Genomic DNA, 55,848 nt, shown 5'->3' with positions numbered 1-55,848 from the left:
GCGGTCTCCAGCAGCGCCCGGGTGTCCTCGACGTCGTGGTGCACCATCAGCGCGCCGACCTCGTCGGACGGGCCGCGGCCGGGCGCCGGCGCCCCCTCCGCGGCGGCGACCCACAGCGAGGTCGGCGGGTGGAAGTGGATGCCGTTGGGTGCCGGCAGCCAGTGCTCGTCGCGGGTGCGCCGGGCGGTGGCCCCGCCGTCCCCGCCCTCCCCGAGGCTGCCCGGCGTCCGCCCGTAGGCGCGGGCGAACGCGCGGGCGAAGCCCTCGACCGAGTCGTACCCGGCGGCGAAGGCCGCGTCGGTGACGCTGGACCCCTCGCGCAGCTGCCACGCCGCCCGCTCCAGGAGCACCCGGCGGCGCAGCGCCACCGGCGGCTCGCCGGCGCCGCGCGTCACCTGGCGGCTGAAGTGCCACGGGCTGGCGTAGGCGTCGCCGGCCATGTCCGGCAGCGTGCGGTTGTCCTCGTCCAGGACGGCGTCGATGAGCTCGCGGAGGCGATCGCGCCCGGTGGCGGGCTGGCCGGTCTCGGTCACGGTGAGAGTCTGGCGAGCCGGCCGCCCCGCGCGCCCGACCGTTCTTGCGCTGTGTGCGGGATCGTCGGGACCGGGCCAGCATGAGGGGCATGGCCGCTCCCGCCGAGCACCGCGCCCGGTACCGCGCCGGCCTCGCCGTGCCCACCTCCGGCGCCGCGCCGGGGTTCACGCAGGCCAACCTCGTCGTCCTGCCGCGGGACTGGGCCTGGGACATGCTGCTGTTCGCCCAGCGCAACCCCCGGCCGGTGCCGGTGCTGGAGGTGACCGACCCGGGCTCGCCGCGGTCGGAGCTGGCGCCCGGCGCCGACCTGCGCACCGACCTGCCGCGCTACCGGGTGTGGCGCGACGGCGAGCTGGTGGCCGAGCCGACCGACGTCCGGGACGTGTGGCGCGAGGACCTCGTCGCGTTCCTGATCGGCTGCAGCTTCAGCTTCGAGCGCGCCCTGCTCGACGCCGGTGTCCCGGTGCGCAACCTCGAGCAGGGCCGCAACGTGTCGATGTACCGGACGTCGGTGGCCTGCCGGCCGGCCGGACGCCTGTCCGGGCCGCTGGTGGTGTCGATGCGGCCGGTCCCGGCAGCGCTGGTGGCCACCGCGGTGCAGGTGACGGCGCGGATGCCGCAGGTGCACGGGGCGCCGGTGCACGTCGGCGACCCCGCGGCGCTGGGCATCGCCGACCTGGCCGCCCCCGACCACGGTGACCCGGTCGAGGCGCAGCCGGGGGACGTGCCGGTGTTCTGGGCCTGCGGGGTGACGCCGCAGGCCGCCGTCCTCGCGTCCCGGCCGCCGCTGGCGATCACCCACGCACCGGGCCACATGTTCGTCACCGACGTGCCGGACGCCGTCTACCGGCTGCCCTGAGCCAGCTCCTCGAGCAGGGTCGGCTCCTTCGGCTGCCAGCCCAGCTCGGCCCGCGCGAGCGCGCCGGTCGCCCGCTGGTCGAGCAGCAGCGCGGCGCCGAAGAGGCCCAGCCGCGCGACGGTCCCGGCGTCGGTGCTGCCGACGACGGCCGCGCCGCCGCCGGCGGCGAGCCCGATCTCCCGGACGGTCGGGTTGTGCCCGCTGACGCCGAGGTACCAGCTGCCGGCCGGGGCCGACCGCAGCGCCTGCGCGTAGAGCCGACCGAGGTCGGCGGCGTGCACGGTCGTCCAGTGCTGCTCCCCGCTGCCGGGCAGCACGAGCGCGCCGTCGGCGGTGCGCGGGCCCCCGGCCACGACGGCGGTGGGGATGCCGGCGCCGGCGGTGTGCACGATGCCCGGCGCGATCACCACCGAGCGGACCCCGTCGGCCGCCGCGGCGCGCACCCGGGCGTCCGACGGCACCCGCCAGGCGGTGAGCTCCGGTGGTGCCGCGGCGGTGGACTCGTCCACCTCGCCGTCGCCCAGCACCCACGCGCCGCTGGTGTGCACGTAGGGCTTGCCGCTGCCGGCGAGGGCGGGCAGCACGGCGTCGAGCAGGGCCGCGTCCAGCGGCGCGCTGGTCGCGTCGCCCGGGGAGGCGGTGTGCACGACGGCGTCGGCGGCGCGGGCCGCCGCGGCCAGCAGGCGGCCGTCGGCCAGGTCGCCGCGGACGGCGGTGGCGCCGGCCGCGGTGACCCGCGCGGCGGCGGCGTCGCTGCGGGCCAGCGCCGAGACGGTCGCGCCGTCGTCCAGCAGGGCGGTGAGGACGGCGGAGCCGATCAGGCCGGTGCCGCCGGTCAGGAACACGTGCATCAGGAGCGGTCCTCTCGAGCAGGGGTGGGGGAGCGCTGGGCCAGGACGACGGTGGCCAGCGCCACCGTCATGCCGGCCAGCTGGAGCGGGCTGAGGGCCTGGTGGAGCAGCACCCAGCCCGCGGTGGCCGCGACCACGGGGGACAGCAGGCCGAGGAACGTGACCCGCGCGGTGGGCAGGGCGCCCACGCCGCGCAGCCACAGCACGTAGGCCAGTGCGGTGTTGACCGTCGCGAGGTGGAGCAGCCCGCCTGCCTGACCGGCGGTCACGGCCGGCGGCAGCCCCTCGACGGCGAGCGCGAGGGGGAGCAGGAACAGCCCGCCGGCGGTCAGCTGCCAGCCGGTGAAGGCCAGCACCGGCACCGGGCGGCCCCAGCGCCGGGTGAGGACGACGCCGGCGCCCATGCACGCGGTCCCGGCCAGCCCGGCGAGGACGCCGACCGGGTCGAGGGCGACCGGGCCGGTGACGACGATGAGCCCGACGCCGGCGACCCCGAGCAGGCCCAGCAGCAGCGTCCGCCGGCGCAGCCGCTCGCCGAGCAGCGGCACGGCGAGCAGGGCGACGAGCAGGGGCTGGGCGGCGCCGAGGACCGCCGCGACGCCACCGGGCAGCCGGTAGGCCGCCACGAAGAGCAGCGCGAAGAAGGCGCCCGTGTTGAGCACCCCGAGGACGGCGGCCTTCCCCCACCAGGCGCCGCGGGGGAGCCGGCGCCCGGCGGCGAGCAGGAGCAGCCCGGCCGGCAGCGCCCGCGCGGTGGCGACGAGCAGCGGGCGGTCCGGCGGCAGCCACTCGGTGGTCACCACGTACGTCGTCCCCCAGGTGGCGGGGGCCAGCGCGGTGGCGAGGGTGAGGAGGCCGGGCCGGCGGGAGGCCGTCGGGACGGCCACCGGCAGGGGCGGTGCGGCGGTGGCGGTCATGCCGCAGATCGTTCGCGGCCATGTATCTCGATGTCAAGATACTTGTGGGCGTGTATCTCGGAGTCGTGTGGATGTGCGACGATGGGGAGGTGACCGAGCGGGACGGTGTCGACGCGATCCTCGACCAGTGGGCGGTGGAGCGGCCGGACCTGGAGACGGAGGCGATGGCGGTCTTCGGGCGGATCTACCGGGCCGCCCGGGTGGCCGGTGACGCGCAGGAGCGCTTCCACGCCCGGCACGGCATCACCCGCGCCGACTTCGACGTCCTGGCCACCCTGCGCCGGGCCGGCGGCGACGCGGGCCTCTCGCCGGGGCGGCTGACCGCCGAGATGATGCTGAGCAGCGGGGGGATGACCAGCCGGCTGGACCGGTTGGAGCGCGCCGGCCACGTCGCGCGCACGCCCGACCCCGCCGACCGGCGGGCCCTGGTCGTGCGGCTCACCGACAGCGGCCGGGCCCTCATCGACGAGGCCGTCACCACCGGGCTGGCCCAGCAGCAGCGGATGCTCGCCGACCTCCCCGCCGGGCGGCTGGCGCGGATCGCCGACGACCTGCGCGACCTGCTCGCCTCGGTCGAGCGGCACGCCGCGGAGGTCTGAGCCGGGGCCGCCGCGTCCGACGGCTGGACGATGTGCGCCGACGCCGGGTTCTGGGCCCGGGAACCCCTCGTCGGCGCACACGCTCCGACGCCGGCGGTGACGAGCGCTGGCGTCAGACCTCGGTGACCTCGAAGGAGTGGCTCGGGGACACGAACTCCTCCTGGGCGGCCACCAGCAGGATCTCCCGGGACCCGGCCGCCTCCGTGGCGGCGAGCAGGCCGTGCACGGACGCGCTCGCACGGGCGAGCGCCTCCGCCGCGGAGCGGGTGTCGAGCCAGTGGGCCAGGAAGAGGGCGGCGATGGCGTCACCGGCGCCGTTGACCGAGACCCCCAGCCGCGGGGTGCGCACCCGCCAGTGCCGGCCGCCCTCGGAGGCCAGCAGGTCGACGGCGTCGTCGGGGGTGTCCTCGGCGACCAACGAGGTGGTCAGCACGACCCGAGGCCCGAGCGCCTGCACCGCGGCGACGGCGTCCGTCACCGACGCCAGCGACCGGGTCGTCGTCCCCGACAGCAGGTCGAGCTCGTAGTGGTTGGGCGTGACCAGGTCGGCGGCGGGCACCGCCACCTCGCGCATGAACTCGGGGATGCCGGGGCGGACGAACACGCCGCGGCCGACGTCGCCGATGACCGGGTCGCAGCAGTACACCGCCGACGGGTTCGCCGCCCGCACCCGCGCCACCGTGCCGACGACGGCGTGCCCGATGTCGGCCGACCCCAGGTACCCCGACAGGACGGCGTCGCAGCCGCCGAGCACACCGCGGTCGGCGATGCCGTCGACCACCTCGTCGACCGCCTGTCCGTCGAAGACCCGCCCGCGCCACTCGCCGTAGCCGGTGTGGTTGGAGAACTGCACGGTGTGCACCGGCCACACCTCGATCCCCAGCCGCTGCAGGGGGAACACCGCGGAGGAGTTGCCGACGTGGCCGTAGGCGACGTGGGACTGGATCGACAGGACGGCGGTCATGGCCTCGTACGGTGCCACAGTGCTCGTCCGCGACGCCGTGCCCTCCGATGCCGCGTCCTGCGCCGCGGTATACGCGCCCTACGTCTCCGACGCCGCCGTCTCCTTCGAGGCGGTCGCGCCCACCGCGGCGGAGATGGCGGGCCGGATCGCCCGCGCGCAGGAGCGGCACGCGTGGCTCGTCGCCGAGGTCGACGGGCGGGTCGTCGGGTACGCCGCCGCCGGCGAGTGGATGGCCCGCGAGGCCTACCGGTGGACCTGCGCCGTGAGCGTGTACCTCGAGCCCGGGCGGCGGCGCACGGGCGCGGGCCGGGCCCTGTACGGCCGGCTGTTCCCCCGGCTGGTCGAGCGCGGGTACCGGACGGCGCTGGCGGGCATCGCGCTGCCGAACCCGGCCAGCGAGGGGTTGCACCGGGCGCTGGGGTTCACGCCGGTCGGCACCTTCGAGCGGGTGGGCTTCAAGCGCGGTCGCTGGCACGACGTGACCTGGTTCCAGCGGCCGCTGACCGACGACGACGGCCCGCCGGCGCCGCTGCGGTGACGTGCGGGCGGGACCGGGTGGTGGCGTCCCTCCGTCGGACGCCGCCACCCGGCCGCGGGCTCGCGGGGTCAGGCCGGCTCGGTCGGCCGCCTGTCGGTCACCAGTCGACGCCGGCCCGCTCGGTGCCGGTGCGCTGCAGGCCGCGGCCGGCGATCCGGTAGGTGTTCATGACGGTCAGCCGCGGCGAGTAGACGTGCACGCTCACCGCCGGCAGGTCCCCGGCGTTGGTCACCTGGTGCACGTGGTGCGGGCCGAACGGGCGGATCCGCCCGGCGCGGAGCTCGGCCTCGGCGTCGTGCACGCCGCCGCCCCGCGCCGCGGTCACGGTGAGCTCGGTGAGCTCGCCGCGGACCACGGCGAAGGCGCCGGCCGAGCCGCCGTGGTCGTGCAGCGGCGTCCCCTGGCCGGGCAGCCAGGACAGCAGCCAGACCTGCGCGTCGGCCAGGTCGGCGTGCAGGTCCGGGTCGAGGGCCGCCGCGGCGGTGGCCGGGTCGAGCAGGTGCGTCCAGCGGCTGTCGGCGCGGTACTCGACGAGGTCCGCCCAGGCGGCCGGGGTGGCGGCGAGGGCGGCGGCCAGCGCGGCGGCGCCGGTCCGGCGGGCGGTGGCCCGGTCGGTCGCGGGGCGGTCGCCCGCGGCCCGGTCGGTCGGGCTCTGGCGGGGAGCTGCGGGAGGCGGGGCGGTGATGCCGGCCAGCAGGGCGGCGGCCGGGGCGGGCGGGGCGGGCAGGGCGGTGCTGAGGGTCACGGGGGAGTCCTGACGGCTGGCGCGCCGCCGCGGTCGGCGGGCGCGCGAGGTGGGATCGGTCGGGCGGCGTCAGGCGGCCGGACAGAGGGCGCTCGCGACCCGCAGCAGGTCCACGGCCGGCCGGCCGTGGAGGGCGGGGGCGTCGGGCACGGCGTCGAGCCAACGCCAGCACCAGTTGTCTGTCAAGTCCATCGGATTGGTAGGGATTGCGATCCCCGCCACGTCTCCGCGCAGGTGGGGAACCCGGTCGTGCGGCACCGGCTGGACCCCGCCCGACACGGGCAACCCTTGACCCCCTTCCGCGCGATCGCTGGCAGAAGTGGGACTGGAGACCGCCGGGTCCGGCGCCGATACCCCAGCGTCGGGCCGAGCCGGGATCGACCACGGCCGGTGCGACGGCGACGAACGGGGGTGCCACGTGCAGGGGTCGGGGCCGGTGCGCGACTGCGGGACCACCCAGGAGGTCCCGGCGGGGCCGGCGTGGTGGCTGGTCGACGACGCCGACCGCGTGCTCGCCGGGCCCTACGCCGACCAGGCCGAGGCGGTGTGGGCGACCGGCCCGCTGAGCCCGGACGGCGGCGCGGGCGGGAGCCCGTCCTTCGGCGTCCGCCGCGAGAGCGGCCGCATCGCCCGCCGTCCCTCCCCGGAGGACCGGGCGTGGCTGGCCGACCTGTCCGGGGAGCTCGAGCGGGTGGGCGAGGAGTGGGACCTGCTCGTCGACGACGCGTCGCCGCTGGTCGGGCTGCTGTGCCAGCTCGGCGCGTCCCTGGTCGAGATCGGCCTGCCGCTGCACGACTGCAGCGGCCGCACCGCCACCCGCGCGCGGGGCGGCGTCTGCCTGACCCCGAGCCCGCTGCACGACGGCGTCGTCGTGGCCTGGACCCAGCACGTGCGCACCACCCGCGAGGCGCCGCGCCCGCCGGAGACCGAGCGCTGGCTGCAGGAGACGATGAACCGCACCCTGGACCACCTGCTCACCGGGCTGGGCTTCACCACCGTGACCCTCGGCGAGGCCGGCGCGGCGCTCGTCACCGGGCGGCGCGCGGCCACCCCTGGAGCCGATCCGGACTGACCGCCGCGGCCCCGGTGGTGGGGCACGGCGCCGAGGGCCGGGCGGGCGCGCGCGGCGCCGCTCGCTACCGTGCTCTGCCGTGGAACCCGCGCCGACCGACCGCCCCGCCGCCGTGGACCCCCCGTCGGGGCCGCTGCGCGGGCTCCGCGTGGTCGAGCTCGCCGGCCTGGGCCCCGGCCCGTACGCCGGCATGCTGCTGGCCGAGCTCGGCGCCGACGTGCTGCGCGTCGACCGGCCCGGTGGCGGGACGTCCGTGCTGCCGCCGGCCGCCGACCTGCTGCACCGCAGCCGCCCCTGCGCCGCCGTCGACCTCAAGCGCCCGGAGGGCCGGGACCTGGTCCTGCGGCTCCTCGACTCCGCCGACGTCCTGGTCGAGGGCCTGCGCCCCGGCGTCACCGAGCGGCTGGGCCTGGGACCGGAGCAGGCGCTGGCCCGCAACCCGCGGCTGGTGTACGCCCGGATGACCGGCTGGGGGCAGACCGGTCCCCGCGCCGCGGAGGCCGGGCACGACATCAACTACCTGGGGCTCACCGGCGCGCTGCACGCCATCGGCCCGGCCGACCGGCCGGTCCCGCCGCTGAACATCGGCGCCGACTTCGGCGGCGGCTCGCTGTTCCTGCTCGTCGGGGTCCTGGCCGCGTTGCTGGAGCGCGCCACCAGCGGCCGCGGCCAGGTGGTCGACGCCGCCATGGTCGACGGCGCCAGCTCCCTGGTCACCATGGTCCACGGCATGCTCGCCGCCGGGGTGTGGAGCGACCGGCGCGAGGCCAACCTGCTCGACGGCGGGGCGCCGTTCTACACCACCTACGCCTGCGCCGACGGCCGGCACGTGGCCGTCGGCGCCCTCGAGCCGCAGTTCCACGCCCGGCTGCTGGAGGGCCTGGGCCTGACCGGCCGGCTCGGCGCCCAGCACGACGTCGCGGCCTGGCCGGAACACCGGCGCCTGATGGCGGAGGTCTTCGCCACCCGGACCCGCGACGAGTGGGCCGGGCACTTCGCCGGCACCGACGCATGCGTCACCCCGGTGCTCGGCCTCACCGAGGCGCCGGCCGACCCGCACCTGGCCGCGCGCGGCACCTACGTCGAGGTCGGCGGCGTCGCCCAGCCCGCCCCCGCGCCGCGCTTCTCCCGCACCCCGGGGGCGGTGCGCAGCGGCCCCCGGCGGTCCGGGCAGGACACGCGCGCGGCCCTGGCCGCCTGGGGCGTGCCGGCCGACGAGGTCACCCGCCTGCTCGACGCGGGCGTGGTCGCCGCGTGACCGCCGTGGACGCCGGCGGCGCCCTCGCCCGCATGCTCGCCGTCGAGGAGGCCGGACCCGACCGGTTCGTCGCCGAGGGCCGGGTGCCCGGCGGTTCCGACGGTTCCTCCGGCAGCTCCCACGACGGTTCCGACGGCGGCCTCTACGGCGGGCGGGTCGCCGCGCAGGCGCTCGTCGCCGCCGCCCGCACGGTGGCCGGCGAGCGCCTCCCGCACTCGCTGCACGGCTACTTCCTGCGCCGCGGCGACGCCCGGCTGCCGGTGGACTTCGCCGTGGAGCGCGACCGCGACGGGCACGCCTACTCGGCCCGCACCGTCGTCGCCCGCCAGGAGGAGCGGGTCGTCTTCCGGATGGCGGCGTCCTTCGCGCGCCCGGAGACCGGCCCTGACCGGCAGTCGGTGGCGATGCCGGAGACGTGCCCGCCGGAGCAGGCGCAGCCGCTGCCGGAGATCCTGCCCGGGGTGGAGGTGCGCGACCCCGACCCCCGCGCGCACCCGGGCCACCCGATGCGCACCTGGGTGCGGGCGCCGGCCACCGCCGGGGCCAGCCCGGTCGAGGCCGCGGCGGTGCTGGTCTACGTGTCGGACCTGTTCAGCGGCCTGGCGCACCTGATGGGCCCGCGGGTGCGTTCGATGGCCAGCCTCGACCACGCGGTGTGGTTCCACCGGCCGGTGCGGATGGACGACTGGGTGCTCATGGACCACGCCGGGACCTCCCTGGCCGCCGGCCGCGGCTGGTACACCAGCACGCTGTTCGACCGCTCCGGCGCCGCGCTCGCCTCCTGCGCGCAGGAGATGGTGGTCCGCGAGGCCCGCAGCCCCGAGCGCGCCGGCTGACCCGCCGGGACCCCGGATGCCCTCCGCGCGCTTCGACGACCTGCGGGCCGGCACCGCGCTCGCCTTCGACGCCGTCGAGCGGGAGCTCGTGGCCACCCGGCCCGAGGACGTGGTGCCCGTCCTCGACGAGGTCGACCGGCTGACCCGCGCCGGACGCTGGGCCTTCGGCTTCGTCGCCGCCGAGGCCGCTCCCGGGCTGGACCCGGCGCTGGCGGTGCACGAGCCGGTCGAGGGCCTGCCGCTGGCGTGGTTCGGCATCTCGCCCGGCCCGGCCACGGTCGACGTCGTCGCGCCGGCGGGGGAGGCCGGCCCGCCCACCGGCCCGTGGGTCCCGCAGTGGGGGCCCGGGCACCACCGCCGCGCGGTGGAGGCCGTCCGCGCGCACATCGCCGCGGGCGACGTCTACCAGTGCAACCTGACCACCCGGCTGACCGCGCCGGCCCCGGCGGACCCGGCGCGGCTCTACGCCGACCTCGCCCTCGCCCAGCGGGGCGCACACAACGCGTTCCTCGACCTCGGCCGCTTCGTCGTGGCCGGCGCCAGCCCGGAGCTGTTCCTGGAGTGGACCGGGGACCGGGTGCTCATGCAGCCGATGAAGGGCACCGCCGCGCGCGGGCGGACCGCCGCGGAGGACGCCGACGCCGTCCACCGGCTCGGGACCAGCGAGAAGGAGCGCGCCGAGAACGTCATGATCGTCGACCTGGTACGCAACGACCTGGCCCGCGTCGCCGTGACCGGGAGCGTCACGGTCGACGCGCTGTGCCGGCCCGAGCGCTTCGAGACGGTGCACCAGCTCGTCTCCGACGTCAGCTCGCGGCTGCTGCCCGGGACGGGCCTGGCCGACCTGTTCCGCGCCGTGTTCCCCTCGGGGTCGGTGACCGGGGCGCCCAAGATCCGGGCGATGGAGCTGATCCGCGAGCTCGAGGACGGACCGCGCGGGGTGTACTGCGGCGCGGTCGGCGTCGTCGCCCCACCCGGCGCGCCCTTCCGCGCCCGGTTCGGCGTGGCGATCCGCACCGTGCTGGTGGACCGGCAGGCCGGCACCGCCACCTACGGGGCCGGCGGGGGCATCACCTGGGGCTCGCGCCCCGACGCCGAGTACGCCGAGCTGCTGGCCAAGGCGCGCGTCCTCGCGACCCGGCCGGACGACGCCGCGCTGCTGGAGACGATGCGGCACGAGGCCGGGCGCGGCGTGCGCTCGCTCGACGCGCACCTGGGCCGGATGGCCGCCTCCGCGCAGTTCCTGGGCGTCCCCTTCGACGCGGCCGCCGCGCGGGCCGCGCTGGCCGCCCGGCTGGCCGGGGCCGGCGACGCCCGGGTCCGCCTGCTGTGCGCCCGCGACGGCGGGCTGACCGTCGAGCTCGCCCCGCTGCCGGCGCCCGACCGGCGGCCGCTGCGGCTGGTGATCGACGACGAGCCGGTCGACTCGCGGGAGTGGTGGCCGCACCACAAGACCACCCGCCGCGAGCCCTACGAGCGGCGGCGGGCCCGGCACCCGGACGCGGACGAGGTGCTGCTGGTCAATGAGCGCGGCGAGCTGACCGAGGCGTGCACGGCCAACCTCGCCGTCCGCCTCGACGGCCGGTGGTGGACCCCGCCGGCCGGGGACGGCTGCCTGCCCGGGGTGGAGCGGGCCCGGCTGGTCGCCGCCGGCGTCCTGGCCGAGCGGGTCCTGGTGCCGGCCGACCTGCACCGGGCCGAGGGCCTGGCGCTGGTCAACTCCCTGCGCGGCTGGCGGCCCGCGGTGCCGGCCGGGGAGGGCTGACCGGCCGGCTCAGCCCGGCCGGGCGGGCAGCAGGTTCTCCTGGTGGTCCAGCTCCCGCTGCAGCGTGCGCAGCTCCTCGTCGGGCAGCCGCCCGGCGTCGCGCCAGCGCAGCAGCTCCTGCCGCTCGGCCTCGAGCACGGCCCGGCGGACGCCGAGGGCCGCCTCGTACTCCGGCGACACCGGGATCTCCCCGCCCTCGGCGAACTGCAGCACCGACAGCCGCCGCTCGTAGCGGTCCAGCCGGGACCGCAGCGCCGCCCGCAGGCCGTCGATCGCCCGGTCCTCGAGGTCACTGTGCTGCTCGGCGTCCATCTCGTCGAGGCGGGCCAGGCCGGCGCGCACCGCGGCCACCCGCGCCTCGTTGCGCAGCCGCGCCTCGTCGGCGGCGTCCGCCCGCACACCCAGCCGGCGGACCACCGGGCCGAAGGTGAGCCCCTGCCCGACCAGCGTCACCAGCACGGCGAGGAAGGCGCAGAACAGCAGCAGGTCGCGGTCGGGGAACGGCGCCCCGGAGTCGGTGGTCAGCGGCAGGGTGAAGATCGCGGCCAGGCTGATCACCCCGCGGGTGCCCGCCCAGCTGAGCACCGTGATCTCCCGGCCGGTCAGCCGCCCGGCCCGCCGCGCGCCGCCGAAGGCGGTGGCCGACCGGCCGGTGACCGGCGCCCCGCCCGCCACGTCGTCGTCCGCCCCGTCGCCGCCGAGGCGGGTGTGCATCCAGCCGGGCAGCGACTCGGTGAGCAGCAGCCACAGCGGGCGCAGCAGCAGCAGGGTGCCGACGGTGATCGCGGCCGCGGTCACCACCGTCGAGGTCTCGTACTCGCCCAGGCCGCGGATCACGGCCGGCAGCTGCTGGCCGATCAGCAGGAAGACCACGCCCTCCAGCAGGTAGTCGACCAGCTGCCACACCGCCCGGGTCTGCAGCCGCGCCTGCCCCGACTGCCAGTACGGCGCGTTGTGCCCGATGACCAGCCCGGCGACGACGACGGCGAGCACCCCGGAGACGTGCACCGACTCGGCCAGCAGGTAGGCCAGGAACGGCGTCGCCAGGGAGACGGCGTTGCTGGCCAGCGGGTCGCGCCGCAGCCGGCGCAGCGGCCGCACCCCGTAGGCGACGGCCAGCCCGACGGCGACCCCGCCCGCGGCGGCGACCACGAACCGGCCGAGCGCGGAGGGGGTGGAGAACCCGTCGCCCTGCGCGGCGGCGACGGCCACGGTGAGGATGGTCAGCGCGGTCGCGTCGTTGAGCAGGCCCTCGCCCTGCACGAGGGTGACCAGCCGCGGCGGCAGGCCGACCCGGCGCCCGACGGCGAGGGCGGCCACCGGGTCCGGCGGGGCGACCGCGGCGCCCAGCGCGATGCCCGCGGCCAGCGTGGCGCCCGCGACGAACAGGCTGAAGCCGATCCCGATGACGATCGCCGTGGCGAACACCAGCAGCACCGAGAGGCTGACGACCGTGCGCAGGTTCTTGCGGATCGCCAGCAGCGAGGAGTCCAGGGCGGCGCTGTAGAGCAGCGGCGGCAGCACCAGGCTGAGCACGAGGTGCGGGTCGATCTCGACGTTCGGCCCGGGCAGGACGGCGTAGACGATGCCGAGCAGCGTCAGCACCGCCGCGGCCGGCAGGCCGGTGCGCTCGGCGACCCAGTGGACGACGACGGTCGCGGCGACGGCGCCGAGCAGGAGCAGCATGACGGTCTCGACGTTCACCGGGTCATCCTGCCGGGACCCGGGGACCCGCACCCGGTGGCGCGGCGGGTCACGCGGTGACCGGCTCCCCGGCGTCCGCGACCTCGACCTCCTCCGTCACGCCCATCGCCGCCGCGGTCAGCGCGACGGCGCGCAGCCGGCGCTGCGGGGAGGGGGTCTGGAAGGCGACCATCAGCTCGTCGGCCCCGGCCCGCTCGCCGAAGGCGGCCAGCTGGGCGCGGACCTCCGCGCCGGTCCCGACGGCGGTGTGGGTGAGCATGCCGTCCACGTGCACCCCGGCCCCGCCGGCCAGCAGGAGCTCCGCCTCGTCGTCGGTCAGGTCCCGCCCCCGGCCGAACAGGCCCACGGCCAGCCGGCGGCGCACCCGCTCCAGGTCGGCGCGGGCGGCCTCGGTGGTGTCCGCGGCGACGACGTTGACCCCGGCGATGACGTGGGGCTCCGCCAGCTGCTCCGACGGGCGGAACTCGCGGCGGTAGGCGTCGACCGCCTGCTCCAGCAGCTGCGGGGCGAAGTGCGAGGCGAACGCGTAGGGCAGGCCCAGGGCCGCGGCCAGCGATGCGCCGAACATCGAGGACCCGAGGACGTACAGCGGCACGCGCGAGCCCTTGCCGGGGACGGCGTCCACCCCGGGCACCCGCGTCTGCCCGGCGAGGTAGCCCTGCAGCTCCAGCACGTCCTGCGGGAAGCGGTCGGCGGAGGTGTGGTCGCGGCGCAGCGCGCGCATCGTGGCCTGGTCGCTGCCGGGGGCGCGGCCCAGGCCCAGGTCGATGCGCCCGGGGTACATCGCCTCCAGCGTGCCGAACTGCTCGGCGATGGTCAGCGGCGAGTGGTTGGGCAGCATCACGCCGCCGGACCCGAGCCGGATGGTGCGCGTGTGCGCGCCGACGTGGCTGATCAGGACGCTGGTCGCCGACGACGCGATCGTCGGCATGTTGTGGTGCTCGGCGTACCAGACCCGCCGGTAGCCGTGCTCCTCCGCGGCCTGCGCGAGCGCGACGCTGGCGGCGATGCTCTCGCCGGCGGTCTGCCCGCGGGCGATCGGGGCGAGGTCGAGCACGGACAGCGGCAGGGGCTGGCTGGGCACGGGGCGCGGTACCTCTCGTTCGGCGGTCGCCGCCCGGTGGTCCCCCGGGCGGGTCGTTGCAGGGCACAACCGGGGGAGGGGCGGTCTGCTTCCCGCAGTCCCCGGCCGGGCGGCTCCGGCACCCCCGTCGGTAGGTGGTGGCCGGCCGGCGGCAGCGGGAGGGTGGTCCCGCACACCGCCGCTGCCGTCGTCGTCCGGAGGCCCGCCATGACCACCGCCCAGCCGCCCGTGCCCTCCTACGCCAGTGGGACGTCGACCGTGCCGCTGCTCGGCGACACGATCGGGGCGGACCTGGACCGCACGGTGGCCCGGGTGGGCGAGCACGAGGCGCTGGTCGAGTGCGCCACCGGCCGCCGGTTCAGCTACCCGCAGTTCGCCGCGGAGGTCGACGCCGTCGCGCTGGGCCTGGACGCGCTCGGTGTCACGAAGGGCGACCGGGTGGGCATCTGGGCGCCCAACTGCGCGGAGTGGGCGTTCGTGCAGTACGCGACGGCGAAGCTCGGCGCGATCCTGGTCAACATCAACCCCGCCTACCGGACGCACGAGCTGGCCTACGTGCTGCGCCAGGCCGGGATCTCGGTGCTGGTCAGTGCGCCGGACTTCAGGACCAGCGACTACCGGGCGATGGTCGGCGAGGTCCGCGGGGACTGCCCGCAGCTGCGCGAGGTGGTGTTCCTCGGCGACCCGGCGTGGGAGCGACTGCTGGAGGCCGGCCGGGCCGGCGACCGCGGGCTGCTGGCCCGGCGGGAGGCGGAGCTGTCCGCCGACGACCCGATCAACATCCAGTACACGTCGGGGACGACGGGGTTCCCGAAGGGAGCGACGCTCACCCACCACAACCTGCTCAACAACGGCTTCTTCGTCGGCGAGGGCTGCGGCTACACCGAGGCCGACCGCATCTGCATCCCGGTGCCCTACTACCACTGCTTCGGCATGGGGATGGGCAACCTCGCGGCCACCAGCCACGGCGCGACGATGGTGATCCCGGCCCCCGGCTTCGACCCGGCCGCCACCCTGCGCGCGGTGCAGGAGGAGCGCTGCACGTCGCTGTACGGCGTCCCCACCATGTTCATCGCCGAGCTCGCGCTGCCCGACGTCGCCTCCTACGACCTGTCGTCGCTGCGGACCGGGATCATGGCCGGCTCGCCGTGCCCGGTCGAGGTGATGAAGCGGGTGGTCGCCGAGATGGGGATGACCGAGGTGACCATCTGCTACGGCATGACCGAGACCTCGCCGGTGTCCACCCAGACCGGCGCGGACGACGACCTGGACCGGCGCACCTCGACCGTGGGCCGGGTGCACCCGCACCTGGAGGTGAAGGTCGTCGACCCCGAGACGGGGCTGACCGTGCCGCGCGGGACGCCGGGGGAGTTCTGCACCCGCGGCTACTCGGTGATGCTCGGTTACTGGGAGGAGTCGGAGAAGACAGCCGAGGTGATCGACGCCGCCCGCTGGATGCACACCGGCGACCTCGCGGTGATGGACGCCGAGGGCTACGTCAACATCGTCGGCCGGATCAAGGACATGGTCATCCGCGGCGGCGAGAACGTGTACCCGCGGGAGGTCGAGGAGTTCCTCTACACGCATCCCGACGTCGTGGACGCCCAGGTGATCGGCGTCCCCGACGAGCGGTTCGGCGAGGAGCTGATGGCCTGGGTGCGGCTGCGCGAGGGCGCCCGGCCGCTGACACCGGAGGCGCTGCGCGAGTTCTGCGCGGGCCGGCTCGCCCACTACAAGGTCCCGCGCTACGTCAAGGTCGTCGACGCCTTCCCGATGACCGTCACCGGCAAGATCCGCAAGGTCGAGATGCGCGAGGTCTCCGTGCGCGAGCTCGGGCTGGAGTCCGCCGCCGCCACCCGCAACGCGTGACCGCCCGGGGCGGGCCCCGGCGCCGCACCCCGGCGCCGGGTCCCGCCCCGGTCACACGACCCGCAGCGGGACGGCGGGGACCAGCGGCAGCTGGTCGCCCAGGCCGGCGAGGTCGATGATCCGGTAGACGCACCGGCTGGCGGCCACCAGCTGCAGCCGGCGGCCGTTCAGCGAGGCCTCGTCCCGGAGCAGGAGGAGCGCGGTCAGCCCACCGCCGTCGCAGAAGTCGACCGCGCCGGCGTCGACCGACCACACGCGCGCGGGGCCGGCGGCCAGCGGTACCGCGACGCCGGCGAGGAGCGGGGCGGTGCAGTGGTCGAGGTCCCCGGCGACCGTGACGCGGCCGGTGGGCACGTCCACCGACAGCAGCATGCCCGGCGGGGGGACGTGCGGGGGAGGGAGGGGGATCGATGCGAGCGACATGGCGGCGGTCCCGTCCGGCCCGTCACCCGGGAAGCGCAGCTCCGGCGACGGTCCGAGTGGTGGTGCGCGAGCCGGGGCTTCGACCCGGCCCGACAGTACCGCGTGCACAGGGGTTCCGTCTTCCTCCCGGCCGCCCCGCCGTGGTGCTAGGCACCCCGAGCGAGGAGGATGGGGGACGGACCGACCGCGCGCCTGCGCGCCCGGGCCCCGCGGGTCGTCGGGGCGGATCGGAGCGACGTGTGGCGCGGCGGGACCTGATCGTCGTCGGGGCCTCGGCGGGTGGGGTCGAGGCGCTCCGGCAGCTGCTGGCCGCCCTGCCGCCGGACCTCCCCGCGGCCGTGCTGGTGGTGCTGCACCTGCCGACCACCGCGCGCAGCGCGCTGCCGGAGATCCTCGGCCGCGTCTCGTCCCTGCCCGTGCGGTCGGCGACCGACGGCGCGGAGCTCGAGCCCGGGACGGTGCTGGTGGCCGTGCCCGGCCGGCACCTGATGGTGGCCGACGGGCACGTCGTGCTGTCCCGCGGCCCGCGGGAGAACGGGCACCGCCCTGCCGTGGACGTGCTGTTCCGGTCCGCGGCCCGGGCCGCCGGGCGGCGGGTCGTCGCCGTCGTCCTCTCCGGCGCCCTCGACGACGGGACGGCGGGGGTGGTCGCCGTCCGCTCCCGCGGTGGCGTCGCCGTCGCGCAGGACCCCGGAGAGGCGATGTACGGCAGCATGCCGCAGCACGCCCTCGAGATCGGGGGCGCCGACCACGTCGCCCCGCTGGCCGAGCTCGGCGTCCTCCTGTGCGACCTCCTGACCGAGGACGTCGACGACGACCCGCCCCCGCCCAGCGAGCTCATGGACACGGAGACTGCGATGGCCGCACTCGACCCCGTCGCGATGAACGCCGACGACCGTCCGGGGACCCCGTCGGGCTTCGGCTGCCCGAGCTGCCACGGTGCGCTGTTCTCGATCACCGAGGGCGGCATGGAGCGCTACCGCTGCCGGGTCGGGCACGCCTGGTCACCGGAGGCGCTCGCCGAGGAGCAGAGCCAGGCCCTCGAGAGCGCGCTCTGGATGGCCCTGCGCGGGCTGGAGGAGCGCGCGGCGCTCAGCCTGCGGATGGGCGAGCGCGCCGCCGAGCGCGGGCACCGGCACAGCGCGGCGACGTTCCGCCGCCGGCACGACGAGGCGCAGGAGGCGGCGCTGCTGCTGCGGTCGATGCTGGACAAGGGGGAGCTGAGCGGAGAATCGCTGCCGGACCCGGTCGTCGGCGACTGAGCCGGTGCGGGAGAGGGAGGGGGTCGAGGTGGCGGGTCAGGACGCGGTCGGCGGCTGGCGGACGGCCCCGGCCGGCGCCGGGGCCGGCGAGGCGGCCGACGAGCAGGTCGTCGACGTGCCGGAGGACGCGACCGCGGAGGTCGTGGACGACGACGCGGCCGAGGCGGGTGCGGGTGACGCGGCGGCGGGCCTCGACCCCGCCTTCGAGGACCTGCTGGTGTACCTCCGCGAGCGCCGCGGCTTCGACTTCACCGGCTACAAGCGGCCCAGCCTCGTGCGCCGGGTGCGCCGCCGGATGGGCGAGGTGGGCATCGGCTCGTTCGCCGAGTACGAGGACTTCCTCGAGGTCCACCCCGAGGAGTTCGCGCCGCTGTTCAACACCATCCTGATCAACGTCACCGGCTTCTTCCGCGACCAGGGCTCCTGGGACCACCTGCGCGACCGGCTGCTCCCGGAGCTGCTGGACGGTGCGGGGCAGACGGTCCGGGTGTGGAGCGCCGGCTGCGCCTCGGGGCAGGAGGCGTACAGCCTGGCGATCCTGCTCACCGAGATCCTCGGGGCCGACCAGTTCCGGGAGCGGGTCAAGATCTACGCGACCGACGTGGACGAGGACGCGCTGACCGCGGCGCGGCAGGCCGTCTACACCGAGCGCGAGATGGCCGGGCTGACCCCCGAGCAGGTCGAGCGCTACTTCGTCCCGGAGGGCTCCCGGTTCGCGTTCCGCAAGGACCTGCGCCGGTCGGTGATCTTCGGGCGCAACGACCTGGTCCAGGACGCGCCGATCTCGCACGTCGACCTGTTGCTGTGCCGCAACACGCTCATGTACTTCAACGCCGAGACCCAGAACCGCATCCTCGGGCGGCTGCACTTCGCGCTGAACCCGAACGGGCTGCTGTTCCTGGGCAAGGCCGAGATGCTGCTGTCCCACCCGCAGATGTTCGTGCCGGTCGACCTCACGCGGCGGTTCTTCCGCAAGCGGGACGGCGGCCGGGCGGCGGACCGGCGGGGCGCTCAGGCGCTGGTCCGCGAGACCCTCGACGGTCCGGCGAGCGACCTGTCCCGGCTGCGCCGCGAGGCGATGCTCTCCGCGCCGGCCGCCCAGCTCGCCATCGACGGCGACGGCCGGCTGGCCGCGGTCAACCACGCCGCGGAGCGGCTGTTCCGGCTCGACCAGCGCGACGTCGGCTGCCCGTTCCAGGACCTCGAGGTCTCCTACCGGCCCGTGGAGCTGCGCGCCGCGATCGCCGAGGCGCTGGAGTCCCGCCGGCACGTGTGGCTGCGGGGCGTGGAGCGGCACGTCAGCGGTCAGGAGTCGCAGGTCTTCGACGTGCAGGTGGTGCCCCTGTCCGGGGAGGACGGCGTCCTGCTGGGCAGCTCGGTGGTCTTCGAGGACGTCACCCGCTACCGGCGCCTGCAGACGGAGCTGGAGTACGCCAACCGGCAGCTGGAGACGGCGTACGAGGAGCTGCAGTCCACCAACGAGGAGCTCGAGACCACCAACGAGGAGCTGCAGTCGACGGTGGAGGAGCTGGAGACGACCAACGAGGAGCTCCAGTCCACCAACGAGGAGCTCGAGACGATGAACGAGGAGCTCCAGTCGATGAACGACGAGCTCCACTCGACGAACGAGGAGCTGCGGGTCAGCACCGAGGAGGTCGGCACCCTCAACCAGTTCATGTCGGGGGTGATGAGCAGCTTCCGGGCCGGGGTCGTGGTGGTGGACGCCGACCTGCGGGTGCTCGTGTGGAACGCCGCCGCCGAGGAGCTGTGGGGCATGCGGCAGGACGAGGTGGTCGGCCAGTACGTCCTGAACCTGGACATCGGGCTGCCGGTCTCCGAGCTGCACCCGCTGCTGCGCCGCCAGGTCGCCGGCCAGGAGCCGGAGCACGAGACCGCCGAGCTCGACGCGGTGAACCGGCGCGGCCGGCCGGTGCGCGTCCGGGTCACGGTCAGCGCCTTCTCCGAGCGGCCCGACGAGCGCAGCGGCGCCGTCGTGCTCATGGACCCCATCGACGGCTGACGGCGCGCCGCCCGGGGCCCGGTGCCGCGGACCGGCACGTCGAGGCGGTCGCTCGGCTCACCGGGCCGCGGCGATGACCTCGTCGGCGTGCCCGGAGACCACCAGGGCGGCCAGGTCGCGGACCTTCACGTTGAGGCGGTTGCTCAACGCCACCAGGCGGGCGAAGGCGTTGTCGGCGGACACCCCGAGGCGGGCCATGAGGACCCCCTTGGCCTGGTCGATGACCGCCCGCGAGGTGAGCGCCCGCTCCAGGTTCGCGGCCAGGGCGCGCAGCGACTCGCGCTCGGCGACGCTCTGCAGCACCGCCGTCATCGCCGCGGCCGCCAACTCGGCGGGCCGCCGCGCGTCGCCGCCGAAGGCGTCCTCCGAGCGGGCGTAGACGTTGAGCACGCCGGCCTGCCCGTCGCCGCCGTGGACCGGCACCGCGAGGACGCTGCGCACGGGGCTCCCGGCGGCCAGGGGACCCAGCCGCGGCCAGCGGGGATCGGTGGCGAGGTGGCCGGTCACGACCGTCGTCCCCTCGGCGTGGGCGGACCAGCAGGGGCCCTCCTGCGCCCGCACCTGCAGGCCGTCGAGGTGCTGGGCCTCGGGGGAGTCGCTGCCCAGCCACTGCGGCTCGGCGGGGGAGCCGATGGTGATGCTCGTCCAGTGCGCGCCCGGGACCGCGCTGCGGACCACCGCGGCCATCCGGGCGAGCATGCTGCGCCGGTCGTGGTCGGCGACGCCGAGGGCCGTCAGCTCCGCGAGGGCGGCGGCCGGACCCAGCGTGTCCCCCGGGGCGTCGTCCCCGGTCGCGGCGGTCGCCGGTCGGGCGGCGCCGTCGGCCGGCAGGACCAGCCACTGCACGCGCGCGTCCGTGGCCCGCGCGGCGGCGGTCTCGCCGAACCCGAGGATCTCGCGGCGCACGACCTCACCCTCGCGCGTGCGCAGGTCCACGGTCGCGCGGTGCTCGCCGAGCCGCCCGGACCCGAGGTCCCGCAGCGCGGCGCGGAACCCGAGGACGCCGGCCGGGGCGAGGTAGACCGCGAGCGGTTTGCCGTGCAGCCGCTCCAGCGCCACCCCGAGCAGCGAGGCCAGCGCCGGGTTGGCGTCGAGGAGCTTGCCGGTCCCGTCGGTGGTGCAGAGCCCGACGGGGACCAGCGCCGCGAGGTGCGTGCGCCAGCGGCGGTCGGTCTGGTGCCGGCCGAGCAGTTCCTCGATCTGCGCGCGCTGCCGGCGCATCTCGGCCTCGGCGACGCGCAGCTCCTCGTGGGCGACGCTGAGCTCGGCGAGCTCCTCGAGGGCGTTCTGCGCCGGCGACGAGCCGGCCGCGCCGCGGAACAGCGCGGACAGGGGGCGGTCCTCGTCCGGGGGGCCGCTCACCGGTCGGCCTCCGCGGCCGGCGTGGTGGGGCGGCCCGGGACCGGCTCGCTCGCGGTGGACTCGTCCTCGGCGGCGGCCAGGGCCTCGTCGGCCTCCGCCTCGGCCCGGTGCGCCGCCGCTCGGCGCAGGTGCTCGGCCACGTCGCCCATGCCGTGGCCGGCCGCCTCCTCGTGCGCGACCGCGGCCGCGGTGTGGCTGCGCGCCGCCCGCCGGTGACCGGCCACCGCCCGCGCGTGCGCCTCCCGCGCCCGCTGGGCGGAGGCCTCGGCCCGTTCCCGCGCGACCGCGGCGTCGCGGGCGGACGGCAACCGCCCGGCGGTCAGCTGCTCGAGCCGGTCGGCGAGCTCGCGGGTGCGCTCGCCGGCCTCCGTCGCCCGCTCGGCGGCCCGCTCGGCGGCCCGCTCGGCGGCCCGCTCGGCGGCCTGCCGCCCAGAGTAGTCGCGCTCCGCGCTCTGCATCCCGCCATCGTCCTCCGGTTGCGCTCCCGGCACCATGCCGGGATCCACCGCGATCGGTCGAGCCGGACTTCCGTGGACGTCCAACTACCTGGCGGTAGGGTGTGGCGGACGTCCACTTCCCGGGGAGAGCGCCGTGACCGCACCGCCGAACGACCAGCCGCGCCTGCACGTGCCCACCCACCCGGTCCGGTTCGTGACCGCGGCCAGCCTGTTCGACGGCCACGACGCGGCGATCAACGTGATGCGCCGGCTGTTGCAGAGCCAGGGCGCCGAGGTCGTGCACCTGGGCCACGACCGCGGGGTCGACGCCGTCGTCCGGGCCGCGTTGGAGGAGGACGTCCAGGGGGTGGCCATCTCCTCCTACCAGGGCGGGCACGTCGAGTACTTCTCCTACCTGCACGAGCGGCTGACCGCCGCCGGCGCCGGGCACGTGCGGGTGTTCGGCGGCGGGGGAGGGGTGATCGTCCCCGAGGAGATCGCGCTGCTGCGCGAGCGTGGGGTGCGGATCTTCTCCCCGGAGGACGGCGCCCGGCTCGGCCTGCCCGGGATGATCAACGAGCTGGTCCGCGAGTGCGACGTCGACCTCGCGGCGACCGCGCCCGACGCCGCCGCGGTGCTGGCCGGCGACCGGGCCGCGCTGGCCCGCGCGGTCACCGTGCTGGAGGCCGGCCGCGCCCCGGAGCTCGCCGCCGCGCTGCGGGAGGCCGCCGCCGCGCGGACCGTGCCGGTGCTGGGCATCACCGGCACCGGCGGCTCGGGCAAGTCCTCCCTCACCGACGAGCTGCTGCGCCGGCTGCGCCTGGACCAGGGCGACCGGCTGCGGGTCGCCGTGCTCGCCGTCGACCCGACGCGCCGCCGCGGCGGGGGCGCACTGCTCGGCGACCGCATCCGGATGAACGCGCTGGAGGAGACGGTCGAGGGCGACCGCACCTTCTTCCGCTCGCTGGCCACCCGCACCGCCGGCGCGCAGGTGCCCGAGCACCTGGACGACGTGCTCGCCGCGGTGCGGGCGGCCGGGTTCGACCTCGTCGTGGTCGAGACGCCGGGCATCGGGCAGGGCGACGCGGCGATCGTGCCGTTCAGCGACGTCTCGCTGTACGTCATGACGCCGGAGTTCGGCGCCGCCTCGCAGCTGGAGAAGATCGACATGCTCGACCTCGCCGACGTGGTGGCGGTGAACAAGTACGAGCGCCGCGGCGCCGAGGACGCCCGCCGCGACGTCGCCCGGCAGATGGTGCGCAACCGCGAGGCGTTCGGGCAGCCGTGGGAGTCGATGCCGGTGTTCGGCACCAGCGCGGCCCGCTTCAACGACGACGGCGTCACCGCGCTCTACCAGCACCTGCTCGGGCTGCTCGGGGAGCGGGGGCTGGCGGTCGGCGACGGCGTCCTGCCCCGCGTGGACGTGCGCACCTCCACCGGGCTGTCGGGTGTCGTGCCGCCGTCCCGGTCGCGGTACCTGGCCGAGATCACCGAGACGGTGCGCGGCTATCACCGGACCACCGAGGAGCAGGCGGCGCTCGCCCGCCGCCGCCAGCACCTGAGCACGGCCGCGGAGGTGCTGGACGGCGACGCCGCGGCCGCGGCCCGGGCGGCCGCCGACGCCACCGAGCTGCACCCCGAGGTCGCCGGCCTGCTGGAGCGCTGGCCGGCGACGGTCGAGCAGTACTCCGGCGACGAGCTGACCTACACCGTCCGCGGCCGCGACATCACCGTCCCGCTGACCCGGGAGACGCTGTCGGGCACCAAGGTGCGCCGGGTGTCGCTCCCGCGCACCACCGACGACGGGGAGCTCGTGCGGTTCCTGCGCCGGGAGAACCTGCCCGGGGCGTTCCCGTTCACCGCGGGGGTCTTCCCGGTCAAGCGCGAGGGCGAGGCGCCGGCGCGGATGTTCGCCGGTGAGGGCGACCCGTTCCGCACCAACCGGCGGTTCCGGCTGCTGAGCGAGGGCCAGCCCGCGACCCGGTTGTCGACGGCGTTCGACTCGGTGACCCTCTACGGCCGCGACCCCGAGCTGCGGCCCGACGTCTACGGCAAGGTCGGCACCTCCGGCGTCTCGATCGCCACCCTCGACGACATGCGCGAGCTCTACGCGGGGTTCGACCTGTGCGCGCCCAGCACCTCGGTGTCGATGACCATCAACGGCCCGGCGCCGGCCGTCCTCGCGATGTTCCTCAACACCGCGATCGACCAGCGCGTGGCGGCGTTCCGCGCGGAGGAGGGGCGCGGACCCGACGCCGCCGAGGCCGAGGAGATCCGGGCGTTCGTGCTGTCGACCGTCCGCGGCACCGTGCAGGCCGACATCCTCAAGGAGGACCAGGGCCAGAACACCTGCATCTTCTCCACGGAGTTCGCGCTGCGCTGCATGGCCGACGTCCAGCAGTGGTTCATCGACCACCGGGTGCGCAACTTCTACTCGGTGTCGATCTCCGGCTACCACATCGCCGAGGCCGGGGCGAACCCCATCAGCCAGCTGGCCTTCACCCTCGCCAACGCCTTCACCTACGTCGAGGCCTACCTCGCCCGCGGCATGACGATCGACGACTTCGCGCCCAACCTGAGCTTCTTCTTCTCCAACGGGATGGACGCCGAGTACACGGTGATCGGCCGGGTCGCCCGGCGGATCTGGGCCGTGGCGATGCGGGAGAGGTACGGCGCCGGCCCGCGCGCGCAGCAGCTGAAGTACCACGTGCAGACGTCCGGGCGGTCGCTGCACGCGCAGGAGATGGACTTCAACGACATCCGCACCACGCTGCAGGCGCTGTGCGCGATCTACGACAACGCCAACAGCCTGCACACCAACGCCTACGACGAGGCGGTCACGACGCCGAGCGCGCACTCGGTCCGCCGGGCGCTGGCCATCCAGATGATCATCGACCGCGAGTGGGGCCTGGCGCAGAACGAGAACCCGCTGCAGGGCTCGGCGATCGTCGAGGAGCTCACCGACCTGGTCGAGGCCGCGGTGCTCGAGGAGTTCGACCGGATCGCCGAGCGCGGCGGCGTGCTCGGGGCGATGGAGACCGGCTACCAGCGCGGCCGGATCCAGGACGAGTCGATGATCTACGAGCACCGCAAGCACGACGGCAGCCTGCCGATCATCGGCGTCAACACGTTCCTCGACCCCGCCGGGCACGAGCAGTCGGCGGGCCCGCTGGAGCTGGCGCGCGCCACCGAGGACGAGAAGAAGTCGCAGCTGGCCCGGCTGGAGGCGTTCCACGCCCGGCACGCCGACGAGGCCCCGGCCGCGCTGGCCCGGCTGCGCGAGGTGGCCATGTCCGGCGGCAACGTCTTCGACGCGCTGATGGACGCCGTCCGGGCGTGCTCCCTCGGCCAGATCAGCGAGGCCTTCTTCGAGGTGGGAGGCCGCTACCGCCGCTCGGTGTAGCCGCCCCCCGGTCCGGCCCCGGCCCCGGCGCCTGCCTGCGGGTGTCGAGCCCAGGCCCGGTCGGGGGACCCATTGCGGGTCGAACTCGCGCGTCGGGAGTCCTGCAGGACCGTCGAGGCCCGAGGAACACCCGCGAGGCGCCGCGGCGGGCGTTGGGCTCGTCCGAGGGTGGCCTCTTGCGGTGTTCCTCGTCCTCCCGCGGTCCTGCAGCACCGCGGGAGCGCGAGGAACACCGCACGAGGCGTGGGGCGCGGCGCGGCGGGCTCGGTGCCGGTCGGGGGGCGGCGGCCGGTGGGCGGGTGGCGGGCCGGACCGAGGAGTTCCAGCCGGCTGCGGGAGGATGGCCGCCGTGAGCACGCCCTCCCTGCCCTTCGACCCCGTCGCGGAGGCGACCCGGCACTGGCGCGAGCACGGCTGGTCGGACGCGGCCGTCGGCATGGAGGCCGTCACCTCGATCATGCGGGCCCAGGCGATCGTGCAGGCCCGGGTCGACGAGGTGCTGCGGCCGCTGCAACTGACCTTCGCCCGGTACGAGCTGCTCATGCTGCTGTCGTTCACCCGCACCGGCGCGCTGCCGATGGCCAAGGCCGGCGCCCGCCTGCAGGTGCACCCGGCGAGCGTCACCAACGCCGCCAGCCGCCTGGAGGCCGCCGAGCTGGTGCGCCGCCGCCCGCACCCCGAGGACGGCCGCGGGGTGCTCGTCGAGATCACCGAGGCCGGCCGCGCCCTGGCCGCCCGGGCGACCGCCCGCATCAACGAGGTGTTCCGGGCGCCGGAGCTGAGCAACGACCGGATGCGCGAGCTCATCGACATCCTCCGCGACCTGCGCCGCACCGCGGGGGACTTCGGGGAGTGACCGTCGTCGACGACCTGGGGACGCCGGTGCCGCTGGCCGCACCCCCGCGCCGGGTCGTCAGCCTCGTGCCGTCGCTGACCGAGGCCCTGGCGGTCACCGTGCCCGACCGGCTCGTCGGCGCCACCGACTGGTGCACCCACCCGGCGGGGCTGGACGTCACGCGGGTGCGCGGCACGAAGAACCCCGACCGGGCCGCGGTCGCCGCGCTCGCGCCGGACCTCGTCGTCGCCAACCGGGAGGAGAACCGCCGGCTCGACGTCGACCGGCTGCGGGCCGCCGGCATCCCGGTCTGGGTGACCGTCGTCGAGTCCGTGGACCAGGCGCTGGCCTCGCTGCGCCGGCTGTTCGCCGAGGCGCTGGCCGTCGCCGAGCCGGGGTGGCTGGCCGGGGCCGCGGCCGCCTGGTCGTCACCGCCGCCGGCGGGGGCCGGCCGGCGGGTCGCCGTCCCGATCTGGCGGGACCCGTGGATGGTCGTCGGCCCGCGCACCTTCGCCGGGGACGTGCTGGCCCGCCTCGGCCTGGTCAACGCCTTCGGCGCCGGGGAGGACCGGTACCCGCACACCACCCCGGAGCGGATCCGGGCGGCCGCGGACGCGGTGCTGCTGCCCGACGAGCCCTACCGGTTCGCCGCCGACGACGGGCCGGAGGCGCTGCCCGGGACGCCGGTCGCGCTGGTGTCCGGCCGCGACCTCACCTGGTACGGCCCCTCGCTGGCCGGCGCCCGGGAGCGCCTCGCCGCCGCGGTCACCTCCCTGGGGTGACGGCCGCCGGACGCCGGGCAGGGCCCCCAGGTCCCTGTGCCAGGGTGACGCGGTGCCCGCTCCACCGCCTCCTGGCAGGACACCCGTGCCCCGGGCGCGGGACCGGGGCCCGCGCACCGGGGCGGCCCGGCGGGTGACCCGGCACCCGGCCCGCACGATCGCCGCCGGCTTCGCCCTCGCGGTCGCGGTGGGCACCGGGTTGCTCTCGCTGCCGGTCGCCACCGCCGGCCCGGACCGCGCCTCCGTGATGGACGCCCTGTTCACCGCGACGTCCGCCGTCTGCGTCACCGGCCTCGCCACGGTCGACACCGGCACGTACTGGTCGGGCTTCGGCCAGGTCGTCATCCTGCTGCTCGTCCAGGCCGGCGGCCTCGGGATCATGACCCTGGCGACCCTGTTCGCGCTGCTGGTGTCCGACCGGCTGGGGCTGCGCGCGCGGCTGGTCGCCCAGGCCGAGACGAAGGCGCTGTCGGCGGCCGACATCCGGCGGCTGCTGCGCCGCGTCCTCGCCTTCAGCCTGGCGTGCGAGGCGGTCGCCGCCGCCGTGCTGACCGTGCGGTTCGTCGTCATCGGCGAGCACTCGGTGGGGTCGGCCGTCTACGACGGCGTCTTCACCGCCGTCTCGGCGTTCAACAACGCGGGCTTCTCGCTCAACGCGGACAGCCTGGTCCGCTACGTCGCCGACCCGTGGGTGAGCCTGACCGTCTCCGCCGCCGTGATCGTGGGCGGGCTGGGCTTCCCGGTGGTCTTCGAGCTGGCCCGGTCGTGGCGCCGGCCGCGGACCTGGTCGGTGCTCACCCGGGTCACGGTGCTGGTCACCGTCGCGCTGCTGGTCGTGGGCACCCTGGGCATGCTGCTGGCCGAGGGGCGCAACCCGCGCACCCTGGGGTCGCTGGGGCCGGGAGCCGCGGTGCTCGGGGCCTTCGTCGCGGCGGTCATGCCACGCACCGCCGGGTTCAACAACCTCGACATCGGCGCGATGGGACCGGAGACGCTGTTCCTCACCGACGTGCTCATGTTCATCGGGGGCGGCAGCGCCGGGACCGCCGGCGGCATCAAGGTCACGACGTTCGGCATCCTGGCCTACGTCCTGTGGGCGGAGATGCGCGGCGACCCGGACGTGGAGGTCGGTCGCCGCCGCATCCCCGTGGCCACCCAGCGGCAGGCGCTGTCGGTGGCCCTGCTCGGCATCGGACTGGTGGTCGCCTCCACCTTCCTGCTGCGGGCGCTGGCCGACGTCGCCTTCGACCGGCTGCTGTTCGAGGCGGTGTCCGCGTTCGCCACCGTGGGGCTGTCCACGGGCATCACGCCGGACCTCCCGCCGGCGGCGCAGGTGCTGCTCGTCGTGTTGATGTTCGTCGGCCGGATCGGGCCGCTCACGCTGGCGTCGGGGCTCGCCCTGCGGGTGAGCGCGCGCCGGTACCGGCTGCCCGAGGAGAGGACCGTCGTTGGCTAGTCCCGCCGACCCCGTCGTCGTCATCGGCCTGGGCCGCTTCGGCACCGCCCTGGCCCTGGAGCTCGTCCACAACGGCACGGAGGTGCTGGCGGTGGACAACCGGCCCGACATCGTGCAGCGGCTGTCCGGGCAGCTGAGCCACGTGGTCGTCGCCGACTCCACCGACGTCGACGCGCTCAACGAGATCGGCGTCGCCGACTTCCGGCGGGCGGTCGTCGCCATCGGGACGGACCTGGAGGCCAGCATCCTGACCACGGCGCTGCTGTCCGAGCTGCAGGTCGCCGACATCTGGGTCAAGGCGCTGAGCCGCCAGCACGCCGCGATCCTGGAGCGCATCGGCGCCCACCACGTCGTGTTCCCCGAGTACGAGATGGGGCAGCGGGTCGCACACCTGGTCTCCGGCCGGCTGCTGGACTGGGTCGAGCTGGACCCGGAGTGGGTGTTCGCCAAGACGACGCCACCACGCGAGCTGGTGGGCGTCCCGCTGGGCGAGTCGGGGCTGCGCTCGAAGCACCGGGTCACGGTGGTGTCGGTGAAGCCGGAGGGCGGCAGCAGCCACACGCACGCCGGCACGGACACCGTCCTGGGATACGGGTGCGAGATCGTGATCGCCGGGCGGCCGCGGGACGTCGAACGGTTCGTCGACCTCCGCTGACCGCGCTCACCCGGTGCCGGCGGCGGGCCGCGGTGGACCGGCGGCGGCCCGCGGCAGCTCGGCGTGCGGCCGGGACTGCCAGCGGGCCCAGTCGGCGCTGACCTCGCCGGCGGCGCACAGCAGCCGGGGGAGGTGCTCGTCGAGCAGCCGCTGCGTGGAGGTCTCCGCGGCGTGCACGGTCACGTTCATCGCCGCCCGCACCGCGCCGGTGCCGTCCCGCACCGGCACCGCCACCGACCGCACCCCCGGGGCGAGCTCCTCGTCGGCCAGCGCCCAGCCCCGGGCCCGCACCCCGGTCAGCTCCTCGCGCAGCTCCTGCCGGGTACGACCGGCGGGGACGGGTAGACCCGCGCGGCTCGGCTCGGCGAGGACGGCGTCCAGCCGGTCGGGCGCGAGCGCGGCCAGCAGCACCTTCCCCTGCGAGGTCTGCGCCGCAGGGAAGCGGGTGCCGATCTCCACCCGCAGCGCGATCAGCTTCGGCACCGACACGCGGGCGACGTAGACGATGTCGGAGCCGTCGAGCTGGGCCATCGAGGACGACTCGCCGGTCCGGCCGACCAGCTCCTCCAGGTGCGGCCGGGCGACGTCCCACAGGCCGAGCGAGCCGACGTAGGCCATGCCGAGGTCGAGCACCCGGGGCGTCAGCTCGAAGCCGGCGGCACCCGACCGCACGTACCCGAGCTCCACCAGTGTGAGCAGCAGCCGCCGCGCGGTGGGGCGGGCGAGCCCGGCGGCCGCGGCCACCTCCGACAGGGACAGGGCGCGGGGCGCGGGCCCGAAGCAGGCGAGCACGTCCAGGCCGCGCGCCAGCGCCTCGACGAAGTCCGGGCCGGCGCCGCGGCCCGCCCTCGCCGTCCCTCCCCGGCGGTCGCTCACCGCCCGAGGACGCGGTCCTCGCCGCCGGCGCGCTTGGACTCGTCCCGGTAGTCGCTGTACTGGTACGGGTTGTCGAGGATCTCCGCCTCGGCCTCGGGCTTCTCCGGGAACATCCCCGCCTGCCACGCCTCCTCGCCGATCTCGCCGCGCAGGTGGTCGATGGTGTCCTCGATCTCCCGGCGCGCGGCGGCCAGGTCGGCGCCGACCAGCTCGCCCTCGCTCTTCACCACGCGCCCGTCGACCAGCACGGTGTGCACGTCGGCGCGCTGGGCCTGGAAGGCGACGTGTCCGAAGGGGTTCAGCAGCGGGAAGGACACCGGCGAGCGGTCGTTCTTCAGCAGGACGACGTCGCCCCTGCGGCCGACCTCGATCCGCCCGAGGTCGCCGTCCCGGCCGATCGTGTGCGCCCCACCGCGGGTGCACCACTCGACCACGTCGCGGGCGCGCAGCCGCAGGTGCGTGATCGTCTCGCCCTCGAGGTGGGCGTCCATGTGCTCGCTCATCCGGTCGACGTTGAGCGTCGCGCGCATCGCGGAGAACATGTCGCCGCTCCACCAGACGCTGGTGTCCATCGACAGCGAGACCGGGATGCCGTACCGCAGCACCTGCTCGGTGGGGGCGTGGCCCTGGCCGGCGCTGCACTCGGACTCGGTGGCCACCGAGATCGAGCCGCCGGTGCCGGCGATCCGCTGGTAGCTGTCGGCGGTCAGGGTGGCCGCGTGCACGTAGGTGGTCTCGGGCGTCATGAAGCCGCCGTCGTACATCTGCCGGATGCCGGTGTCGTTGGTCGCCGCCCAGACGCCGGCGTGGGTGGTGACGGGGATCCCGAGGTCGCGGGCCACCTCGAACGCCGCCTGCTCGGGGAACGCCGGGTCGCCGGTGACGTCGAAGGCGATCTGCACGCCCATCATGTCGTCGCGCTCGTCGCGCAGCCGCTCCAGGAACGAGCGGACCCCCGGGTCGGCGGTCCACTCCCAGGGGCCGGCCTGGATGTTGCCGTAGGCGAGCACGAACCGGCCGGGGACCGACCGCAGCGCGTCGAGGGCGGCCTCGGCGTGCTCGACGGTCTGCAGGTTGTGCGACCAGTCGACGGTGGTGGTCACCCCGGCGTCGAGGGACTCGAGCGCCGCGAGCCGGTTGCCCGCGGCGATGTCCTGCGGGCGGAACCGCTTGCCGTGCTCGAGGTAGTACCAGACGAAGTACTGGGTGAGGGTCCAGTCGGCGCCGTAGCCGCGCATCGCCGTCTGCCACATGTGCCGGTGCGTGTCGATCATCCCGGGCAGCACCACGCCGCCGGTCGCGTCGATCTCGCGGGTGCCCGCCGGGACCTCCAGCGCCGGGCCGACGGCGGCGATCCGCCCGTCGGCGACCAGCACGTCGGTGGCGGTCAGCACGCTGCCGGCGTCGTCCATCGGCAGCACGGTGCCGCCGCGCAGCACGACGGGACGGCCGTCCTCGGTGGTCGGGTCGCTCATGGGGACTCCTCCTCGGCGGGCGGGCCGGACGCCGGTCCGCTGTGCGGACGGGCGCGACGTGGCCGCCACCCTGGCGTGACCTGCGTCACCCGTCAAGCGGCTCCGGGCCACGGTTGACAGCCTCGGCGGGACGCGCCGAGACTCCGCCGGACGGGCGTCCGCTCACCGGCCGCCCGGCGGTGGACGACCGGCGGAGGGACGCGCGCGCACATGACCACGGACGAGACCGCGGGAGGTGCACGGGGCCCGCTGTCGGGGCTCCTGGTCGCCGACTTCTCCCGGATCCTGGCCGGCCCGTACGCCACGATGCTGCTCGCGGACATGGGCGCCGAGGTCGTCAAGGTCGAGGGGCCCGCGGGGGACGACACCCGCACCTGGGCCCCGCCGGTGCGCCCGACCCCCGAGGGGGAGGTGTCCACCTACTACCTGGGCGTGAACCGCAACAAGCGCTCGGTCGCGCTGGACCTCACCGACGCCGACGACGTCGCCGCCGCCCGCGAGCTCGCCCGCCGCGCCGACGTCCTGGTGGAGAACTTCAAGCCCGGCGGCCTGGCCCGCTTCGGCCTGGACTACGACAGCGTCGCCGCGACCAACCCGGCCGTCGTCTACGCCTCGATCAGCGGCTTCGGCAGCGCGCCCGGCGGGCGGTCGCTGCCCGGCTACGACCTCATCGTGCAGGCGATCTCGGGGCTGATGAGCCTCACCGGCGACCCGGGCGGGGACCCGTACCGCGCCGGGGTCGCGGTGTTCGACGTGATGGCCGGGCTGCACGCCACCATCGGCGTCCTGTCGGCGCTCAACGCGCGGCACGAGACCGGCCGCGGGCAGCACGTCGAGGTCAGCCTGCTGGCCTCGGCCATGTCGGGGCTGGTCAACCAGACCAGCGCGTACGTCTCCGGCGGCGTCGTCCCGTTCCGGATGGGCAACAGCCACCCCAGCCTGTTCCCGTACGAGCCGCTGCCGTGCTCCGACGGCGAGCTGATCGTCACCGCGGGCAACGACAACCAGTTCCGGAGGCTGTGCGAGGTGCTGGGCGTGCCCGGGCTCGCCGACGACCCGCGCTTCCGGCGCAACGAGGACCGGACCGCGCACCGGCACGAGCTGCGCCCGCTGCTGGTCGAGCGGCTGCGCACGCGCACCAAGCTGGAGTGGTTCCGCGACATCATCGGCGCGGGCGTCCCCTGCGGGCCGATCAACACCGTCGACCAGGGCGTCGCCTTCGCGGCGGAGGTCGGCCTCGACCCGGTGGTGACCGTGGGGGAGGGGGACGCCGCGGTGCCCTCGATCCGCCACCCGATCCGCTTCTCCGAGACCCCGGCCGGCTACCGGCTGCCCCCGCCGCGCGTCGACGAGCACGGCGACGAGATCCGCCGCTGGCTGGCCACCCCCGAGGAGGGCCCGTGACCGAGGGTCGCTACCCGACCGCCCTGGGCGCCTCGACCCGGGAGTCGATCACGCTGCTGGGCACCGACCTCGCCCGCGACGTGATGGGCACCGTCGGGTTCGGGGAGCTCGCGTTCTGGTTGGCCACCCAGCGCCGGCCCACGCCCGGCCAGACGCGCGTGTTCGAGGCGGTGCTGGCCGCGCTGGCCGACCACGGCTTCACCCCGACCGCCATCGTCACCCGGCTGACCCACCTGTCCGCGCCGGACTCGGTGCAGGGCGCGATCGCCGCGGGCCTGCTCGGCGGCGGCTCCCGGTTCCTCGGCGTCACCGAGGACTGCGGCCGCTTCCTGCACGACGTGCTCGCCGCCGCCCCGCAGCTGCCCACCGACGACGCCGGGTGGGACGCCCTCGCGCTCGAGACCGTGCGCGCCCAGCGGGAGGCGCGCCGGTTCGTGCCCGGGCTGGGCCACCACGTGCACAAGGACGGCGACCCGCGCACCCCGCGGCTGTTCGCGATCGCCGCGGAGGAGGGGCTGGTCGGCCCGCACCTGTCGCTGTTCGCCGCGATCGGCCGGGTCCACCCCGAGGTGCTCGGGCGCACCCTGCCGCTGAACGGGGCCGGCGTCTGCGGCGCGGCGCTGGCCGACCTGGGGCTGCCGCTGGAGCTGCTGCGCGGCTTCGCGCTGCTGGCCCGCACCGCCGGGTTGATCGGCCAGCTCGCCGAGGAGCTGCGCCACCCGGTCGCCAACGAGGTGTTCCTGTCGGTGGACCTGGACAACCGCTCGGTCGCCCCCGACCCCTACGAGCCCGCGCCGCTGCCCGGCGACCGGCCGGCACAGGGCTGACCCCGTGCGCGCCGCCGTCCTCACCGCGCCCGGGACGACGCCGGCCTGGGCCGAGCACCCCGGCCCGCGGCGCGGGCCCGGCACGACGCTGGTCGCGGTGACGGCGGCGGCGATCGTGCCGCTGGACGTGCTGTGCGCGTCGGGGACGTCGTACTTCGGCACGCCGGCCTGTCCCTACGTGCCCGGCACGCAGGGCGTCGGCGTGGTCGAGGAGTCGGCGACCCTGGCCGCGGGCACGCGGGTGTTCTTCGAGACCACCGCCGGGCGGGCCCCCGGCGACGGCAGCCTCGCCCAGCGGTGCGCGGTCCCCGACGCGATGGTCGTGCCGATCGAGGCGGGCGTCGCCGACGTGGAGGCGGCGGCGCTGGGCATGTCGGCCGTCGCCGCGTGGCGGGCGCTCACCGCCCGCGGCCGGTTCCGCGCCGGCGAGCGGGTGGTCGTCCTCGGCGGCGGCGGTGCCGTGGGCCAGGTCGCCGTCGGCGCGGCCCGGCTGCTGGGCGCCGCCCGCGTCGTCGCCGTCTGCCGGTCGGCCGGGGCGGGGGAGCGGGCCGCGCGCGCCGGGGCCGACGTCGTCGTCCCGCTCGCCGGGGACCTCGCCGTCGGTCCCGCCGCGCTGGCGGCCGCGCTCGCCGAGGCCCTGGGCGGCGAGGGCGCCGACGTCGTCGTGGACCCGGTGTGCGGCACCGCCGCGACCGCCGCCGCCCGCGTGCTGGCGCCGGGCGGCCGGCTGGTGAACCTCGGCGGCGCGTCCGGGGACACGGCCGAGTTCTCCTCCGCGGTGCTGCGCAGCCGCTCCGCGGAGCTGCTGGGCTACACGAACGTGACGCTCACCCCCGCCGAGCGCCGCGCCGCCCTCGACGCGGTGTTCGCGGCCGCGGCCGACGGCGCGCTGGCCGTGGAGTCCGAGCAGCTCCCGATGGCCGACGTCGCCGCCGCCTGGGACCGGCAGGCGGCCGGCACGGCGTCCCGCCGGCTCGTGCTCACGCCCTGACCCCCGCCCACCGACGACCCGCTGGAGGAGCCGTGGACCTCGTCACCGAGGACAACATCACCGACCTGGCCGTGCAGCGGTGGCGGACCGCGCACGACCCGCGCACCGCGGAGGTCATGGCCGCGCTCGTGCGCCACCTGCACGACTTCGCCCGCGAGGTCCGGCTCACCGAGGACGAGTGGATGGCCGCGATCCGGTGGCTGACCCGCACCGGCCAGATCAGCAGCGACAAGCGGGAGGAGTTCATCCTCGCCTCCGACGTCCTCGGGCTGTCGATGCTGGTCGTGCAGATGAACCACCGGCTGGACCCGGCCGCGACACCGGCCACGGTGCTCGGCCCCTTCCACATCGCCGGGTCGCCGGAGCTGGGGTTCGGCGGGGACATGGCCGACGGCGCGGACGGCGTGCCGCTGTACGTGCACGGGACGGTCCGCGACCCCGCCGGCGCCCCGGTGCCGGGTGCGCGGCTCGACGTGTGGCAGGCCGACGCGGAGGGCCTGTACGAGTCCCAGCACGACGACGTCGACGAGGCGCGGCTGCGCGGCGTCTACCGGACCCGGGACGACGGCGCCTACTGCGTGCGCACGATCGCCCCGCGCGGCTACTCGATCCCCATGGACGGTCCGGTCGGTGACCTCATCGCGCGCACCGACATCAGCCACTTCCGGCCGGCGCACGTCCACTTCCTGCTCGACGTCGAGGGCTTCGAGCCGCTGGTCACCCACCTGTTCCAGGAGGGGGCGGCGTACCTCGACAGCGACGTCGTCTTCGGCACCAAGCAGGAGCTGGTGGTGCGCTTCGAGGAGCGGGGACCCGGCGCCACCCCGGACGGCGGCCGCAGCGACGTCCCGTGGCTGTCGGCCCGCTACGACTTCGTGCTGCAGCCGCGCGGCTGATGCCGGGCCCGCCGGCGCTGCGCGGTGGCGGCGCGCCGGCGGGGAGCGGCCGGCGGGGTGGCACGCCCGGCGGGGGCGGCCTGCTCACCGTCGCGGGGAACGGCGGGCGGCTCGCTGATGCCGGCGACCAGCAGCAGCCCGCCGGTGAGCATGGCGACGAGCAGCAGCGGGAACGCGGCGGGCCCCAGCACGGCCAGGGCCCCGGCCGCGAGCACGCCGGCGGCGGCGGTCCCGGCCCACCAGCGGCGCCGGAAGCGCCGCACGGCAGGCTCCATCAGCTCCTGCTCCAGGTCGGCGAGGGCCCGGGCATCGCGCTCGTCCCACTGCATGGCGACCTCCTCGGCCGGGCGACGTCCGCCTACGTGGGGTCGGGGTCGTTGGGGCCCTGGCGGCGCCCTCCGGTGCCGCCGATCTCGGAGACCCCGGCGTAGGGCTCGTGCCGCTGGCCGACGTGCGCCTCGCGGTGCAGCCGCTCGACCAGGTGCGGGTAGTGCGCCTCGAACGCCGGCCGCTCGGAGCGGATCCGGGGGATCTCCAGGAAGTTGTGCCGCGGCGGCGGCGAGGACGTGGCCCACTCCAGCGAGTTGCCGTGGCCCCACGGGTCGTCGCGCAGCGCGGGCTGCCCGTGCCGCCACGACCGGATGACGTTGTAGAGGAACGGGATGATCGACGCGCCGAGCACGAACGAGAAGATCGTCGAGACGGTGTTCAGCGCGGTGAAGCCGTCGTCGGCCTGGTAGTCCACGTAGCGGCGCGGCATGCCCTCGCCGCCCAGCCAGTGCTGCACCAGGAACGTGCCGTGGAAGCCGACGAAGGTCAGCCAGAACTGCAGCTTGCCCAGCGGCTCGTCGAGGAACCGGCCGCACAGCTTGGGGAACCAGAACGCCAGGCCGGCGTTCGCCGCGAACACTACGGTGCCGAACACCACGTAGTGGAAGTGCGCGACGACGAAGTAGCTGTCGTTGAGCTGGAAGTCCAGCGGCGGGCTGGCCAGCAGCACCCCGGTGAGGCCGCCGAGCAGGAAGGTGACCAGGAAGCCCATCGACCACAGCATCGGTGTCTCGAACGTCAGCTGGCCGCGCCACATGGTGCCGATCCAGTTGAAGAACTTGATGCCGGTCGGCACCGCGATGAGGTAGGTGAGGAACGCGAAGAACGGCAGCAGCACGGCGCCGGTGGCGTACATGTGGTGCGCCCAGACCGCGACCGACAGGACGGCGATCAGCAGGGTCGCGCCGACCATTCCCTTGTAGCCGAACAGCGGCTTGCGGCTGAAGACCGGGATGATCTCGGTGATGATGCCGAAGAACGGCAGCGCGATGATGTAGACCTCGGGGTGGCCGAAGAACCAGAAGAGGTGCTGCCACAGCATCGCCCCGCCGTTCTCGCGGGTGAAGACCAGCGCCCCCAGGTTCCGGTCGGCCAGGTTCACCAGCAGCGCCGCGGCGAGGATCGGGAACGCGAAGAGCACCAGCAGGCTGGTGACCAGCGAGTTCCAGGTGAAGATCGGCATCCGGAACATGGTCATGCCCGGCGCGCGCAGGCAGACGATGGTGGCGATGAAGTTGACCGCGCCGAGGATCGTGCCCAGCCCGCCGACCGCCAGGCCGGAGAACCACAGCGTCGCCCCGACGCCCGGCGAGTTGACGCCGTCCGACAGCGGCGCGTAGGCGTACCAGCCGAAGTCGGCCGCGCCGCTCGGGGTGAGGAACCCGCCGGCGGCGATGAGGCCGCCGAACAGGAACAGCCAGTAGGAGAGGGCGTTCAGCCGCGGGAAGGCGACGTCGGGTGCGCCGATCTGCAGCGGCATGATCAGGTTGCCGAAGGCGAAGAACAGCGGCGTCGCGAAGAGCAGCAACATGATCGTGCCGTGCATGGTGAAGAGCTGGTTGTACTGCTCGGGGGACAGGTACTGCAGCCCCGGCTGCGCCAGCTCCCCGCGCATCAGCATGGCCATGAGGCCCCCGGCGATGAACCAGACGAACGACGTCACCAGGTACATCAGGCCGATGGTCTTGTGGTCGGTGGTCCGCAGCAGGTTCGACAGCCGCGAGCCCTTGGCCGGCGCCGGCTGGGCCCCGGGGCGGCTGACGATGGGGCGGGGCGCCAGGGAGGTCATCGCGGTGCCTCCCCGCCGGCGGGACGGGTCCTGCGGGGCGCCGGGGGCGGCGTCCACCGGGCGGACGCGTGGCCTGCGCGGGCGCCGGGGCGGCGCGGGGGCCGGCGACGGACGACAGCTGTCACGAGGACCCTCCTGCAGCGGGAGTCGAGCAGCAGAGGCAGCCCCATGGTGGCCCCGGCCCCGCCCCGGGGGAAGTCCGATCGGCGCGGCGTCCCGGACGCCCGGCGCGCGGCCCCCGGCGGGGACCGCCGAGTGGCAGCATGCGCGGGATGGCGGCATCGATCGGCCCCGAGGCCCGGCACCGCAACCCCGCACTGGAACCGCTGGCGCCGCTCGTCGGCGAGTGGCGGACCACCGGCACGCACCCGCTGCTGCCGGGACGGACCTTCCACGGGCGCACGTCGTTCGCGTGGCACGAGGGCGGCGCCTTCGTCGTGATGCGCTCGGAGATCGACGAGCCCCCGATCCCCAGCGGTGTCGCCGTGTTCGGCTCCGACGACGCCGCCGGCACCCTCACGATGCTGTACTTCGACGAGCGGGACGTCTCCCGTCACTACACCGTCGAGGTCGGCGCGGGTGAGGTGTCCTGGCACCGGGACGCGGCCGGCTTCGCCCAGCGCATGGTGGTCACGATCGCGGCCGACGGCAGCCGGCTCGAGGCGCGCGGCACCATGTCGCGCGACGGCGGCCCGTGGGAGGACGACCTGCGGCTCACCCACGAGCGCCTGCCGGCCGCCGGGTAGCCGCGCACGGGTGCACCGGCCGCCGCGGCGGGTAGGGGGCGCGCATGTCGCGGCTGAACGCCTCCGTCCTGCGCACGCTCGGGCCGTCGGTGTGGACGCCGCGCTACGACCGGGCGGCGGTGCGGCCGGGCATCGTCCACCTGGGCGTGGGCGGGTTCCACCGCTCGCACCAGGCGCTGTACGTGGACAGGCTGCTGGAGGCCGGGCAGGCCCAGGACTGGGGCATCTGCGGCGTCGGCGTCCTGCCCGGGGACCGCCGGATGGCCGAGGTGATGGCCGCCCAGGACTGCCTGTACACGCTCGTGGTCAAGCACCCCGACGGCTTCCTCGACGCCCGCGTGGTCGGCTCGGTCGTGGAGTACCTGTTCGCACCCGACGACCCGGAGGCCGTCGTCGAGCGGATGGCCGCGGAGACCACGCGGATCGTCTCCCTGACCGTCACCGAGGGCGGCTACAACACCTCGGCGTCCACCGGAGAGTTCGACGCGACGGCGCCCGGCGTGGTCGCCGACCTGCGGTCCGGTGCCCCGCGGACGCCGTTCGGGCTGGTCACCGAGGCGCTGGTGCGGCGCCGCGCGCGGGGGCTGCCGCCGTTCGCCGTCGTCTCCTGCGACAACGTGCCGCACAACGGCGACCTGGCGCGGCGCAGCTTCGCCGCGTTCGCCGCGCTGCGCGACCCGGGGCTGGGGGAGTGGGTGGCCGCCGAGGTGGCGTTCCCGAACTCCATGGTCGACCGCATCACCCCGGTGACCACGGACGCCGACCGCGCCGAGCTGCACCGCCGCTTCGGCGTCGACGACGCCTGGCCGGTGGTCTGCGAGCCGTGGACGCAGTGGGTGCTGGAGGACGCCTTCCCGGCCGGCCGGCCGCCGCTGGAGGACGTCGGCGTGCAGCTGGTCGCCGATGTCGCCCCCTACGAGGAGATGAAGCTGCGGCTGCTCAACGCCGGCCACCAGGTGCTGGCCCACCTGGGCCGGCTGGCCGGGCTGGAGTACGTGCACGAGGCCTGCCAGGACCCGCTGTTCCGCGAGTTCCTGCGCGGCTACCTCGACGAGGAGGCCACCCCGACGCTGGCCCCGGTCCCCGGCGTCGACCTGCGCCGGTACAAGGCCGAGCTGGTCGGCCGGTTCGCCAACCCGCAGGTGCGCGACACCCTCGACCGGATCCGGGAGAACGCCTCCGACCGGGTGCCGCGGTTCCTGCTGCCGGTGCTGCGGGACAACCTGGCCCGCGGCGGGGAGATCCGCCGCTCGGCCGCGGTGCTCGCCGCGTGGGCCCGCGCCGCCGAGGGTGCCGACGACGCCGGGCTGCCGCTGGCCCTCGCCGATCCGCGCGCCGCCGACCTGGGCGCCCGCGCCGACCGCCAGGCGGCCGAGCCGCTGGCGTTCCTCGACGACCCCGACGTCTTCGGCGACCTGGCCGCCGACGAGCGGCTCGCCGCCGCCTACACCGACGCGCTCACCTCGCTGCGCGAGCGGGGCACCCGAGCGACGGTGGCGGGCCTGGTCGGCCCGCCCCGCCGCGGCCGCGCCTGACCCCCGCCACGCACCCCCGCGACCGGGGTCCCCGCCCGGCCCGTCCGGGTGACCGGCCGTGAGGAGGGCCGGTCGCGGGGGCAGGATGCGCGGGTGCACCCCGACGGCTCCGGTACCACCACCCCGCCCGGCCTGCGGGTCCCGGCGCCCCGCGACCCCGCCGGGGTGGGAGGCGGGGACGGGGCCGGGCCGGAGGGGCCCGCCCGGCTGCTGGTGCCCGGGGAGACGTGCTGGCGGGTCGAGCGCGCCGACCGCTACGCCGTCTTCGTCGACGCCGCGGACTACTTCGCCACCCTCAAGGCCGCCGTCCTCTCCGCGCGCCGGCGGGTGCTGCTCATCGGCTGGGACTTCGACCCGCGGATCCGGATGGACCCGCGCGGCCCGGGCCGCGCCCGCGACGACCGGCTCGGCCGGGTGCTGGAGACGGCGGTGCGCGCCAACCCCGACCTCGAGATCGGCGTCCTCATGTGGGACCTCGGCATGGTCTACGGGCTGGGCCGCGGGCTGGTGCCCATCGTGCTGCTCGGGCGGCGCTCCCCGGACCGGCTGACCGTCACCGTCGACACCTCCCACCCGGTCGGCGGCGCGCACCACCAGAAGATCGTGGTGGTCGACGACTGCCTGGCGTTCGCCGGCGGCATCGACGTCACCGCCGACCGCTGGGACACCGGCGAGCACCGGGACCGGGAGCGCCGGCGCGCGCGGCCCCGCACGCACCGGGACATGGGGCCGTGGCACGACGTCACCAGCCTGGTGTCCGGACCGGCGGCGCGGGCGATCGGCGACCTCGCCCGGGAGCGGTGGGAGAGCGGCACCGGGCAGCGGCTGGAGCCCGTGACCGGCGTCGAGCCGTGCTGGCCCGAGGGCGTCGAGCCGCTGCTGACCGGCGTCGACGTCGCCGTCTCCCGGACCCGGCCCGAGCACGGCGGCCAGATGCTCGTGCACGAGATCGAGCTGCTCTGGCTCGCCGTCGTCGCCGGCGCGCGGCGCAGCGTGTACGTGGAGACGCAGTACTTCGCCAACCGCCGGGTCGCCGAGGCGATCGCCGCCCGGCTGCAGGAGCCCGACGGTCCCGAGTTCGTGGTGCTCAACCCGCACGAGGCGTGGGGGTGGGTGGAGGAGCAGGCGATGGGCTCGGCCCGCACGGCGCTGCTGGAGACGGTGCGGCAGGCCGACCGGTACGGACGCTTCCGCATGTACGTGCCGGTCACCGCCTCGCGGCGGCCGGTGTACGTGCACGCGAAGGTGACCGTCGTCGACGACCGGTTGCTGCGGATCGGCTCGTCGAACCTGAACAACCGCTCCATGGGGCTGGACACCGAGTGCGACCTCAGCATCGAGGTGCACCCGGGGTCCCCCGACCGGGAGGCGCTGGCCGCGGCGGTGACCGGCATGCGCGACCGGCTCCTCGGCGAGCACCTCGACGTCGCCCCCGGGGAGGTGGCCGCCGCGGTGGAGCGCCACGGCGGCTCGCTCGTCGCCGCGATCGAGGAGCTGCGCCGTCCCACCGGGCGGTCGCTGGTGCCCTTCTCCCCGCGGGAGCTCGGCCCGGTCGGCCGCCTGCTGGCCACGACGCAGCTGCTGGACGCCGAGCGGACGCCGGACCGCTGGCGGCGCGTCCGCCGGGCGTTCGGCCGCCGGCGGGGGCGCCGTCCGCTGGCCGGCTGAGCCCCGGGGCTCTCAGGCGCCGGCGGTCTCCCCGGTCTCCCCGGCCTCCGCGGCCTCCCGGGCCTCCGCGGCCTCCCCGGCCGCGCCGGCCGAGCGCAGGGCGGTCGTGATCTCCTGCTCCGCCCGTCCGGCGTCGACGCCGAGCCCGGAGAGCAGGCCGTCGTCGCCCTCGGCCTCGAGCACCGCCAGCAGCAGGTGCTCGGTGCCGACGTGGTCGTGCCCCAGTCGCGACGCGGCGCGGAAGGTGCTCTCGAGGACGGCCTTGCAGGCGTCGTCGAACGGGATCAACGCCGGGATCTCCGCGCCCGAGGCGGGCGGCAGCACGACGGCCGCGCGGACCCGGTCCAGGGACCCCGCGTGCGCCACGAGCACCCGGGCGGCGATGCCCTCGGGCTCGCGCAGCAGGCCGAGGACGAGGTGGGCGGTGGAGACCTCGAGCGCGCCGGCGGTGCGTGCCTCCTCCTGGGCGGCGACGACGACGTTGCGGGCGCGCGGGGTGAACCGGCCGAAGCCCTCGCGCGCGTCCATCGGCCGGTCGGCGCCGGCGCGGCTGACGAACCGCTTCTGCGCGGCCTGCTTGGTCACGCCCATGCTGCGGCCGATGTCGGTCCAGGATGCCCCCTGGCGGCGGGCCTGGTCGACGAAGTGGCCGATGAGGGAGTCGGCGACCTCGCCGATGTGGTCGGCGACCAGGACGGCGTCGCTGAGCTGCTCCAGCGGGTCGTCGTGCACCTTGCGGATCGAGTCGATGAGGTCGTCGAGGCGGACGGGGACCTGCACGGGAGGGGTCATGCGTCAACGCTAGGTTGACGGCATGCGGGCGTCAACCCCCGGTTGACGATGAGTCGAGGACCGTCCGCGGCTCAAAAGTCGTTGAAGGTTGGAACATCTCCGGGGGGCTCCCGGTTGCCGGGACCGACGGCGCCGCCGCGGCGTCCGCGGAGCACAGGAGGACACGCATGTCGATCGTCGTCACCGGCGCCACCGGGCACCTGGGCCGGCTCGTGGTGGAGGAGCTGCTGGACCGGGGCGTCCCGGCCGACCAGGTCGTCGCCGCCGGCCGCCGCGTCGAGGAGCTGACCGGGCTCGCGGCCCGCGGCGTCCGGGTCGCGCGGATCGACTACGGCGACCCGTCGACCCTCGACGCGGTGCTGGAGGCGGGGGACCGGCTGCTCCTGGTCTCCGGCAACGACCCGGCCGCCCGCGTCGAGCAGCACCGCACCGTGCTCGCCGCCGCCGCGCGCGCCGGGGTCGCCCTGGTCGCCTACACGAGCATCCTGCGCGCCGACGACAGCCCGCTGGCCCTGGCGGAGACCCACCGGCAGACCGAGGCCGACGTGCGGGCCAGCGGCGTCCCGTTCGTCCTGCTCCGCAACGGCTGGTACACGGAGAACTACGCGCAGGCCCTGCAGGAGGCCGCGGCCGCCGGCACCGTCTCCGCCAGCGCCGGCGACGGCCGGGTGGCCAGCGCGACCCGCGCGGACTACGCCGCCGCGGCCGCCGCGGTGCTCGCCGGCGCGGGCCACGAGGGGCGGGTGTACGAGCTCTCCGGCGACACCGCCTGGGGCTTCGACGAGTTCGCCGCCGCGGCCGCCGAGGTGCTCGGCCGGGAGGTCACCTACCGCCGCCTGACCACCGAGGAGCACGTCGCCGTCCTCACCGGCGTCGGCCTGGACGAGCCGACGGCGCGCTTCGTCGCCGGGATGGACGCCGCCATCGCCGACGGTGCCCTGGCGTCGACGACCGGCGACCTGTCCCGCCTCGCGGGCCGGCCGACCACCCCGCTGGCCGAGGCGCTGCGCGCGCTCGCCTGAGCCCGGCGTCCGGCGCGGGGCGGTCAGAAGCGCGCGGCGTCCAGCGCCGCCCGCGCCTCGGCGGCCAGCCGGCGCACCAGCTCCCCGGCGGGCACCTCGCCGGCGAGCCGGTGCGCCTGCCCGGCCCACAGGTGCAGCTGTTCGGCGTCCCCGGCCGCCCGCGCCGCGGCCCGCAGCGGCTGGGTCAGCGCGTGCACCTCGGGATAGGCCGCCGGGGCGTCGGCGGGCAGCTCGGCCGTCGCCCGGTTGACCAGGGCGCGGGCGCGGCGGCCGGTGAACACCCGGGTCACCGTCGTCGGCCGGTCCCCGGTCAGCGCGGCGGCGTGCGCGGGCGCCGTCCCCGCCTCCGGGGTGCGCAGGAACGCCGTCCCCAGCTGGGCCAGCGCCGCACCCGCGGCGAGGACGGCGGCGACGCCCCGGCCGTCGGCGAGGCCGCCCGCGGCGACCAGCGGCAGCGCGGTCTCCCGGCGCACCAGCGCGAGCAGCGGGAGCAGGCCGAGCTCCCCGGGCTCGGCGTCCGAGCCCCCGCCGCGGTGGCCGCCGGCCTCCCAGCCCTGGACGACGAGCGCGTCGGCCCCGGCGGCGGTGGCGGCGACGGCGTCCTCCGGTGAGGTGACCGTCAGCCAGACCGGCACCGCGGCGGCGTGCAGCGCCTCGACCGACCGGGCCGGGGGGACGCCGAAGACGAAGGAGACGACCGCCGGGCGCAGCGCCGCCAGGACGGCGACCTTGGCGTCGTGCTCGTCGTCGGTGTGCACCGGCTGCCCGAGCGCGGCCCCGAGCGCGGCGGCGCGCGGCGCCAGGAGGCCCGCGTACGCGGGCACCCGCGCCGCCTCGACCGGGTCGGCCGGGACGGGGCTGAAGACGTTCACGCCGAACGGCGCCGCCGACACCGCCCGCAGTCGCGCGACCTCGTCGGCCACGGCGGCCGCGGTGCGGTAGCCGGCCGCCAGGAAGCCGAGGCCGCCGGCGTCCCCGACGGCCGCGGCGAGGGCGACCGTCGAGGGGCCGCCGGCCATCGGCGCGGCGACGACGCGGCTGGGGACGGGCGGCGGGGGGAGGGGCACGGGCGACAGCCTGCCCCCGGGGAGGTCAGCCGTCCTCGCGGTGCGGGCTCTCCAGGCGGAAGAACGTGCTCCGGTGCCCGTCCTTGCGCTCCTCCTGGTAGACGAAGTTGAGGTCGCGGGCGTCGAAGGTGGCGAACCACTCGTCCCAGCTCACCTCCCGCAGCCGGTCGTCGTCCCCGCCGAAGTCGATGCGCAGCACGCCCAGGTGGTCGCCGTGCTCGGTGCCGGGCACGGTGGCCGGCTGCCCGCCGCGCGCCTCGGCCCACTGCCGGATCACCTCGTGGCTGGTGGTGGCCAGGCTGCGGCCGGGCCGCTCGGGGTCCTCGTCCGGGGAGGTCACCTCCTGCGAGTACTGCAGCGACCTCGACGTCTGGTCGCCGGTGCGCAGGTGCCCGCCGTCGGGCCCGGCGTCGCCCGGCTCCCCGGCGCCGGTCCGCTCCCCGGTCCCGCCGGCGGCCAGGGCCGCGACGAGGTCGTCCTTCCGCATCGACGAGGTGCCGGAGACGCCGGCCCGCTTCGCCCGGTCGCGCAGCTGGTCGACCGTGAGGTCGCGCAGCTCGCTCTCGCTCGTGGTGTCAGCCATGCCGAGCGCCTACCCGGCGCGACTCGATCGCACGCGACAGGTCTGCGGTTCAGGAGCCGTCGTCGGTGGGGTCGGCCTCGGGCACCCCGGGAGCGAGCTCGTCGTCGCGCGGCGGCTCCTTCCACTCCACGAGCAGCAGGGACGCGTCGTCGCTGGTGTGCCCGGCCCGTGCGGCCATCAGGGCGTGGGACAGCCGGCGGACGGACTCCGCGGCGGACAGGCCCTCGGTCGTCGTGCGTTCGATCATCTCGCGCAGGCGTCCCTCGCCGAACTGCTCCCCGCCGTCGAGCCGCTCCTCGACGACGCCGTCGGTGAAGAACAGCACGCGGTCGCCGGGCGCCAACCGGAGCGACCGGACGTGGGGTGGGCCGTCGGCCAGGCCGAGCGGGCGTGACACCGGGCCGGTCACCTCGTCGACCACCCGGCCACCGCGCACCCACAGGGGGGCGGGGTGGCCGGCGTTGACCCAGGTGAGCTCGCCCGTCTCGGTGTCGAGCCGGGCGATCTGGGCCGTGGCGAACCGGCCGGGGAACGAGGTGCGGACCACGTGGTCCATCGCGGCGTAGAGCTCGGGGAGCTCGTCCCCGCCGCCGCGCCGGCCGTGGCGGTAGGCGGCGATCACCACCGTGGCCATCGTCGCGGCGTCCAGCCCGTGACCCATCGCGTCGAAGACGCCGACGTCGAGCACGTGGGCGTTCAGCGCGAAGTCGAAGGCGTCGCCGCCCACGGAGTAGGCCGGTTCGAGGATGCCGGCGAGGTCGACGTCGGGCGTGGTCATCGACAGCGGGGGGAGCGTGGCCCACTGCAGCTGGGCGGCGAGGGTCATCGGCTCGGCGGTGCGGGCCCGGGCGAACGTGTCGGTGTACTCGCCCTTGGTGACGACCATGTCGGCGACCAGCCCGGCGAGCCGCAGGGCGAGCCGGCGGTCGGCGGCGTTGACCGCCGGGAGGTGCAGGGACAGCACGCCGACCCGGTCCGAGCCGTCGAGCATGGGCAGGAAGAGCCGCACCGACCCGTCGGGCTCCGGCTGCTCGACCACCTCGGCGGTGGCGAACGCGCGACCGGCCGCGCTGCCGTCGATCGGCGTCCGCTCGCCGGTGAGGCCGTCGCCCTCCAGCGGCTGCAGGTGCCGCTGGTCGTAGTCCTGCAGGAAGATCGCGACCTCGCTCGCCCCGGCGGCGCGCGTCTCCTGGGCCACGAGGGGGCCGACCAGCCGCGGGGGGATGAGGTGCGCGCGGTCGAGCAGGCGCCCCAGCAGGGCCTCACCCATGCTCTCGGCGACGGCGCGGTCCTCCCGCTCGGGCCGGAACCCGATCGGGGTCGTGCCCTCCTCGTCCGCGGGTGTCGTCATGGCCGGGGCATGGGCAGGAGGGCCGCGGGACAAACGTCCGCCCTCGGCACCAGGAGGGCCTGCCGCGGGGTTTGCCACGCCGCGCGCGCCGGGCACCTGCGGGGCCATGGACCCCACCGGGCTGCACGCCGAGATCTCCCTGACCGTGGACGGCGAGCGGCACCGCCTGACGGTCGACACCCGGACGACGTTGCTGGACGCCCTGCGGGAGCGGCTGGGCAACACCAGCCCGAAGAAGGGCTGCGACCACGGCCAGTGCGGCGCCTGCACGGTGCTGCTGGACGGCGACCGGGCGCTGACCTGCCTCGCGCTGGCGGTCGCCCACGACGGCGCGGAGATCACCACCGCGGACGGGCTCGCATCCGGCGGCCTGCACCCGGTCCAGCAGGCGTTCCTCGACCGGGACGCCTTCCAGTGCGGCTACTGCACCCCCGGCCAGGTGTGCTCCGCGGTCGGGGTGCTCGACGAGGTCCGCCGCGGCTGGCCCAGCCACGTGAGCGAGGACCTGACCGCCCCCCCGGAGCTGACCTCCGACGAGGTCGCCGAGCGGATGAGCGGCAACCTGTGCCGCTGCGGGGCCTACGCGAACATCGTCCCGGCCGTGCAGCAGGCCGGGGGCGCGGCGTGAGGCCGTTCGCGTTCGCCCGGCCCGCCGACGAGGCCGAGGCGGTGCGGACCGTCGCCGCCGAGCCGAACGCGGTCTTCCTCGCCGGGGGCACCAACCTCGTCGACCACCTCAAGCTCGGCGTCGCCCGACCCGAGCTCGTGGTCGACGTGCGCCGGCTGACCAGCCGGGACGTCACCGACCTGCCCGACGGCGGGCTGCGCATCGGCGCCGCCGTCACCAACAGCGAGCTCGCCGCCGACCCGCGGGTGCGCGCGCGGTACCCGGTCCTGGCCCAGGCGCTGCTGGCCGGCGCCACCGGCCAGCTGCGCAACCTCGCCACCACCGGCGGCAACCCGCTGCAGCGGACCCGGTGCGTCTACTTCCAGGACGTCAGCACGCCGTGCAACAAGCGCGAGGCCGGCAGCGGCTGCTCGGCCGTCGGCGGCTACACCCGCCACCACGCGGTCCTCGGCACCCCCGCGGCCCTGCCGGACCCGACGGCGCCGGACACCTGCATCGCCACCCACCCGTCGGACATGGCGGTGGCGCTCGCAGTGCTCGATGCGCACGTGCAGGTCCTCGGCCCGGCCGGCGCGCGCACGGTCCCGTTCGCCGAGCTGCACCGGCTGCCCGGCGACGACCCCTCCCGCGACACCGTGCTCGAGCACGGCGAGCTCGTCACCGCGATCGACCTGCCGCCACTGCCGGCCGGCGCGCGCTCGACCTACCGCAAGGTCCGCGACCGGGCGTCCTACGCCTTCGCGCTGGTCTCGGTGGCCGCGGTGGTGGTCGACGGCGAGGTCCGCCTGGCCCTGGGCGGCGTCGCGCACAAGCCGTGGCGAGCCACCCGCGCCGAGGAGGTGCTGCGCGGCGGCGCCGTGTCCGACGAGGCGGTGCGCCACGCGATGGAGGTCGAGCTGACCACCGCCCAGCCGCAGCCGGGCATCGACGGCGGCAACGGCTTCAAGATCCCGCTGGTGACCCGCACCGTCGTCGCCACCGTCCGCGACCTGACCTCCGAGGTGTCCGCATGACCGAGCTGCTGGAGCCCCGCGCGATCGGCCGGGACACCGTCCGCCGCGACGGCGAGGCGAAGGTCCGCGGCGCCGCCACCTACGCGATCGAGACGCCGGTGGAGCACCCCGCCTACGTCCACCCGGTGCAGGCCACGGTCCCGCGGGCCCGCGTCACCGGCGTCGACACCTCCGCCGCCGAGGCGCTCGAGGGGGTCGTCGCCGTCCTCACCCACGCGAACGCCGAGCGGCTCGCGTCCACCGACGACCGCGAGTTCGCCGTCCTGCAGAGCGACGAGGTGGCCTTCCGCGGGCAGGTCGTCGCACTGGTCGTCGCCGAGACCTCGGAGCTGGCCCGGCAGGCCGCCGACGCCGTCCGCGTCACCTACGCCGAGCAGCCGCACGACAGCACCCTGGCCGTCGACCGGGCCGACCTCTACGCGCCGGAGCAGGTCAACGCCGGGTACGAGACCGACACCGTGCAGGGCGACGTCGCCGCCGCGATGGCGACCGCGCACGTGACCGTCGAGGAGACCTACTCGACGGCGATGTACCACAACAACCCGCTCGAGATGCACGCGACGACGGCGCTGTGGGAGCCGTCCGCCGAGGTGCCGCTGACCCTCTGGGACTCGACCCAGGGCGTGCACCCCGACCGGGCCGCGGTGTGCGAGGTCTTCGGCCTGGAGCAGGAGCAGGTGCGGGTGGTCTGCCCGTTCGTCGGCGGCGGGTTCGGCTCCAAGGGCACTCCGCACGCGCACGTCTTCCTCGCCACGATGGCCGCCCGCGCGGTGCCCGGCCGGCCGGTGAAGCTCGGCCTGACCCGCCAGCAGATGTTCTCCCTCGTCGGCTACCGCACCCCGACGATCCAGCGGCTGCAGCTGGCCGCCGACCGCACCGGCCGGTTGCAGGCCATCGCGATCGACGTGGTCGAGCAGACGTCGAGGATCAAGGAGTTCGCGGAGCAGACCGGCGTCCCCACCCGGATGATGTACGCCTCGCCGAACCGGCGGACGACGCACCGGCTGGCAGCCCTCGACGTGCCGGTGCCGTCGTGGATGCGCGCGCCGGGGGAGTGCCCGGGCATGTTCGGCCCCGAGGTCGCGATGGACGAGCTCGCCGAGCGGCTGGGCATCGACCCGGTCGAGCTGCGGATCCGCAACGAGCCCGAGGTCGACCCGGAGACCGGCAGGCCGTGGTCCAGCCGCAACCTGGTCGCCTGCCTGCGCGAGGGCGCGCAGCGCTTCGGCTGGGCCGACCGGCCACCGGCTGGGCACCGCGAGGGTGCCTGGCTCGTCGGCACCGGCGTCGCCTCCTCGGTGTACCCGACGATGCGCCAGGCGCAGTCGACCGCGCGGATCCGCTACGCCGACGGCCGGTACGTCGCCGAGATCGGCGCCGCGGACCTCGGCACCGGCGCGTGGACGGTGCTGCCGCAGATCGCCGCCGACGCGCTGGAGGTCGACCCCGACGACGTCGAGGTGCGGATCGGGGACACCCGCTACCCGATCGCCTCGGTGGCCGGCGGCTCGTCGGGCACGAACACGTGGGGGTCGGCGCTCACGGTCGCGGCGCGCCAGTTCCGCACGAAGTTCGGCCGCTCGCCGTCCGACGGCGACGAGGTCACCGGCGACGTCGACCAGGCGGGCAAGGACGACGCGCACGCCGCCTACGCCTTCGGCGCCCAGTTCGCCGAGGTGCGGGTGCACGCCGACACCGGCGAGCTCCGGGTGCCGCGGCTGTACGGCGTCTTCGGCGCGGGCCGGATCGTCAACCCGCGGACGGCGCGGTCGCAGTTCCTCGGCGGGATGACCATGGGGCTGTCCATGGCGCTGCACGAGAACAGCGTCTGGGACCACCGGATCGGCCAGGTCGCCAACCACGACCTCGCCGAGTACCACGTGACCGTCAACGCCGACGTCGGCGACATGCAGGCCCACTGGCTCGACGAGCACGACCCGTACGTCAACGCCATGGGCAGCAAGGGCATCGGCGAGATCGGCATCACCGGGACGGCGGCGGCGGTGGTCAACGCGGTGCACCGGGCCACCGGCATCCGGGTGCGCGACCTGCCGGTCACCCTGGACAAGGTGCTGACGGCCCTCCCCTGAGCTCTCGCCGCCGCTGGGGGAGGTCCGGCAGGAGGAGGCGGTCGTCGTCCCGCCGCTCCGGCCCGATGCCGCCCGTCCCGGTGCCGACCGTGCGGTCAGCTCCGCGGGCGCTCCTGCGCGGCGTAGGTGTCCAGGAGCGCCCGGGCGCCCGCGCCCGCCTCTCCCTCCTGGTCCAGCGCCGTGCGGAAGGAGTCCAGCTCCTGCGCGCCCCCGGGGAACGGCGGCAGCAGGGGGACGTCGGGGTCGGTGCGCACCTCGAGGACGACGGGCCGGTCGGCCGACAGCGCCCGGTCCCACGCGGCACCCAGCTCCCCGGGGTCGGTCACCCGGATGCCGGTGAGGCCGAGCAGGTCCGCGTAGCCGGCGTTGATGCCGTCCCCCGGGTGGCCGAACACCCGCGGGACGCCCCAGGCCCGCAGCCGCTCGACGACGAGGTCCGCGACCAGCCGCTCGCTCATCGTCGGGACCCTGCCTGCGCTGCCCCGGCGGCTCGCCGCACGAGGTCCTCGTAGACCGACGGGTCGTCGGAGTCGACGACCGGGTAACCGGCGTCGGAGGCGTGCTGCTCGGTACCGGGGTTGTGCACGTCGGAGCCGTCGGCGAGGAAGAAGTGCGGGCTGCCCTGCACCTCGCCGGCGTGCGCGCGGTAGTCGGCCATCATCGGCCCGCGGGCGCGGCCGTCGTCCAGGGCCGCGGCGAGCGCGTCGGCGTCCACGTGGTCGCAGCCGCGGGCGACGTCGACCACCTCGTGCAGCATCGAGATGCACCGGCTGTCCCGGAAGAACGCCAGCCGCAGCGCCATGTCCAGCTGCTCGGCCGCCGCGGGCGACTGCGCCTTGGCGGCGTGCACGGCCTCGTTCGCCAGCAGCGCCGTGACCGGCCAGTCCGAGGGCTGGCCCTGCCACGGGGTGATCCCCAGGTCCGGCTCGAGCTGGCCGACGACGGGCAGCTCGGCGTTCAGCATGCGCATCGGGATCGCGAAGGAGTTCACGTCCTCCAGCAGGAAGAGCCGGTGGTCCACGCGGACGGCGTCGTCCAGGTCGAGGCGGGACCGGGCGGCGAGGAAGCGGTGCAGGGCCACCGTCGACCAGGCGCACACCACGTCGGTGTAGACGGCCACGGTCCCGGGGGTGACGTCGACGCTCATCCGCGGCCCATACCCGGGACCGGCCGGGGTGACCCCGCGGCGTGGCCGGCGGGGGGAGACGACGGGCCTGGGGCGGGCCCGCGCGGACGGCGCCCGGCCCCGCGCCCGGACGGTCGGTGCACGCATCCGTCGGCGGGTGTACCCGCGGCAGCGGGGGGTAGGTGCCGCTCGACGGATCGCCCGTGCCGACGGGGAGCCGGCCGCCGAGACCAGGCGTGTGCCGCACCGTCCCCAGCCCGACTCGCGAGGAGCCTCCCGTGGCGTTGTCCCACCCCACCCGGCCCGGCGACATCGACCACCTCATCGCCGACGACCACGCCGTCGTCGAGCGCCAGTTCCAGCACCTGGAGGCCGGCCGCGGCAACCGCCGCGTGCTGGTCGACCAGATCTCCCTCGAACTGGCGCTGCACGCGTTCGCCGAGGAGACGGTGCTCTACCCGATCTGGCCCGAGGTGGGGATGCGCGACGAGCACGACGACGCCGAGCACGAGCACCAGGAGATCAAGGAGCTGCTCGTCGTCCTCGGCCGGACCGAGCCCGGCGAGGCCGAGTTCGAGCAGGCGCTGACGGAGCTCATGGAGGTCGTGCGCCACCACGTGCACGACGAGGAGGACGAGGAGCTGCCCGAGTTCCGCCAGAAGGCCGGTGCCGAGCGGATGGGGCAACTGGGCCGGGAGTTCCTGGCCGCCAAGCGGCAGGCGCCCACCCGCCCGCACCCGCACGCCCCCGACGAGGGGATCGCCGAGCGGATCGCCGGCTTCCTGGCCAAGCCGCTGGACCACGTGCGCGACCTGCTGTCGGGCCGGCAGCAGGAGATGGCGACCGACCCCTCGGGCCTGCTCACCCCGCAGGCACAGGCGATCGTCGACGCGCACTCCTCCCTGGGCCCGCTGCCCGTCGAGATCCTCGAGCCCGCGCAGGCGCGCACGCAGCCCGGCCCCGACAAGGCGGTCGAGAAGGTCATGGCCGACAGAGGCATCGAGGGTCCCGAGCCGGTCGGCGCGGTGGAGGACCGGACCATCCCCGACGCCGCCGGCGGGCAGATGCGGTTGCGCGTCTACACCCCCGCGGACGCCGGCGCCGGCCCGCTGCCGGTCGTGATGTGGGTGCACGGCGGCGGATGGGTGCTCTTCGACGTCGACACCTACGACGCCTCCTGCCGCGGGATGGCCAACAAGACCGGCGCGATCGTCGTCAGCCCCGACTACCGGCGCGCTCCCGAGCACGTGTTCCCCTCCTCGCATGACGACGTCCTCGCCGCCTGGCGGTGGACCGCCGAGCACGCCGCGGAGCTCGGCGGCGACCCAGGCCGGATGGCGATCGGCGGCGAGTCGGTGGGCGGGACGATGGCCGCCGCCACCTGCCTGCAGCTCGCCACCGGCGGTGGGCCCCGACCGCTGGCCGCCGTCTGCGTGTACCCGCTCACCACCGGCGAGCAGGTGGGCGAGTCGATGGAGGACGCCGCCGACGGCCGGCCGCTCAACCGCCCGCTGCTGTCGTGGATGGCGATGCACGCGTTCCAGGGAGTGCCGGAGGGCGCGCAGGACCCGCGGGTGGACCTGCTCGGGTGGTCCGACGAGCAGCTGCGCACCATGCCACCGACGCTGGTGATCACCGACGAGCGCGACGTGCTGCGCAGCGAGGGCCAGCTGTTCACCGAGAAGCTCGAGGCCGCGGGCGTGCCGACCACGCACCGCTACTACGCCGGGGTCATGCACGAGTTCTTCGGCGCGGCCGCCGTCCTCGACGAGGCCGAGCAGGCCCAGCGCGAGGCGGCGCAGCACCTGCGCCGCGCGTTCGGCGTCCCGGCGACCGCGGGCGTCGCGAGATGACCGGCCGGCCGGCGGCGCACGAGACGCTCGGCGGGCTGGAGGTCGTCCACACCTTCTCCGGGGCGATGCCGACCGGCGTGACCGTGTCGCACACCGGCCGGGTCTTCGTCTGCTACCCGAAGTGGGGCGACGACGTCGGCTTCACCGTCGGTGAGATCCGGGACGGCGCGGAGGTCGCGTTCCCCTCCCAGGAACTCAACGACAACCGGTCCGACGCCGACCCCGAGCGGCTGGTGTCGGTGCAGTCCGTCGTCGTCGACCCCGCCGACCGGCTGTGGGCGCTCGACACCGGCAGCCCGATGTTCCAGCCCACCAAGCACGGCGGGCCGAAGCTCGTGTGCGTGGACCTGGCCCGGGACGAGGTCGTGCAGGTCGTGCTGTTCCCGACCGACGTCGCGCTGCCCACCACCTACCTCAACGACGTCCGGTTCGACCTGCGCCGCGGGGAGGCGGGGACGGCGTTCATCACCGACTCCTCCGACTCCGGCCCGAACGGCGTCATCGTGGTCGACCTGGCGTCGGGGGAGTCCTGGCGACGCCTGCACGAGCACCCGAGCACGAAGGCGGTGCTCCCGCCGGACCTGCGGATGGTCGTCGAGGGCCAGGAGTTCACCGAGCGGGCCGAGGACGGGTCGACGTCCCCGATCCGGATGGGCGCCGACGGCATCGCGATCTCCGCCGACGGCGAGCGGCTCCTCTACTGCCCGATGGCCGGCCGGCGCTGGTACAGCGTCGCCGTCGACGCGCTGGTGGACCGGTCGGCCGACGACGACGCCGTCGCGGCCACCGTGCGGGACGAGGGGGACAAGGGCTGCGTCAGCGACGGGCTGGAGACCGACGACGCCGGCCGCCTCTACGTCACCGACGGCGAGCACGACGCCATCCACCGGCGGCTGCCCGACGGGCGCTGGGAGACCGTCGTCTCCGATCCGCGGCTGCTGTGGCCCGACACCATGTCCGTCGCCGACGGCTTCCTCTACGTCACGGCCAACCAGCTGTACCGGCAGGCGAAGTACCGCGGCGGGGAGGACGAGCGGCGCAAGCCCTACGTCCTGTTCCGGACGCCGATCGACGCCGGCCCCGTCCGGCTGCGCTGAGCGGGGTCGCCGCCGTGCCGCCCACCGACCGCGCCGCCGGGCCCCCGGAGACCGCGGGCCCGGGGCAGGCGCCGCCCGGCCCACCCGGCGGGCCGCAGACCCGTGTCGTGCTCCGGCCGATCGCCACGCCGCTGCCGCTGGGTTTCCTCGCGCTGGTGTTCGCCACGACCGCCTTCGCCGCCGTCCAGCTGGGCTGGGTGCCGCCGGCCGAGGGGCGGGTCGCGGCGCTGGTCGTGATCGCCGCAACCGCGCCGCTGCAGCTGCTGGCCTCGGTGGTGGGCTTCGTGGCGCGCGACCCCGCGGGCGCCACCGGCATGGGCGTGCTGGCCGGCACCTGGGCGATCGTCGGGCTGGCCACGCTCAGCGCGCCGCCGGGGACGGCCAGCGACGGGCTGGGCGTCGTGCTCCTGACGGCGGGGGTCGCGATGGCGGTCCCCGCGGCCGCCGCGGCGGAGAAGGCGGTGGCGGCGGCGGTGATGGGGCTGGCCGGACTCCGGTTCGCCGTGACCGGCGTCTACCACCTCACCGCGTCGCCGGACTGGCAGCGGGCGGCCGGCTGGACCGGGCTGGTGCTGGCGGTCGTCGCCCTCTACGCGGCGCTGGCCCTCGAGCTGGAGGGCGCCCGGGGTCGGGCCGTCCTGCCGGTGGGCCGCCGCGGCACCGCGGCCGCGGCGACGCGCGGCGACGGGCCGCTCGCGCCGGCGGACCTGGCCGCCGAGCCCGGCGTGCGCCCACAGCTCTGACGCCCGGGACGGGCACAGCGCCGCGGGGGACGAGCGGCCGGGGGACGGGCGGCTGCCGGGGGCTCGGCGGCCGCCGGGCTCAGTGCAGGTGCGCCTGCCAGTCGGCGGGGACGCGGCCGCGCGGGCCGGGCGCCGGCTGGTCGAGCGGGTGGTGCTGCGGCGGGGCGAGCTCCGCGCCGCGCACCGGCCGCTCGCCCGCGAAGCTCCAGAACCAGTCCTCGCCGGGCTCGAAGCTGCGGATGACCGGGTGGCCGGTCTCCGCGGCGTGCGCGCGGGCGTGCCGGGACGGGGAGGAGTCGCAGCAGCCGACGTGCCCGCACGCGGCGCAGCGGCGCAGGTGGAACCACCACCCGCCGGAGGCGTCGCACTCCACGCAGCCGGGGCCGCTGGGCGGGACGGAGGGGTCGATGTCCGGCGCGCTCACCGGGCCACCGTAGGCGCCCCGCGGGCGGGCGACAGCCTGTCGGTGCGGTCCGCTCACGGGCTAGCGTGGTCCGCCCGCCGACACCGTCGGGCGCCTCTCGCACCCGCGCCCCGAGGAGGAGGCCATGAGCCGCCCGGTCCTGCTCACCGTCGACGACGACCCCCAGGTGTCGCGGGCCGTCGCGCGCGACCTGCGCCGCCGGTTCGGGGACGACTGCCGCATCGTGCGCGCCTCGTCGGGGGCCGAGGGGATGGAGGCGCTGCGCGAGCTCAAGCTGCGCGGCGAGCCCGTCGCCGTCCTGCTGGCCGACTACCGGATGCCGCAGATGAACGGCATCGAGTTCCTCGAGCAGGCGATGGACCTGTTCCCGCAGGCGCGCCGGGCCCTCCTCACCGCCTACGCCGACACCGACGCCGCCATCGCCGCGATCAACCTGGTGGACGTCGACGCCTACCTGCTCAAGCCGTGGGACCCGCCGGAGGAGAAGCTCTACCCGGTCGTGGACTCCATGCTCGACGCCTGGCGGGCCGGTCCGGCCGCCGCGGCCGAGGACGTCAAGCTGGTCGGCCACCGCTGGTCGCCGGCCTCCTTCCGGGCGCGGGACCTGCTGGCGCGCAACGCCGTCCCCTACCGCTGGTACAGCGTCGAGGAGCCCGAGGGGCAGCGGCTGCTGGAGGCGGCGGGGGCGTCCGCCGACGACGTCCCGGTGGTGGTCACCCCCGACGGGCAGGTGCTGCGCGCGCCGTCCGACGGCGAGCTCGCCGCCGTCGTCGGGCTGTCGGTGGACGCCCGCGAGGAGTTCTACGACCTGGTGGTGGTCGGCGGCGGCCCGGCGGGTCTGGGCGCCGCGGTCTACGGCGCCTCCGAGGGGCTGCGCACGGTGCTGGTCGAGCGGGAGGCGACGGGCGGGCAGGCCGGGCAGAGCAGCCGGATCGAGAACTACCTCGGGTTCCCCGACGGGGTCTCCGGCGGGCAGCTGGCCGACCGGGCCCGCCGGCAGGCCGGCAAGTTCGGCGCCGAGCTGCTGCTCACCCGCGACGTCGTCGCGCTGGAGACGCACGGCCCGAAGCGGGTGCTGCACTTCGCCGACGGCGGCAGCATCGCGGCGCACGCCGTCGTCCTGGCCACCGGCGTCTCCTACCGCAGCCTCGGCGTCGACGGGGCCGAGTCGCTGACCGGCCGCGGCGTCTTCTACGGCTCGGCGCTGACCGAGGCCGCCTCGTGCGCGGGTAAGGACGTCTACGTCGTCGGCGGGGCCAACTCGGCCGGCCAGGCCGCGGTGTTCTTCGCCC

The 55,848-nt window shown here is 76.1% G+C and carries 52 protein-coding genes (2 of these 52 running past the window's edge); 30 read left to right on the top strand and 22 right to left on the bottom strand.

Annotation, left to right across the window (positions count from 1 at the left end; genetic code table 11):
- Positions 1-533 carry the 5' portion of a helix-turn-helix domain-containing protein gene (locus tag ACI781_RS02295; RefSeq protein WP_456564461.1) on the bottom strand. The gene continues 442 nt to the left of window position 1, outside the view, so the window shows 533 of its 975 coding nt (coding positions 1-533); its start codon is at positions 531-533; its stop codon lies beyond the left edge, outside the window.
- A gap of 89 nt (positions 534-622) precedes the next feature.
- Between ACI781_RS02295 and ACI781_RS02290 the strand changes: the two genes are divergently transcribed.
- Entirely contained in the window at positions 623-1,393 is a 771-nt protein-coding gene (locus tag ACI781_RS02290) for a putative hydro-lyase (RefSeq protein ID WP_456564460.1), read from the top strand.
- On the opposite strand, the gene ACI781_RS02285 is transcribed toward ACI781_RS02290, so the two are convergent.
- The gene (locus tag ACI781_RS02285; protein WP_456564459.1) at positions 1,378-2,244 is read right to left on the bottom strand and encodes an NAD-dependent epimerase/dehydratase family protein; all 867 of its coding nucleotides are present in this window, start codon (positions 2,242-2,244) and stop codon (positions 1,378-1,380) included. The two genes, ACI781_RS02290 and ACI781_RS02285, sit on opposite strands and share 16 nt — an antisense overlap.
- Complete coding sequence (locus ACI781_RS02280) at positions 2,244-3,161, bottom strand: EamA family transporter (RefSeq protein ID WP_456564458.1); 918 nt, start codon at positions 3,159-3,161, stop codon at positions 2,244-2,246. The genes ACI781_RS02285 and ACI781_RS02280 overlap by 1 nt, the downstream gene beginning before the upstream one ends.
- Positions 3,162-3,250: 89 nt before the next feature.
- Here ACI781_RS02280 and ACI781_RS02275 point away from each other — a divergent pair, with 89 nt between their 5' ends.
- Positions 3,251-3,760: a MarR family winged helix-turn-helix transcriptional regulator gene (locus tag ACI781_RS02275; RefSeq protein ID WP_456564457.1), complete on the top strand. Its 510-nt coding sequence runs from the start codon at positions 3,251-3,253 to the stop codon at positions 3,758-3,760.
- 112 nt (positions 3,761-3,872) lie between these two features.
- Here ACI781_RS02275 and pdxY read toward each other — a convergent pair whose 3' ends face one another.
- Positions 3,873-4,724: a pyridoxal kinase PdxY gene (pdxY, locus tag ACI781_RS02270; protein WP_456564456.1), complete on the bottom strand. Its 852-nt coding sequence runs from the start codon at positions 4,722-4,724 to the stop codon at positions 3,873-3,875.
- Between pdxY and ACI781_RS02265 the strand changes: the two genes are divergently transcribed.
- A complete protein-coding gene (locus tag ACI781_RS02265; RefSeq protein WP_456564455.1) occupies positions 4,723-5,262 on the top strand; it encodes an N-acetyltransferase family protein in 540 nt (179 codons plus the stop codon). The two genes, pdxY and ACI781_RS02265, sit on opposite strands and share 2 nt — an antisense overlap.
- A gap of 97 nt (positions 5,263-5,359) precedes the next feature.
- On the opposite strand, the gene ACI781_RS02260 is transcribed toward ACI781_RS02265, so the two are convergent.
- Together ACI781_RS02260 and ACI781_RS02255 are read right to left on the bottom strand one after the other, a co-directional pair.
- On the bottom strand, positions 5,360-6,007 hold the full coding sequence (locus ACI781_RS02260) for a cysteine dioxygenase (protein WP_456564454.1): 648 nt from the start codon (positions 6,005-6,007) through the stop codon (positions 5,360-5,362).
- A 69-nt stretch (positions 6,008-6,076) separates the two neighbouring features.
- A complete protein-coding gene (locus tag ACI781_RS02255) occupies positions 6,077-6,199 on the bottom strand; it encodes a putative leader peptide (RefSeq protein ID WP_456564453.1) in 123 nt (40 codons plus the stop codon).
- A 244-nt stretch (positions 6,200-6,443) separates the two neighbouring features.
- Between ACI781_RS02255 and ACI781_RS02250 the strand changes: the two genes are divergently transcribed.
- The 4 genes from ACI781_RS02250 to ACI781_RS02235 all read left to right on the top strand — a co-directional run bounded on the left by ACI781_RS02250 (position 6,444) and on the right by ACI781_RS02235 (position 10,938).
- Positions 6,444-7,079, top strand: a complete 636-nt coding sequence (locus ACI781_RS02250; protein ID WP_456564452.1) for a hypothetical protein — start codon at positions 6,444-6,446, stop codon at positions 7,077-7,079.
- A gap of 79 nt (positions 7,080-7,158) precedes the next feature.
- Positions 7,159-8,337 (top strand): CaiB/BaiF CoA transferase family protein, encoded by a 1,179-nt coding sequence (locus ACI781_RS02245; RefSeq protein ID WP_456564451.1) that lies wholly within the window; start codon positions 7,159-7,161, stop codon positions 8,335-8,337.
- Positions 8,334-9,173 (top strand): acyl-CoA thioesterase, encoded by an 840-nt coding sequence (locus ACI781_RS02240; protein WP_456564450.1) that lies wholly within the window; start codon positions 8,334-8,336, stop codon positions 9,171-9,173. The genes ACI781_RS02245 and ACI781_RS02240 overlap by 4 nt, the downstream gene beginning before the upstream one ends.
- Positions 9,174-9,189: 16 nt before the next feature.
- The gene (locus ACI781_RS02235; RefSeq protein WP_456564449.1) at positions 9,190-10,938 is read left to right on the top strand and encodes a chorismate-binding protein; all 1,749 of its coding nucleotides are present in this window, start codon (positions 9,190-9,192) and stop codon (positions 10,936-10,938) included.
- 9 nt (positions 10,939-10,947) lie between these two features.
- On the opposite strand, the gene ACI781_RS02230 is transcribed toward ACI781_RS02235, so the two are convergent.
- Together ACI781_RS02230 and ACI781_RS02225 are read right to left on the bottom strand one after the other, a co-directional pair.
- On the bottom strand, positions 10,948-12,642 hold the full coding sequence (locus ACI781_RS02230) for a cation:proton antiporter (protein ID WP_456564448.1): 1,695 nt from the start codon (positions 12,640-12,642) through the stop codon (positions 10,948-10,950).
- 49 nt (positions 12,643-12,691) lie between these two features.
- A complete protein-coding gene (locus tag ACI781_RS02225) occupies positions 12,692-13,726 on the bottom strand; it encodes an LLM class flavin-dependent oxidoreductase (protein ID WP_456564447.1) in 1,035 nt (344 codons plus the stop codon).
- Between the two features lie 207 nt (positions 13,727-13,933).
- Here ACI781_RS02225 and ACI781_RS02220 point away from each other — a divergent pair, with 207 nt between their 5' ends.
- Positions 13,934-15,595, top strand: coding sequence for an AMP-binding protein (locus tag ACI781_RS02220; protein WP_456564446.1), 1,662 nt, complete (start codon positions 13,934-13,936; stop codon positions 15,593-15,595).
- Positions 15,596-15,646: 51 nt separating this feature from the next.
- Here ACI781_RS02220 and ACI781_RS02215 read toward each other — a convergent pair whose 3' ends face one another.
- Positions 15,647-15,955, bottom strand: a complete 309-nt coding sequence (locus ACI781_RS02215) for an STAS domain-containing protein (RefSeq protein ID WP_456564445.1) — start codon at positions 15,953-15,955, stop codon at positions 15,647-15,649.
- A 302-nt stretch (positions 15,956-16,257) separates the two neighbouring features.
- Between ACI781_RS02215 and ACI781_RS02210 the strand changes: the two genes are divergently transcribed.
- Both ACI781_RS02210 and ACI781_RS02205 read left to right on the top strand, forming a co-directional pair.
- Positions 16,258-17,280 carry a chemotaxis protein CheB gene (locus tag ACI781_RS02210; protein ID WP_456564444.1) on the top strand — a complete coding sequence of 341 codons (1,023 nt, stop codon included), beginning with the start codon at positions 16,258-16,260 and terminating at the stop codon, positions 17,278-17,280.
- A gap of 28 nt (positions 17,281-17,308) precedes the next feature.
- Positions 17,309-19,300, top strand: coding sequence for a CheR family methyltransferase (locus ACI781_RS02205; protein WP_456564443.1), 1,992 nt, complete (start codon positions 17,309-17,311; stop codon positions 19,298-19,300).
- A 57-nt stretch (positions 19,301-19,357) separates the two neighbouring features.
- Here the strand turns inward: ACI781_RS02205 and ACI781_RS02200 are convergent, their stop codons facing one another.
- Both ACI781_RS02200 and ACI781_RS02195 read right to left on the bottom strand, forming a co-directional pair.
- The gene (locus ACI781_RS02200; RefSeq protein WP_456564442.1) at positions 19,358-20,662 is read right to left on the bottom strand and encodes an ANTAR domain-containing protein; all 1,305 of its coding nucleotides are present in this window, start codon (positions 20,660-20,662) and stop codon (positions 19,358-19,360) included.
- Entirely contained in the window at positions 20,659-21,120 is a 462-nt protein-coding gene (locus ACI781_RS02195) for a hypothetical protein (protein ID WP_456564441.1), read from the bottom strand. The genes ACI781_RS02200 and ACI781_RS02195 overlap by 4 nt, the downstream gene beginning before the upstream one ends.
- Positions 21,121-21,253: 133 nt before the next feature.
- Between ACI781_RS02195 and icmF the strand changes: the two genes are divergently transcribed.
- The 5 genes from icmF (at position 21,254) to ACI781_RS02170 (ending at position 28,230) form a co-directional block, all read left to right on the top strand.
- Entirely contained in the window at positions 21,254-24,502 is a 3,249-nt protein-coding gene (icmF, locus tag ACI781_RS02190) for a fused isobutyryl-CoA mutase/GTPase IcmF (protein WP_456564440.1), read from the top strand.
- A gap of 349 nt (positions 24,503-24,851) precedes the next feature.
- Positions 24,852-25,358, top strand: a complete 507-nt coding sequence (locus tag ACI781_RS02185) for a MarR family winged helix-turn-helix transcriptional regulator (protein ID WP_456564439.1) — start codon at positions 24,852-24,854, stop codon at positions 25,356-25,358.
- The gene (locus ACI781_RS02180) at positions 25,355-26,119 is read left to right on the top strand and encodes a helical backbone metal receptor (protein WP_456564438.1); all 765 of its coding nucleotides are present in this window, start codon (positions 25,355-25,357) and stop codon (positions 26,117-26,119) included. The genes ACI781_RS02185 and ACI781_RS02180 overlap by 4 nt, the downstream gene beginning before the upstream one ends.
- 85 nt (positions 26,120-26,204) lie before the next feature.
- Positions 26,205-27,575: a TrkH family potassium uptake protein gene (locus ACI781_RS02175; RefSeq protein WP_456564437.1), complete on the top strand. Its 1,371-nt coding sequence runs from the start codon at positions 26,205-26,207 to the stop codon at positions 27,573-27,575.
- Complete coding sequence (locus ACI781_RS02170; protein WP_456564436.1) at positions 27,568-28,230, top strand: potassium channel family protein; 663 nt, start codon at positions 27,568-27,570, stop codon at positions 28,228-28,230. The genes ACI781_RS02175 and ACI781_RS02170 overlap by 8 nt, the downstream gene beginning before the upstream one ends.
- A 6-nt stretch (positions 28,231-28,236) precedes the next feature.
- Here the strand turns inward: ACI781_RS02170 and ACI781_RS02165 are convergent, their stop codons facing one another.
- Positions 28,237-29,106, bottom strand: a complete 870-nt coding sequence (locus ACI781_RS02165) for an IclR family transcriptional regulator domain-containing protein (RefSeq protein ID WP_456564435.1) — start codon at positions 29,104-29,106, stop codon at positions 28,237-28,239.
- Complete coding sequence (locus ACI781_RS02160; protein WP_456564434.1) at positions 29,103-30,581, bottom strand: amidohydrolase family protein; 1,479 nt, start codon at positions 30,579-30,581, stop codon at positions 29,103-29,105. The genes ACI781_RS02165 and ACI781_RS02160 overlap by 4 nt, the downstream gene beginning before the upstream one ends.
- Before the next feature lie 210 nt (positions 30,582-30,791).
- On the opposite strand from ACI781_RS02160, the gene ACI781_RS02155 reads away from it, so the two are divergent.
- From ACI781_RS02155 to ACI781_RS02140, 4 genes are read left to right on the top strand one after another with little or no spacing between them, the layout of a single operon-like run.
- Complete coding sequence (locus ACI781_RS02155) at positions 30,792-31,985, top strand: CaiB/BaiF CoA transferase family protein (RefSeq protein ID WP_456564433.1); 1,194 nt, start codon at positions 30,792-30,794, stop codon at positions 31,983-31,985.
- Positions 31,982-32,812 carry a citryl-CoA lyase gene (locus ACI781_RS02150; protein WP_456564432.1) on the top strand — a complete coding sequence of 277 codons (831 nt, stop codon included), beginning with the start codon at positions 31,982-31,984 and terminating at the stop codon, positions 32,810-32,812. The genes ACI781_RS02155 and ACI781_RS02150 overlap by 4 nt, the downstream gene beginning before the upstream one ends.
- A gap of 4 nt (positions 32,813-32,816) precedes the next feature.
- Positions 32,817-33,803: a zinc-binding dehydrogenase gene (locus ACI781_RS02145; protein WP_456564431.1), complete on the top strand. Its 987-nt coding sequence runs from the start codon at positions 32,817-32,819 to the stop codon at positions 33,801-33,803.
- 32 nt (positions 33,804-33,835) lie between these two features.
- The gene (locus ACI781_RS02140; RefSeq protein ID WP_456564430.1) at positions 33,836-34,699 is read left to right on the top strand and encodes a dioxygenase family protein; all 864 of its coding nucleotides are present in this window, start codon (positions 33,836-33,838) and stop codon (positions 34,697-34,699) included.
- Here ACI781_RS02140 and ACI781_RS02135 read toward each other — a convergent pair.
- Positions 34,669-35,028 (bottom strand): hypothetical protein, encoded by a 360-nt coding sequence (locus tag ACI781_RS02135; RefSeq protein WP_456564429.1) that lies wholly within the window; start codon positions 35,026-35,028, stop codon positions 34,669-34,671. The two genes, ACI781_RS02140 and ACI781_RS02135, sit on opposite strands and share 31 nt — an antisense overlap.
- Positions 35,029-35,057: 29 nt before the next feature.
- The gene (gene ctaD, locus ACI781_RS02130; protein ID WP_456564428.1) at positions 35,058-36,818 is read right to left on the bottom strand and encodes an aa3-type cytochrome oxidase subunit I; all 1,761 of its coding nucleotides are present in this window, start codon (positions 36,816-36,818) and stop codon (positions 35,058-35,060) included.
- A gap of 272 nt (positions 36,819-37,090) precedes the next feature.
- Between ctaD and ACI781_RS02125 the strand changes: the two genes are divergently transcribed.
- From ACI781_RS02125 to ACI781_RS02115, 3 genes are all read left to right on the top strand, one after another.
- The gene (locus tag ACI781_RS02125; RefSeq protein ID WP_456564427.1) at positions 37,091-37,564 is read left to right on the top strand and encodes a hypothetical protein; all 474 of its coding nucleotides are present in this window, start codon (positions 37,091-37,093) and stop codon (positions 37,562-37,564) included.
- A gap of 44 nt (positions 37,565-37,608) precedes the next feature.
- The gene (locus ACI781_RS02120; protein WP_456564426.1) at positions 37,609-39,099 is read left to right on the top strand and encodes a mannitol dehydrogenase family protein; all 1,491 of its coding nucleotides are present in this window, start codon (positions 37,609-37,611) and stop codon (positions 39,097-39,099) included.
- Positions 39,100-39,192: 93 nt separating this feature from the next.
- Complete coding sequence (locus ACI781_RS02115; protein WP_456564425.1) at positions 39,193-40,767, top strand: phospholipase D-like domain-containing protein; 1,575 nt, start codon at positions 39,193-39,195, stop codon at positions 40,765-40,767.
- 12 nt (positions 40,768-40,779) lie between these two features.
- Here ACI781_RS02115 and ACI781_RS02110 read toward each other — a convergent pair whose 3' ends face one another.
- Positions 40,780-41,559: a Clp protease N-terminal domain-containing protein gene (locus ACI781_RS02110; protein WP_456564424.1), complete on the bottom strand. Its 780-nt coding sequence runs from the start codon at positions 41,557-41,559 to the stop codon at positions 40,780-40,782.
- A gap of 167 nt (positions 41,560-41,726) precedes the next feature.
- Here ACI781_RS02110 and ACI781_RS02105 point away from each other — a divergent pair, with 167 nt between their 5' ends.
- Positions 41,727-42,581, top strand: coding sequence for an NAD(P)H-binding protein (locus ACI781_RS02105; RefSeq protein WP_456564423.1), 855 nt, complete (start codon positions 41,727-41,729; stop codon positions 42,579-42,581).
- A gap of 23 nt (positions 42,582-42,604) precedes the next feature.
- Here the strand turns inward: ACI781_RS02105 and ACI781_RS02100 are convergent, their stop codons facing one another.
- From ACI781_RS02100 to ACI781_RS02090, 3 genes are read right to left on the bottom strand one after another with little or no spacing between them, the layout of a single operon-like run.
- Positions 42,605-43,648 (bottom strand): nitronate monooxygenase, encoded by a 1,044-nt coding sequence (locus ACI781_RS02100; protein WP_456564422.1) that lies wholly within the window; start codon positions 43,646-43,648, stop codon positions 42,605-42,607.
- 25 nt (positions 43,649-43,673) lie between these two features.
- A complete protein-coding gene (locus ACI781_RS02095) occupies positions 43,674-44,231 on the bottom strand; it encodes a Rho termination factor N-terminal domain-containing protein (protein ID WP_456564421.1) in 558 nt (185 codons plus the stop codon).
- Positions 44,232-44,280: 49 nt separating this feature from the next.
- On the bottom strand, positions 44,281-45,582 hold the full coding sequence (locus ACI781_RS02090; RefSeq protein ID WP_456564420.1) for a PP2C family protein-serine/threonine phosphatase: 1,302 nt from the start codon (positions 45,580-45,582) through the stop codon (positions 44,281-44,283).
- 106 nt (positions 45,583-45,688) lie between these two features.
- Here ACI781_RS02090 and ACI781_RS02085 point away from each other — a divergent pair, with 106 nt between their 5' ends.
- The 3 genes from ACI781_RS02085 to ACI781_RS02075 are packed head-to-tail and all read left to right on the top strand — an operon-like array spanning position 45,689 to position 49,313.
- Positions 45,689-46,210, top strand: coding sequence for a 2Fe-2S iron-sulfur cluster-binding protein (locus ACI781_RS02085; RefSeq protein WP_456564419.1), 522 nt, complete (start codon positions 45,689-45,691; stop codon positions 46,208-46,210).
- A complete protein-coding gene (locus tag ACI781_RS02080) occupies positions 46,207-47,223 on the top strand; it encodes an FAD binding domain-containing protein (protein ID WP_456564418.1) in 1,017 nt (338 codons plus the stop codon). The genes ACI781_RS02085 and ACI781_RS02080 overlap by 4 nt, the downstream gene beginning before the upstream one ends.
- The gene (locus tag ACI781_RS02075) at positions 47,220-49,313 is read left to right on the top strand and encodes a xanthine dehydrogenase family protein molybdopterin-binding subunit (protein WP_456564417.1); all 2,094 of its coding nucleotides are present in this window, start codon (positions 47,220-47,222) and stop codon (positions 49,311-49,313) included. The genes ACI781_RS02080 and ACI781_RS02075 overlap by 4 nt, the downstream gene beginning before the upstream one ends.
- A 95-nt stretch (positions 49,314-49,408) precedes the next feature.
- Here the strand turns inward: ACI781_RS02075 and ACI781_RS02070 are convergent, their stop codons facing one another.
- Positions 49,409-49,771, bottom strand: coding sequence for a hypothetical protein (locus ACI781_RS02070; RefSeq protein WP_456564416.1), 363 nt, complete (start codon positions 49,769-49,771; stop codon positions 49,409-49,411).
- Positions 49,768-50,460, bottom strand: coding sequence for a DsbA family protein (locus ACI781_RS02065; protein WP_456564415.1), 693 nt, complete (start codon positions 50,458-50,460; stop codon positions 49,768-49,770). Before ACI781_RS02065 ends, ACI781_RS02070 begins: the two co-directional genes overlap by 4 nt.
- 257 nt (positions 50,461-50,717) lie before the next feature.
- On the opposite strand from ACI781_RS02065, the gene ACI781_RS02060 reads away from it, so the two are divergent.
- The 3 genes from ACI781_RS02060 to ACI781_RS02050 all read left to right on the top strand — a co-directional run bounded on the left by ACI781_RS02060 (position 50,718) and on the right by ACI781_RS02050 (position 54,132).
- A complete protein-coding gene (locus ACI781_RS02060) occupies positions 50,718-52,292 on the top strand; it encodes an alpha/beta hydrolase fold domain-containing protein (protein ID WP_456564414.1) in 1,575 nt (524 codons plus the stop codon).
- Positions 52,289-53,389: an L-dopachrome tautomerase-related protein gene (locus ACI781_RS02055; RefSeq protein WP_456564413.1), complete on the top strand. Its 1,101-nt coding sequence runs from the start codon at positions 52,289-52,291 to the stop codon at positions 53,387-53,389. Before ACI781_RS02060 ends, ACI781_RS02055 begins: the two co-directional genes overlap by 4 nt.
- 107 nt (positions 53,390-53,496) lie before the next feature.
- Positions 53,497-54,132: a hypothetical protein gene (locus tag ACI781_RS02050; protein WP_456564412.1), complete on the top strand. Its 636-nt coding sequence runs from the start codon at positions 53,497-53,499 to the stop codon at positions 54,130-54,132.
- A 79-nt stretch (positions 54,133-54,211) separates the two neighbouring features.
- Here the strand turns inward: ACI781_RS02050 and ACI781_RS02045 are convergent, their stop codons facing one another.
- The gene (locus ACI781_RS02045) at positions 54,212-54,556 is read right to left on the bottom strand and encodes a UBP-type zinc finger domain-containing protein (RefSeq protein WP_456564411.1); all 345 of its coding nucleotides are present in this window, start codon (positions 54,554-54,556) and stop codon (positions 54,212-54,214) included.
- A 124-nt stretch (positions 54,557-54,680) separates the two neighbouring features.
- On the opposite strand from ACI781_RS02045, the gene ACI781_RS02040 reads away from it, so the two are divergent.
- Positions 54,681-55,848: the 5' portion of an FAD-dependent oxidoreductase gene (locus ACI781_RS02040; RefSeq protein ID WP_456564410.1), read on the top strand. The gene runs 491 nt beyond the window's last position; the window shows 1,168 of its 1,659 coding nt (coding positions 1-1,168); its start codon is at positions 54,681-54,683; the stop codon falls past the right edge of the window.

Source organism: Blastococcus sp. SYSU D00695 (genome assembly GCF_054050555.1).
The sequence above is the reverse complement of the archived record's forward strand: the minus strand, read 5'-3'. Positions and strand labels throughout refer to the sequence as shown.

Excerpts from the sequence above, each read along its gene's own strand:
- ACI781_RS02055 (WP_456564413.1), top strand. The coding sequence starts at position 52,289 with ATGACCGGCCGGCCGGCGGCGCACGAGACGCTCGGCGGGCTGGAGGTC.
- ACI781_RS02110 (WP_456564424.1), bottom strand. The coding sequence starts at position 41,559 with ATGACCCCTCCCGTGCAGGTCCCCGTCCGCCTCGACGACCTCATCGAC.
- ACI781_RS02135 (WP_456564429.1), bottom strand. The coding sequence starts at position 35,028 with ATGCAGTGGGACGAGCGCGATGCCCGGGCCCTCGCCGACCTGGAGCAG.
- ACI781_RS02155 (WP_456564433.1), top strand. The coding sequence starts at position 30,792 with ATGACCACGGACGAGACCGCGGGAGGTGCACGGGGCCCGCTGTCGGGG.
- ACI781_RS02220 (WP_456564446.1), top strand. The coding sequence starts at position 13,934 with ATGACCACCGCCCAGCCGCCCGTGCCCTCCTACGCCAGTGGGACGTCG.
- ctaD (WP_456564428.1), bottom strand. The coding sequence starts at position 36,818 with ATGACCTCCCTGGCGCCCCGCCCCATCGTCAGCCGCCCCGGGGCCCAG.
- ACI781_RS02120 (WP_456564426.1), top strand. The coding sequence starts at position 37,609 with ATGTCGCGGCTGAACGCCTCCGTCCTGCGCACGCTCGGGCCGTCGGTG.
- ACI781_RS02105 (WP_456564423.1), top strand. The coding sequence starts at position 41,727 with ATGTCGATCGTCGTCACCGGCGCCACCGGGCACCTGGGCCGGCTCGTG.
- ACI781_RS02090 (WP_456564420.1), bottom strand. The coding sequence starts at position 45,582 with ATGACGACACCCGCGGACGAGGAGGGCACGACCCCGATCGGGTTCCGG.
- ACI781_RS02085 (WP_456564419.1), top strand. The coding sequence starts at position 45,689 with ATGGACCCCACCGGGCTGCACGCCGAGATCTCCCTGACCGTGGACGGC.
- ACI781_RS02285 (WP_456564459.1), bottom strand. The coding sequence starts at position 2,244 with ATGCACGTGTTCCTGACCGGCGGCACCGGCCTGATCGGCTCCGCCGTC.
- ACI781_RS02290 (WP_456564460.1), top strand. The coding sequence starts at position 623 with ATGGCCGCTCCCGCCGAGCACCGCGCCCGGTACCGCGCCGGCCTCGCC.
- ACI781_RS02195 (WP_456564441.1), bottom strand. The coding sequence starts at position 21,120 with ATGCAGAGCGCGGAGCGCGACTACTCTGGGCGGCAGGCCGCCGAGCGG.
- ACI781_RS02065 (WP_456564415.1), bottom strand. The coding sequence starts at position 50,460 with ATGAGCGTCGACGTCACCCCCGGGACCGTGGCCGTCTACACCGACGTG.
- ACI781_RS02160 (WP_456564434.1), bottom strand. The coding sequence starts at position 30,581 with ATGAGCGACCCGACCACCGAGGACGGCCGTCCCGTCGTGCTGCGCGGC.
- ACI781_RS02265 (WP_456564455.1), top strand. The coding sequence starts at position 4,723 with ATGGCCTCGTACGGTGCCACAGTGCTCGTCCGCGACGCCGTGCCCTCC.
- ACI781_RS02070 (WP_456564416.1), bottom strand. The coding sequence starts at position 49,771 with ATGAGCGAGCGGCTGGTCGCGGACCTCGTCGTCGAGCGGCTGCGGGCC.
- ACI781_RS02255 (WP_456564453.1), bottom strand. The coding sequence starts at position 6,199 with ATGGACTTGACAGACAACTGGTGCTGGCGTTGGCTCGACGCCGTGCCC.
- ACI781_RS02095 (WP_456564421.1), bottom strand. The coding sequence starts at position 44,231 with ATGGCTGACACCACGAGCGAGAGCGAGCTGCGCGACCTCACGGTCGAC.
- ACI781_RS02075 (WP_456564417.1), top strand. The coding sequence starts at position 47,220 with ATGACCGAGCTGCTGGAGCCCCGCGCGATCGGCCGGGACACCGTCCGC.
- pdxY (WP_456564456.1), bottom strand. The coding sequence starts at position 4,724 with ATGACCGCCGTCCTGTCGATCCAGTCCCACGTCGCCTACGGCCACGTC.
- ACI781_RS02235 (WP_456564449.1), top strand. The coding sequence starts at position 9,190 with ATGCCCTCCGCGCGCTTCGACGACCTGCGGGCCGGCACCGCGCTCGCC.
- ACI781_RS02125 (WP_456564427.1), top strand. The coding sequence starts at position 37,091 with ATGGCGGCATCGATCGGCCCCGAGGCCCGGCACCGCAACCCCGCACTG.
- ACI781_RS02280 (WP_456564458.1), bottom strand. The coding sequence starts at position 3,161 with ATGACCGCCACCGCCGCACCGCCCCTGCCGGTGGCCGTCCCGACGGCC.